Genomic DNA, 57,671 nt, shown 5'->3' with positions numbered 1-57,671 from the left:
TAAATGACATGATATCCATAGCGTTGTTTTTAGGCTTGCTTTAAAGCGTATTATTGGCCAAAGTTACGTCTTTTGTGAAAGTGATAAAAATAGTTGTCTGAATTTTATGATTAGCGGAATACCTCTTGCAATAATCCATAAGGTTAATGCAATAAAAACAGCGTATAACTTAAGGTCAAAGCTATCTAGTAAAAATAAAAGTGGAATAAAGACTAAACCAGTTGACAAAAGGAGTAGGTTTCTAAGAAATTTCATTTTCCCCATGCCTTTAAATATCCCATCAAAAATAAAGGCTAATGCACAAAAAGGTTGCATTGCCAAAACAATCCAATAGACGTTATAAAACTCATTGAGTACGGTTTGGTCTTTCGTGAAAATAGAACCAACAACATTATAAGTTATAAATCCAATGACGGCTAAAATAATTCCAATACCAATGCCACATTTTATCAAAAACCGACTTAATTCCACCAATTTTTTATAGTCTTTTGCTCCTAATAATTTCCCAGACAGAATGTTTCCGGCACTGGCATAACCATCAATAATGAAAGCTCCTAAAAACCAAAGATTTATAGCAATGGTATAGGCTGCAATGTATTGTGTTCCATATAATGTGGCGAAACTTGTTGCAAAATATAAGGTGGCATTTAAGGCTAGGGTTCTTACAAATAGATTCAAAACCATAACCGTAAATGTTTTAATTTCTTTATTAAACGGAAATGTAACACGCAACGAAATATCGGTCTTTTTTAGTAAAAAATAGGCTGAGCATAAGGCCATAATAATTTGAGCAATTACACTGGCGTATGCGGCTCCTTTGATATGCATAGGGCTTATAAGTCCTTCTATACCATAAACAAAAGCAAAGTCCAATACAATATTAACGACGGTTCCAACAATAGCAATAATCATTGGAATGTAGGTGTTTTGAAGCCCTCTAAATGTGCCAAAAACAGCAATAGTAAAGAGTGTAAATGGAAAGCCAAAAACGCGAATATTGTAATACTCAACACTGTAATCTAATATTTGACCAGAGGCATTATAGAAATTAAATATTTGAGAAGAGAATGGTAATGTGATGGCTATAATTATGAGGCTAATTGATGTGATAATAAAAATAGCCTGAGCAGGAAGATTTTTAACTGCATCTAACTGATTAGCGCCTAAATGTTGGGATACAATAGATGAAATAGCACTTCGTGTTTGACCAAATACCCAAATAAGCATAGAGATAAAGGTCCCAACAATTCCAACAGCGGCTAAGGCTTCGGCGGCATTATGATCTACGTTACCAATTATAGCAGTATCTGTAAGTGACAAGATAGGTTCGGCTACTCCAGATATTAATGCCGGAATGGCTAATTTATTGATGTTTTTTAATGTAATGTCTGTTTTCAAAAAATACGCTCGTAACAATAAAAAGGAAACTCACTTTGCTTAGGAAAATAAATATTACCCAAGCGCTGATAGCCACGAAGTTCGTAAAATTTTTGGTTTCTTTTGTTCTCAGAGAAGGTGTCTAATCGAATAGAGGTATAGTTGTTTTCTATAGCGTGTGCTTCTGCAAAATTCATAAGTTGACGCGCATAACCTTGACCTTGATACTTTGGATGAATGGCTAACCGATGAATGTAGATATTGTTTTCATTTGGAGTCAACCATGTCACAGGCATATACTCCTCGTCCATTAAGGTTGAGATTACTATACAGCCTTTAATACTGTTTTCAACATCTAGCACATATAATTCATCGCGCTCTACATCATTTTGAAAAGCAGATGGGTTTGGATAATGTTCGTTCCACTGAAATATTTGTTGATCGATCATATGTTTAGCACATGCCTTTGTGATGCTTATGATAGCATCTATATCCTTTAGAGTTGCTTTACGTATCATATTAATAGTTACCTTTGCAAAAATTTATTTTAAACAAAGTTACTTTTAAATATTTGATTATGAAGTCTATTCTTGTTCCTGTTGGTTCCTCTAAAAATGCTGAAAGCCATTTACAGTATGCTGTTGATTTTGCTAGAGCATTTGGTGCCAAATTATATGTTGTACAGATTTATAATGTTTATACAAAAGCAGGCACTATGATAAAGATTGATCACATATTGGAGCGCGAAAGTGTTACTTTTTTAAATAGTCATGTGTCTAAAATTGATACCAAAGGAGTAGACGTTGTTGTTAAAACATTTAAAGGAAAACTGGTAGATACGATAGAGTTGGCATGTGAAGCTCTAAATGTAGACCTCATTTTATTAGAGCCTCGAACGAACTCAATTAAAGATGAGGTATACTTAGGCAAAACTTCAGGGAAAATTGTTAAGCAAACGAATATTCCGGCATTAATTGTTCCAGAGGGTTATGTTTACAAACCGATTGTAAAGATTTTATTAGCCGTTAAATCTGCTATCATTAGAAAAGAAGATGCTTTAGATCCTTTAAAAGCAATAAAGAACCAGTTTAAAGCTGTAGTGAATTTACTTCTGGTAAAAACGCCATTTTTCAATGAAGGCGACTTAGATGTTAATGATGATTTAGCGAGTTTAATTACAAATACTACAGTAAGTGAAAACGCCACAACACATCAAGGTGTTTTAGAACATTATACCAATAATAACCCTGATTTATTATGTGTTGTAAGACGTAAGCGTGGGTTTTTTGTGAAAAAATGGGAAAAGAGTACCATTTTAAAGAAAGACTTTAGTAGTGCTTTGCCTGTATTGGTTTTAAGAGGTTTGAAATAAAAATTGGGGCATTAGCTCATTTGGCTAGAGCGCTACGCTGGCAGCGTAGAGGCGATCGGTTCGAATCCGATATGCTCCACACTGAATAACAGGGCTTCACAGTGATGTGAGGCTTTTTTATATGATATGGAAATGTGTTTTAATATGGAAGCGCTTATTCAATTAAAAATAGATACGTGCTACGGCATTTGTAGTAAGCCCTAAGGAAAACCTAGAGAATTTATTGACTTCAGTATTTACATTGACTCTATAATAGTTGTTAATGGCATTTTCTCTATTTGATATATTCCAGATGGATGCACCTATTTCTGATCTAACAGAATTACTTAATTTGAACTTGTAAATGACTGAAGCATCAATTCTTAAATAGTCTGATAATCGTTCATTATTTCCTTGATCAAAATTTACATTATCTTCAACTATTTCATTTCCGTTTAAAGGTATAGACGTAGGTTTTCCTGTTCTGTAGTTTACTCCTGCTGAAATATTCCAAGATTTGTTACTAAAGGTTGTTCCTAGAGCAACCGAATGCGTTATATCAAAATTACTGGGGAATTCAATATCTTCAAGTGTTTCAAAAGTGTAAGTATTGTTCATGTATGAATAACTTAACCAAGTATTGAAATTGCTGAATTTCTTTCTGCATAAAAACTCAAAACCATAGACATCATAACTGCCTTTTTGCTTCGCGAATTCATATTTAGTAGTAAAACTTTGACTTTGGGAAGTTATGCCATCTACTATTTTATAATAAGCCTTAGCATCTAATAACCAACCATTATTTTTGTATGTTATTCCAAATGAAACTTGCTTACTTTGAATGATTGGGATGCTATCGTTGTCAGTTAATTGCCAACGCCTTTTCTCAATACCTAAAAAGTCATTCTGAAAATTAACGATTTGTGATGTACTTTGATGTTTAAATTCGCCTTGTGCTTCAATTTCAATATGCTCTCCAATAGATTTTCTTAAGCTTAATCTTGGTTCAAGAATTAACTCTTCAAATCGTGTTAAATAATTTACTCTAAGTCCGCCTCTAACGGAAAAGTCTTTATTTGGGTTTTTGTACCAAGCTTGACCAAAAGCACTATGCTCTCTTAATATTTCTTCGTCTCGTCTCACAAATCGAGGTAAGTCAATATCATTTAAGTTTATGACCTCTGTTTCTGTAAATTGATAACCAAGATTAAAGCGCCATTGATTTTGTTCATACAGGTTGTTTAACAAGACACTTGTTTCAGAAACAATATTCTCCTGTAGCTGTAGCTGATTGCTCAATACATCAGCGTTAAGAGCTTCAAGTTTATATTCGCTATCATAAATATTGATTGTTGATGACAGTCTCTCACTCCATCGTCTTTTGTAATTTAGCCCTACTGCTAGACTGTTTTGCGTAATATTACTACCTCTGGTTCTTAATACGCCATCAATATCAGCCGTTTCATTGAAGCCTAAATCGTTATTAATTAGTATGAAATTTAGTCTTATAAAATCTCTACTCGTAGGCTGATATAACCATCGCAGCGCTGTATCGTAAAAGTCGAATTCCTGATTAGAATTAGTAACATTTGCAACATTACTTTCTGCTTCTGTGCCCTGAGTCACTCTATCGAAATAAACATCGTAAGTTGGTGTTCTTACAAAATCGTTCAAAGACTTTCTGGATGCAATCTGAAGTGACGACTTATTGCCTGTTGGAATATTCGAAAATAATTCTGCATTTAAAAAATTAAGACCAAAAACACCTTTGAATTTAGAATCAATTTGCTTATCTGTTTGCATTTGAATCGTACCAGAAACTCCATCTGTCAATGCTACGTCTGAGCCATTATTAATAACGTTTGCAGTTTGAGTCATAAGCGGATTAAAACTCGAGATGAGACCAAAAAAATGTCCCGTTTGATACATTTTGATATCATCCCAAAGCATCAAATTTTGGTCATTAGAACCACCTCGGATATTTATATTAGAAACAGTTTCATCAACACTCAAGATGCTTGGTAATGCCTGAACAGTTTGTAAGACATCTGATTCAATTAAACCAGGTAAAAGACTAAATCGTTTATAGTCTATTGAGGTTGTCCAATTGTGTCTTTTATCAATACCTTTAACGAGATACGCTTCAATGAGAACTGGGGAAATTAACTCTTGCTGAATAAGCATTACTATTATTCCACAACCCTCTAAGTCAAAATATTTCACTTGACGCTCAATGGTTTTCAATCCAATATGTCTTATGATTACTAGTTCATTTTGGGATCTTATTTCAATTTCAAAATAGCCATTTTCATCGGTTACTGAATGAGCAAATTTACCTGTAATAGTAGCGCCCATAAGAGGTTTTTTTAATTCTGAATCTTTGATATAACCACACAATCGTATTGACTTAGAAATAGTATAAACTAAATCACTAACTCTCTCAAAAATTAGATTGGTTTGTTTTTCGAGATTTTTAAGTTTTGAATTTAAACTTAAATCCTGTGATATAGGGGTTACAATGATGCTTTTTAAAAGATTACTTTCATAATTAAAGGTAATAGAATGCACTTTTGTAATTTGCTCAAGTACTTCAGATACTGGAACTTTTTGCTCTGAATTTTGTCCGTGCGACTTAAATAATTGAAAAAAGCACAGAAATAGAAATATGTAAAACCTAGTTCTGTTCATTCCTTATAATGACCTCGTTAGTATTCTGAATTTCATAGGTCAAATTAAGGGGGTTCGTTATAGACTTTAAAGCATTTTCAAGATTGTCATGTTCAAAAGCACCTATGAATTGAATACTCAAATCAGATGAATATTGTACCTTAATATTGTATTGCTTTTCTAGCTCGTCAATAACTTCCTCAAAAGAAGCGTTTTCAAATACACTCATATTTTTAAGCCAGTAAGGCTCTGCTACGACAATATTCGATTTTATACTATGTCCTGATGATAGAACAAATTCAGTACCAGCAGGTAGCTTTATAATATCATTATTATATGTGACTTGAACTAAGCCTTCATAACAAGAGACTTTAAAAATGCTATCCCTAGATAATACATTAAATTCTGTACCAAGAACACTGACTTTCCCAAATTTTGTATTTACATCAAAGCGTTTTCCTTTTTCAACATCAAAAAAGGCTTCTCCAAAAAGGTCTAATGACCTATTCTTATCCCAATTAGAATTAGAGTATTCTAGACCAGATAATTGGTTAAGATTCACAATTGAATTATCAGGTAAAGTGATAGTTTGGTTTTGAGCTAAATTGGTCTTAAAAGAGCTTATTTGATCTTTGTTTAACAACGTAAACAATGCAAACCCAACAACAAGAGTAGCAGCAATACTAGAAGCAACTTTTAGCCAATTATTAGAAGTATTTTTTTGAGAAGCTAACTTTTTGTCTAACATATCAAAGGATTCGACTTTAGCATTTAAATAACCACTAAACTGTTGTGCGCTGTCAATAATTTCTTTATAGAACGTTGCATTTTCCAAAGCATTGAAAGACTCTGCCTCTAAAAGAGACAAATCATCATTCAACCATTTTTTTACTAAATACTCTTCGTTCATAAAATAGGGTTATATTCTTAAAACAATTTAAATTATAATTGTCCCAGAATTATTTTCGCTTGAGCTCTTCAAGCTCATTTTTTAATTTGTTAAAAGCCGCATAAATTCTGTGCTCAGCGACTTTTTTGGTGATTCCTAAAATTTCTGCAACTTCTTTATGAGTTTTACCATCTACCTTGTTCAGTAAGAATGCAACTCTTTCTTCTTCCTTTAACTGTGATAATACACGTTCAAATCGGGTTAGAAATTCTTTTTTGCGTAGAATAAATTCTGGAGATTCGTTTGTGTAATCCTTTGGTTTTACTTGTTGATGTTTTAAAACAACCTTTTGGTGCTTGACCTCGTTGAGCATCATATTATTTGCTGTGGTGTATAAATATGATTTAGCAGTTTCTGGCTTGATTTTAGCACAATTTTTCCAGAGTTTAATAAATGCTTCTTGAACTTTGTCTGCTGGATTTAATAATTGACCATATTTATATAAAAGAATATTGCTCAATGATTGAGCATACTTCTCGTAAAGTTTTGAGAAGCGAGTCTTATCACATATATCTTGATGTAATGATTTTGACAAGGATTCAGTTTTTCAATTTCTATATAGAAAGATAAATAAAAAAAATTCATCTTTTCTTGGGACAATTTTTTAATGGGTTGTTTTAAGAATAAAGAGGTTATTTAAAAACTAATTGATTAACGAACTTAAGATTTAATAAAATCCATTCCATTATGAAAACATTGAAACCAATTTTACTACTAGTTATAGGTTTTTTATTCACTATGACATCTTGTAGAACCGAAGACGATTTAGCAATCGACCCGCCTGTTGAAGACACTATTGAAGCGAATTCAACAATTGCTAACCTTATGAGTAACGTTGCATCCAATGATGGTTCTGACGATAACATTATAGATAATGCCAATTGTTTAAGCGTGCAGTTACCCGTTACCGTAACAGTTAATGGTATCGAGATTACCATTAATGATGATGATGGTTATCAGGATATTGAAGATATTATCGACTTATTTGACGACGATGTAGATTCTGTTGTGATTTCATATCCAATAACAGTTATACTAACTGATTTTTCCACTGTTACAGTCAACTCAGATTCTGAATTAGCAATACTAGTAGCAGATTGCAATGGCGAAAACGAAGATGATGACGATATAGAATGTATAGACTTTCAGTATCCAATTACGGCATCTATATATGATGAAAACAACGATTTAATCAATTCTATAACAATCAATAATGATAATGATATGTATGATTTTATTGATGATTTAGACGAATTTGCAGCGGTAACAATTAACTTCCCGATTATAGTGATTTTTATAGATGGAACTACGCAGACTATAAATAACATACAAGAATTAGAGGGTGTCATTGAGATGGCAGATGATAGCTGTGATGAAGATGATGATAATGATTTTGATGATGATGATTGTGATAACTGTACGACCAATGACCTAGAAACTGTTTTTGCGGATTGTTCTGAATGGACTGTTGATAAATTAGAACGCAATGACGATGACCTTGAGGACAATTATGTAGGATATGTATTTGAATTTAATAGTGATGGAACAATTTTAGTGACTCAAGGAACTAACTCTTTTAATGGAACTTGGGAAGCTTCAGGTACAGGTAATAATATTTCCGTCGTTATAAATGTTACAGGATTGCCTGATTTTAATGATACATGGAATTTACATGAAATTGAACAAGATGATGACGAAGTAGATGTAGACCTAAGATTAGGTGATGATAGATTACGCTTTGAAAGTGATTGTCAGTCTAATGGGTCTATCAATGACACGGCTTTAGTTAACGCCCTTATAAATGGAGATTGGTATATAACTTATTTCTTTGATGATACTGACGAAACATCAGATTTTTCAGATTACGTATTTAATTTTTCATCTGATAATACTGCAACAGCGACAGATACAAGTGGATCTACTAATGGTTCATGGTCAACAACATCGGGAGATGATACCGAGCTTGGATTAAACCTAAACTTTGGAACTGGTATTCCCTTAGATGAATTAGCTGACGATTGGGATGTTCTTGAAGTAACTAATGATATAATTAGGCTAAAAGATGTTAGTGGTGGAGATGGTTCGGAAGATTTTTTAACCTTTGAAAGAAACCCATTCGACGGAGGCAATGGTAATGATGATTTGGAAGCAATACTAACAGACGGGTTATGGATAGTTGCATCTTATACTGAAGATGCTGATGACCAAACCTCTAACTATTCAGGTTACGAATTAGATTTTAATATGGATGGTTCTGTATCAGCATCAAACGGTTCTAATACAAATAATGGAACTTGGTCTGTATTTAGCTCAGGAAATCAAATGGCTTTAGATTTTGTAACAGATATACCTTTTGAAGAATTTAATGATGATGACTGGGATGTTATTTCTGTTTCAAGTACTGAAGTGGTTATCCAAGATGTGAGCGGCGGCGGCGGTGGAACAGATACTTTAACTCTTCAAAAACTATAGTTTATAAACGTGTTAAAAAGGTGAAATATGATATAATTAAAAGCCCAAAACTTTCGTTTTGGGCTTAATTTTGAACTAAACCGCGTTTAGTTCTCCCTTAATTAATTTTTAATAAGCTTTTTAGTCAGTATGCCTTCAGTGTATTTAAGCTCTATTAAATATAGTCCTGAAGTACATTCGGAAATATCAAAACGTTGACCGTCTGTTATGTTTGTTTCTTCTTTTATCAACTTCCCTGAAATATCATAAATAGATACTTTTTCTATTTCGGAATTTCCTAAGTGTTTAATTCTAAATGTTCCATTAATTGTTGGATTAGGTATAAGAGACACATCACTTTCATTGCTGTCCAGATCACTAACAGATAAGGTATCACAAGACCCTGAAATACCATTAGCAGAAGTGTCTCTGAAATTACCTTCTACATTCATTAGTTGAAAACCATTTAAACTTCCGTTTAAACTATTTGAAGACTTGTCAGTAACCATAGCTATTGCAGTATTATCTGTATCTACCATACCTTGGTTGAGATCAAAGTTTAAGATTAATCCAGTTTCACTTCCATTTAATTCGCAATTTCTCGAGTCTGCAATGTCGCTAGCACTTCTTGCATAGTTCCATATACGAATATCATCCAGCATGCCTTGTAAAGGATATGGATCGCCACCTGCCGTGGTACCAGCACCAATTCTTAGAGGGCTACTATTAGGTGTTAAGTTTCCTGAAACGGCTTGAGTTCGAACGTTTATACCATCAATGTAAAAATTCACTTCGGTACTACTTAAGGTCACAGCTATATGGTACCATTGATCTGGAGCCACAGTATTCCATTGATAATCGGTGAAATTGGCACCAATCCCAGCATGATAAAAACGGAAAATCTTATTTGCTCCATCGGTTAACAACATAAGTCCGTATGACTCGGTGTATCTGGATTTAGCAAAGATGCATTCCCAGTCCCATCCGTTTGTTGTTCTATTTATTTGATCAAAATTCACCCAAGCCTCGAAAGTAAAACTTGTTGTGAAATCTAATAAATCATTATCGGGAAGTTCTATATAATCCCATGAAGCGACTTGCCCATCAAAGTCTAATCCTGTAGCAGTTTGGGCTGTTGAAGTTTGGTATAAAAATACCATTGCAAGTAAAAAAAGTAATTGTTTTTTCATAATTAAATAGGTTAAATAATGTTTGTTACTCTTATGACATGTAATTCTGAGCTTACCCTATTTTTTTTATTAAAAAAATTGTAATTCATCATGAATAAATGATGTTTAATCGGGTTTTTTAAAACACTTAATCGGACATAAAAGAAGTATACAAGCGCATTGGGTATCTATTAGTTCATTATTTGGAATGTTTCATTTTATATTTTATAGGAGGTATATTAAGAGTAGTAGAACATGAGCCAGGGATACTAGTAAAGTAAATGGGATGATTACTCTATAAAATTTATAGTTTTTGTTATACATGGGCTTCATAAATATTTGGGATTCATATGGTCTTTTCTAATCTAATACAAACTTAAATCCGCTAGAAATAATGCTAGAGTTAAGCCCGTCACTTCTATCATAAATGCTATACTTTATATCAAATGACTTAAGACCAAAATTGAAGATTTTAAACGTTGTAAAAATATCTGTATATCTAAATCCTAAGCCATATTGATTGCTATTAAAACTTGATAAATCGTAGTCTGATGTATAAAACTCTGAGGAGGACGTATGGGCTTCATAAGGTGCAAAATAGTCTGCCGCGGTTTGGTTATAAAACCTATAACTAGGATAGAAGGTAAATTTACCGTTACCCAATTTAATAGGAAGTTCAATACTTATTGTATGTGAGTTAATTCCCCAATCATCAAAATAATATCGATAATACGTTCTTAACGCCATATTTTCATTTATATAGCAGTTAAAGCGAGCTCCAATTGGAATTTTGAATCGTGTGTCAGGCAACCGTTCGATATCATCTGCTAATTGAAAAACATCAGTATTTGTTGGTGATGTATAATTAGGAATATTTGCTGCATTTCCTATATAATAGTTTGGTCTATCATTAAAATAAACGCGTTGCATGGGGTTCGCGAGCCATCCTTTTTGTTGGATAACATCTAAAAACAAAGAGAATTGTGCATTTTTACTCACTATTTGAGAAAAACTTAGAGATAAGGAATAAGAATTTCTTGACTCATCTTGTATAAGTGTTGTATTGAATGGATTCCAAACTATGGCACCATTTTTATCAATGGCCTGCCCTTGTTGATTGAGAATCTCGATACCATTAAAAAAACCGTTGTTAAGATCTCCACCAGCTTCATTATACGAGTCTATTTCTGTTGGGTATCTTGGGCTCCAAGTGTCTAGAAAAACTTGTGCTTTAATTCCTAATTCTGTGTTCTTTTCATTAAACAATTTAGTGAATCCTCCACCAAAGCCGATTGAGGTATAGTCGTATTCAGTTGCAAATCCAGCATTAACACTCCATATATTATTTCTATCATCTGAACTATGACTATAACTAACAGTAACTCCTCCCCAAACATCCTTTGCAGAGGCTCCCGATGATTCTACCCACGGACTACCTGTTGGAGATGCATTTGCATTGCCTTCGTTGTCATCGTCATCTCCTCCTCCAGCAGAAGCTCCAGAAGAATCAAAAGGATCTAAATTACTCGAAGACGCCGAGGTATATGCAGAAATTCCTGCATCTATAGTTAATACATCATCTGCATTTAACGGTATGGCAACGACAATAGTTGGGGTTATATCTGTAAGATGCTCGTCGCCTATACCTCCAGTTACTGAAGCATGAGTTCCATCTTGTTGGTAATAACTCATTAAAAAATCAACTTCTGTTGTTTCTAATACGCGTTTTTTATAACCTGAAGATATAGAATCTTTATTCTTATCTTGAGAATGCAAAAGCAAAGAGAAGAAACACAAAATCGATACGAATAGATATTTCATATTAGTTGCAACCACAGCCTCCACCGGTTTTTCCTCCATTTGCTCCAGAAGCACCCTCTCTGTAGACATGAAAATTAGTTTCAAAACGATCTATTTTATTTGAGGATAATGCCATATCTGGATCATTAATATTAACTTTATCATACTCTTTAACAGCCACGCATGAGCTTAGAGATAGTAGTATTACTGTAATAGAAATTCCTTTTTTTATCATCATTAATTTTTTTGATTGTTTTATTTTATATTGATGTTTTTAGAGTAGAATACTTTTCCGGTATCATCAACAATAATGCACTCTATATTTTGTAATTGATTAATAAAGTCTAGGCCAACATCTATTCCCATAACAAAGATTGATGTTGCTAAGGCATCGGCTAGTTCGGCGCTTACGGAAAACACACTTACACTTACAATACCGCTGCTAGGATAACCTGTTCGTGGATCAATAATATGAGAGAATCTCTTTTTGTTAAGCACAACGAACTTTTCATAATTACCCGAGGTAACCACAGCGCTCTCATAAATTGGGAAAAGAGCAAACACTTTATTTTTATTTAAGGGGTTCTTAATTCCTATTTGCCAATCTTTACCTGAACGTTGTTTTCCCCATGTATTCATGTCTCCAGAAGCATTAATAATTCCACCCTCGACACCTATTTTTTTTAATAATTCTTTAGCCTTATCTGCGGCATATCCTTTGCCAATAGCTCCAAACCCAATTTTCATTCCTTTGTGTTTTAGGTATATAGAGTAGTTGTCTTCACTTAATATTATGTTCTTATAACCTACTTTTTCAACAGATTTTTTGATGCGGTCTTCAGATGGCATTTCGGTCATGGATCCATCAAATTTCCAAATGCGATCCATAGATGCATAACTTATATCAAAAGCACCTTCTGTTAGTTTAGATATTTGAATGGCTCTTTTAATCAAATCAAAGAGTTCTTTATCTACAGTTACAGGTTTGATGCCTGCATTTCTATTTATTTCTGAAGTTTGAGAGTTTTTGTCCCATGAAGAAATTAATTTTTCTATTCTTGATATTTCAGATACTGCTGTATCTAAGTATGTGTTGGCTTCAATAGAATTTGTAGCTATAACAGTAATATCAAAACGACTCCCCATTAGCTTTAAAACACGTTTGTAAGTGCCCTGAGCTAAGGCTGTATAGTTAACACAAAACAATAGACCCAAAATAATTAGCTTCTTCATTTATCTATTTTTTAAAAGATTCTAATAATTTTATGTAGGCCTCAGGTGTTGTCTTTTTAAACCCTGTCTCTCCTAAGACATTACCTTTTCCATCGAGCACAACTACATGTGGAAAGTATCCATATTTGTTATACATCTCAGCTAACTTCTTATTGTGATTTTGCTGCTTTTCGCTTAGCGCATTTTTTTTTCGTCTAGGGAAGTCTGCTTTTAACATTACAAAATGAGACTTTGCATAAGACTTAAATGTTTCCGATTGAAAAATAGCTCTGTCCAATTTCATACATGGTGCGCACCAATCTGACCCTTGAAACACTAATATTATAGTTTGTTCATTCTCTTGAGCTATAGATTTGGCAGTTTCCAAGTTAGTATTCCAATCTTGTGAAAAAACACTAAATGAAATTAAAAATGGTAAATAAAGAAGTAGTTTCATGGTAAAGAATTACGTATTGGTCTCTATAGTTAATACACGAAAAAACAACTTCACCCTATTTTTGATGATATATTTTAGTGCTTTGAGTATTTTTGAACTCTCATTAGTTAAAAGATGTCAGAAAAAGAACCTTCTATTTGTGAAGAAAAAATTTATAACGAATTATTTCGGAAATACTACGAGCCAGTAACGAAATACATTTATTATAAATGTGGAAATTTACATCAAGCAGAGGATATTGTTCAGAATGTATTTATTAAAATTTGGAAGCTTTGTGCTACTATTATTTACTCAAAAGCAAAATCTTATATTTATTCTGCATGTAACCATTCATTTTTAAATGAAGTCGCGCATGAAAAAGTAGTTTTAAAGCATCAGAAAACAGTAGAAGAACATACAAATTATGAAAGCCCAGATTTTTTAATAGAAGTTGATGAGTTTCGAATAAAACTAAAGCAAGCTATTAACATGTTAAACCCTAAAGAAAGGGAGGTTTTTTTATTAAGTAGGGTTGAAGATAAAACATATAAAGAGATTGCAGAAATAACAGGTCTTACAGTTAAAGCAATAGAGCGTCGAATGAGTAAAGCCTTGAGGGAATTACGAGACCTGCTTGGAGCGCATATTAAAGTATAAAAATAGGGTAGGGTTTAATTTAAATGTCTTATAGTTAGAAGCTTATAATATATGATGAAAAATTACGATAATGATGATACTTTTTTAGGACGCTGGATTGCAGGAGAACTATCTGACGAGGAACTTATTGCCTTTAAAAAGACCGAGACATATAAACAGTTTAAACTCATTAATAGGGAGTCTCAATTATTAGATGGTCCCGATATTGATGTCGAAAAGGCACTGCATGATGTAAAGCAGAAACTAAAACAAAACAAACCTAAAACAATTCGTCTTTGGCAAACTATTACTGTCGCTGCCATGTTAATTATAGCGTTAGGTGTATTTTTCAATTCATCAAAAACCTATACAAATGCAATTGGTGAAACGCAAACAATCGTTCTAGAAGATGGTTCAAAGGTGCATTTAAACGCTAACTCCAGTCTTTCGTTAAAGCGCTTCTTTTGGTCAAATAATAAAACGGTAAATTTAGATGGTGAAGCCTATTTCATAGTTACAAAAAACAATGATTTTAAAGTAAAGACTTCAAAGGGTATAGTTAAGGTATTAGGAACAAAGTTTAATATAAAAGACAGATCTTATTTTGAATTGAAATGTTACGAAGGAAAGGTTAAGTTTTCTCAGTTGAGCGATGCATCTTCTTCGAAAATTTTGACCCAAGGAATGCAAATAATAATTGATGATAATCAAGTTGAAGATGTACTTTTTAAAGAAGAATCACCTTTGTGGAGAAAAGGTGTTTCAAAATTTGACGAGCAACCGTTACATCTAGTATTAGAGGAATTAACGCAGTATTTCGATATCACTTTTGATGCTCATAACATTAACAAAAACAGATTGTTTTCAGGAAGTTTTAATCATAATGATTTGGATTTGGCGTTAAAGGCAACATTAATCCCAATGGGAATAAATTATAAAATCGAGAAGCAAACGATTATCCTTTCTGAATAAAATACAAAACCTAAATTTGGATTCCCAAATCAACAAATATGAAACATTATTTTTTCGTTTTAGTATTCTTTTTTTCTATGACGATTTTTGCGCAGCAAAAACAGAATTTCAAATACACTCAAACCCCTTTGTCTCAAGTATTAAAAGAGCTTCAAGAGAAAAATAATGTATCCATTTCGTTTGCGTCTGATGTTGTCGAAGGCATTCTTGTTAGTCTTGATTTAAAGCAAGTTACTTGGGTAGAGTTTTTGTCGGTTTTAGAAAGTGAAACGGGTTTGATTTTTAAAAAAATATCCGACAATCAGATTATAGTCACTCCCAATATAGATCGCGATAAACTGCTGCCTATTGAAACATTAGATGATGTTATTATTCTGGGATATGTTACAAACGGGATAGATAAAAAGAAAGACGGTTCTATTGTTGTTGATACTGAAAGGTTAGGGATTTTACCTGGAATGGTAAATACTGATATCGCACAAAGTATCCAGCTAATTCCTGGGGTTTCAACTTTAGATGAATCGGCTACAGGAATACAAGTTAGAGGTGGTTCCCCAGATCAAAATTTAGTGCTATACGACAATATTAAATTATTCAATACTGGATATTTCTATGGCATGTTTTCGTTATTTAATCCTTTTGCCACCCAAAAAGCTACCATTTATAGATCAGGAACAAGTGCTAAATATGGTGATCGTATTTCTGGGATTATAGATATTTCTAGTGGCAATAAAATTTATGAAAACACTAAAGGGGGATTTGAAATAGATGGTTTATCTATAAATGGCTATGTTAAAACACCATTATCAAGTAAGATAGGGTTATATCTATTTGCAAGAAGGTCGTATTCAGACCTATTAAAAACACCTACTTACAATAGTTATGTAGATAAAATTTTTACAAATTTTGGTGTTGCTAGAGATATTAATGGAAATATTTTGCAGTTAGAAACCGACGATGATTTTAGTCCAGAAACCAGCAATAATACATTTAATTTTGCCGATGTTAGTACTAAGTTGATTTTTAAACCAAATGAAAGAAATAACATCGAATTTAGCGCATTGTATACTAGAAATCGTTTAGATTTCGATTTTAAAGGTGGAGATGAAGTCCTTGTAGATTCGCTAATCACTCAAAATAAAGGACTAAGTTTTAACTGGAAACATAAAAGTAACGAAAAGCAAGAAGAGGAGATTACAGCTTACTTTTCTGAATACAATTCTTTTTATCAGAACGATGAAATCAAAGATGAAACAGGAGATGGTATTTTAGACCTGAGCGAAGTTAATATTAGAGAAAATAATATTACAGATATTGGCGTCAACTTTATGTCCTTTAGACAAATTACTGCCACTCAGAAACTAACATTGGGTTATCAGTTGTCTTATACTGATCTAGATGTTACCATAAGTAAAGAAAAGCCTCTAGAACTTGAAAAAGAGGTCTTATTGCAAGACGATCATAATCTTAAGAATGCATTATTTGCAGAGTACAGTATAGGCTTAAAAAATAAAGGCTTGATTAATGCTGGTTTGCGATTTTCACATTATGGTAGTTTAAATGAATTTTTAATTGAACCTCGTGTCAATTTTGAATACCCTTTAAGCAAACGTCTCAGAACAAAAATCGCAATAGAAAGAAGAAATCAACCCATTTCACAGTTAATAGAGTTTAATCATACAGAATTACGTCTTGAAAATAATTTATGGCGATTATCAGATAATGATCAATATCCATTGCTCTCTAGTAATCAAATATCAGGAGGATTATTGTATTACCATAAAAACTTAAACATTGACGTAGATTTTTATTATAAAGAGCTAAAAGGACTAACAACTTTTACTAACGGATTTAGTAATCCCTTGGAAAATTTAGAAAAAGGAGAAAGTACTATAAAAGGGATTGACGTTTTATTAAAATATAAGCGAAAGAACTATAAAATTTGGCTTGGTTATACGTTTAATGATATTATTTTTAGGTTTCCAAACTTAGCCGATACGCCATCTAAATTTAACGGTAATAACGACATTACTCACCAATTTAGAATATCCAATTCGCTTAAATTAAACCAATGGCAGTTTGCTATAGGGTGGCTAATAAGAACAGGGAAACCAATAACACCTGTAAACAGTTATACTATAGAAGTTGATGCTGATGGTGAAAATGCGGGAGTTGTAAATTTTGGCGTAATAAATAGTGATAGATTGCCAAGCTTTCATAGATTAGATGCGTCGGTTTTATATGATTTTAAGATTAAAAAAACAGATGCACAATTTGGTATATCATTTTTAAATATTTACAATAGGATAAAACCAATAAACGTAATTTACAAAGCAGAACGAAAACCTCTAGATGATGGTGGGATTGCTATAGAAGGCACAACTGGCGAAACACCAGAAGAGCGAGAAATTATATTAGAACAGGTAATTCAACGGTTTTCATTAGGGTTTACACCTAATATTTCTTTTAAGTTGTTTATTTAATTAACTATTAATTTCCTGAGGTTATAAAAGCAATCGTTTTAATAACTACAAGGTCTAATGGTTTTGGTAAATCATTTTTTTTCCAAGGATGACTTGCTCCAAATACGTGGTTAGAATTATCTATGGTAATTAATGTGTTTTTTGGGTTCCAAGAATGTAAGGCCAAAGCCTCATCAAATTTTACTGAAGGGTCGTCTTGGGCATGAATAATTAACACAGGTTTAGTGATTCGTTTTATGGCAGATTCAATATGTAATCGACTTTCATTAGCTTTAAAATCTTCATAAAACTGATAGTTATGAGGCATTTGTTGTTTAGTTCTTCCGTTTAATACATATTTAACTCCGTCTTTCCTCCATTGTTCTAAATCTCCAGTGGTAGATGTTCGTTTTCCAAAACTACTTACACTTGCCCAAGTAATGAGTTTCGTAATACTGTTGCTTTCAGACGTTTTTAATATTGAAATTCCACCGCCTCGAGAATGGCCTATTAAAGTAATATTATTAAGGTCTACCTCTTGCTTATATTCAAATGACTTGGACCTAATGAACTCAATTAAACCGTCTAAATCGTCAAGTTCTTTTGAGTAGTTGTTTTCAGCAAAAGCATCTAAGTCTGGAAAATCGATTGGGTCTTCAACGGTTCCGCCGTTATGTGAAAAATTAAATTTTATAAAAAACAGATTACTGTTTTTAAACCTTTGGGCCACTAAATCCCAACACCCCCAATCCTTAAATCCTTTATATCCATGGCAGAAAATGACTATGGGTTTTTTATTTCCATTTGCATTGAAAAAAGCGTCCCAAACAATTGGCTTTTTATTTGTTCTGTATAAAACTTGATTTTTACGTATCATGTTATTTCTTTTTCATTGAAATCTACATTCAAATCATAAATCTCAATAATTAACTTTTTGAGTTCAATTTCAAAAGCGTCTAAGGTGCCCTGTGTTATAGAATGATTCTTGGTTCTACTATTACTAGTTGGTTTAGTTGCAAATTTTAAGACACCAGAACTTAGGTTTTTAAATGAAATAATTCCTGCTTCTATTGGCAGGCTAATCATCGAAGACTTATACATCATATATGCATACATGAGTATTTGAAAACTCTTGCTATACTTATTGTAATCTGTTGAAATAGCTTCCCAATTAACTATTTCAACTTTTCCAGATTCTACACGTCCAGTTTTATAATCTATAATTCTTGTTGTGCCGTTATATTGATCTACGCGGTCAACTTTTCCTGTAAGAAAAACTGTTTTATCGAGTTTTTCTATATATACAGGGACTTTGTTTTCGGTTTCAATAGCAACAATTTTAATGGTATTACCTTTAGTAAGATCTTGAATTTCTAAATTCAAAAAATTTGATATATAACGTTGAGCAATCTCAAAAATAATAAGATTCTTACCAGTTGTAATATCTCCTTCTTTAAATTCCGCTTTAAAGTGATGATGTACGGTTTTAGTAATCTGAGATTTCATTTTTTTAATGAGGTCAACAGTGAGTAACTGATGTTCTAGCGGCTTATAAAAGTCTTCAAGCGTATTGTGAATGACAGTTCCTAGGGTATTAAAAGCTACACTTTCTTCAACCTCTTCATATTGTTTAATTCCTAAGACTTTGTTATAGTAGAAATCTATAGGGTTTCGTATATAATTAGTCAATGAGGAAGGCGAAAATCCTTTTTGAGCTACGCTATCTAAGATACTAAGTACATCTGGTGTTTTTTGAATTTGCCTTAGATTTTCATCTATTGAGGGCACATGAGCAGATATGACATAATTTTTTATTTGATGCTTTTTCTCTACTTCCAATTGGGTAATAAACCTGCTTTTCTCACCTCCATTAAGAACATCAGGTTCTGTATTATAAAGAATATAGGCCGATTTTGCGCGTTGCAAAAGACGATAGAAGTGATAGGTATAAACGGCATCCTTCTCTTTATAGGTAGGCAATTCATTTTCTATTTTGACATCAAAAGGAATGAAGGAGTTATAACTTTTTCCGGATGGCAAGATACCCTCGTTAACTGATGTTATAATAACGGTTTCAAAATCTAAAACACGAGATTCTAACATTCCCATAATTTGTAAGCCTTTGAGAGGCTCTCCCTTAAAGTCTAGTGTTTCACTTTTTATGAGCTCACGATATAAGCTCAATAAGGTTGCAATCGCATTAATATGCGAAAAGGAAGTGTTTAGAGTGTCTAGGGTATTAAACACTTGATAGAAGCGGTATAGATATTCTAGAGCCAATAAGTTGTTTTCTTTGTCAAGACTTAGGGCGGTTTTTATGCTTGCAATAAGAGCGAGGCAATGACGTATTGCAGTTTTTGGCTTATCATCCCAGGAACTAAACAATACGGTTAAGAGCTCGTGATGTTCGGGAGCTACATGCATTAAGTCCTCTAAAGTTAGAGATACTTTATTGTTTACTTGAATATGATTTATAATATGCTGAGCCTTATTGATCCCATTAGTTTGAAATAGAGGTGTTATAAACTGATTTGACAATACCTCGATAATGTTTTTGTAGTATAATGTTTTAGAGTTCGATTTGTGAATATTAAACAATGCTTCAAATAATGATGCCAATGGGATAACTTTTAGCGGCAGTCCCATTGTGATGTTTATAGTATTTATAGATTTAGGAATCGAATTTAGTAGTGGTAATAGCAGTGTTTCATCGCCCAAAACAACGGCAGTGCTTTGTAAGTTTCCTTTTTCGGCATTAATACGTTGTAATAATTCGCCAACATATTTTACCTGACTGATGTTTTTTGGGGCGCCAATAATGTGAATGTCCTTTTCTTGAGAATAGGACTCACCAACCCAGTTGAACTTGTGTTTATTAAAGTATTTCCAATGTTTTCTATGGGATCGCGTAAAAAGCCCTGCGTCGTGAATAGGATCGTCTATAAAGGCTTTGTCTATGTCCCAGTAGATTTGGGCCATATCTTGTTGCAAGAGTTCTTGGATGATAATTTCTTCGGCTTTGTTAAGCGCATTAAAACCTACAAAGACGAATGATTTATTAGAATTTAGAGCAATATATTGTTCAATATTATTAACGGCTTCACGATATACCAGACCTTGATATGCCTTTTTCTTTTGTTTTAGTTGTTTCTGAAACTTTGAGTAGTATATTTTCAGACGATTCCAAAACAGGATATAATTTTTTATGTACTGGGTGGGTTCTTCATCTAAAGACCAATGATGATGTTCAATTTCCTTTATGGCCAATAAATAATCAAATACATGATTTGGTTTGATGAGGTAACGATCTATTTCGTTAAAATCTTGTAATAGCAGTTGAGCCCATTTAGAAAACTTATCAAAAGGCTCTATATTTTGTTTGGGTGTATTTTTAAGGTAGACATCATAAAACTCAAATAAAAGCTCCGCATTAGTCGCATATTGAAAATCTGAAAGCGTTTCTACAAACTCCTCAATAGATATAATTTCGGGAGAAAATAGTGTTTTATTGACATGATTAGAGATGGCTTGTTTAAGAAAAGTACCTGCACGTTTACTAGGCAAGACAAAAGTAAGTTGAGAAATATTATGATTAGTTTCTATTAAATTTAAAATAACCTCGTCTATGAATGTTCTCATTCTATAAAAATAAAAAACGCTCCGAATTTCGGAGCGTTTTTTTATTATTTATGTTTGGAGTGAAACTTATTATTTAAGTTTTACTTCTACACGTCTGTTTTCTTTTCTACCAGCTCTAGTTTTGTTAGTAGCTTTAGGGTAGTCTTCACCAAAACCAGCAGCAGTTAACCTGTCTCCGCTAATTCCGTTAGCAATTAAGTAATTTCTAACTGCGTTAGCTCTTCTTTCAGATAACGCTTGGTTTGTAGATTTAGAACCTACACTATCAGTATGACCTTCGATAGAGAAATCAGCTTTAGGATACTCTTTAAAGATTGCTACCATTGCTTGTAATACATTGTCAGTTTCTTTTTTGAAAGATGCTTTTCCTGTATCAAATAAAATATCTTCAGCGTAGCTATTTAAAGTTTTCATTACTTCTTCAGTAGGCTTAACTTCTGGGCAACCGTTGTTAGCAACAGTACCAGCTTCGTTAGGACATTGATCATCTTTATCTAAGATACCATCACCATCTGTATCAGGCCAAGGACATCCTTTGTTAGCAGAAGGACCTTTTTCGTTTGGACAGTCATCAGCATTATCAGCAACACCATCAGAATCAGCATCTGGGCAACCGTTTAAAGCTTTTAAACCAGCAACTGTAGGACAGTCGTCATCTTTATCAGCAACACCATCAGAATCAGAATCTGGACATCCGTTAAACTCAGCTAAACCAGCTTCGTTCGGACAATCATCTTTAGAATCTTCGATACCATCGTTATCAGAATCTGGACATCCGTTGAATGCTTCTAAACCAGGAACGTCTGGACAAGCATCATCTTTGTCGTAGATACCATCACCATCTGTGTCTTTTCCACCAAATCTGATAGAAATACCAGCAGAATGTTGCCAGTGCTTAGGTAAGTAATCTTCGAAAGCGTGCTTATATGAAGTTTGAACGTTAAAACCTAAGTTATCGTTAAACCATACATTAAGACCTAAAGTACCATTTAAAGTACCAGCTCCGATTTCATCAATCCAAGTGTAACCACCACCAACACCTAAGTAAGGGTCAACAGTATTAGACTTAATAAGGTCAGCAAAGCTGTAAGAAATAGTTCCATCAGCAGCATAGTAAGATAACTCATCAGCTCTAGAATCTCCTACTTTCTTAATTTGGTTAAGAGAACCAGCAACAGAAATACTAAACCCATCACTTAAATATCTCGATACAGAAAATCTAGATAAAGAAGGTAAAAAGTTGTAGTGATCGTTTGCGTTAAAAAATTCGTCAAAGTATTCGCCTAATGGCGCATCTTCTCCAACTGGATAAAGGTCAACAGCATTGACACCGATATCAAATTTCCACGGGTTGTTTTGGTCTTGTGCATTAGCACTGAAGCTTAATGATAATAACAAAACGAATAATAATCTGCTAAGATTTTTCATATTCTAAATAATTTTAATTTTAAGTGTTAATTAAAGGCAAAAGTAAGTTGTTAAATTTTATTAACAAAGACAAATATATAAAAATATTGATTATACGTACTAAAAATAAGGAGTTTGGACTGATTTTAAATAATTTCAAGTGTTTCGCCAACCTTAGTAAATGCCTCAATAGCCTTATCTAAATGTGCTTTTGTATGAGCTGCCGAAAGTTGTACGCGTATTCTTGCTTTTTCTCTTGGTACCACTGGAAAAAAGAAGCCAATAACATAAATGCCTTCGTCTAAAAGCATTTTAGCCATGGTTTGCGATAGCTTGGCATCATAGAGCATGACTGGTACAATAGCCGAATCTCCATCAATAATATCGAAACCAGCCGCTTTCATTCCTGCTTTGAAATAATTGGTATTGCTTTCTAAAGTATCTCTTAAAGTCGTATCATTGGCTAACATATCAAATACTTTTATAGAAGCACCCACAATGGCTGGGGCCAGAGAGTTAGAAAAAAGATATGGTCTAGAGCGTTGACGTAAAATTTCAATAACTTCTTTTTTTGCAGTAGTATAACCACCCATAGCACCTCCCATAGCTTTTCCGAGTGTTCCTGTAATAATGTCTATACGACCTAAAACACCTTTTTCTTCTAGAGTTCCTCGACCTGTTTCACCAATAAATCCAGTGGCATGACACTCATCAATCATAACAAGCGCGTCATATTTGTCGGCTAAATCACATATTTCATCTAAAGGCGCTACCAATCCATCCATTGAAAACACACCGTCTGTAACTATAATTTTGAATCGAGCTCCATTGTCATTAGCCGCAATGAGTTGCTGTTCTAAATCTGCCATATTATTATTGGCATAGCGATATCGAGCTGCTTTACATAAACGTACACCATCAATAATAGAGGCGTGGTTTAAAGAATCTGAAATTATAGCATCTTCTTTTCCTAGCAATGGTTCAAATACACCGCCATTAGCATCAAAAGCAGCGGCATATAATATAGTATCTTCGGTTCCATAGAAATCAGCAATTTTTTGCTCTAATGTTTTGTGTATGTCTTGGGTTCCACAGATAAAACGCACAGATGACATCCCAAAACCGTGAGTATCCATTGCATCTTTTGCGGCTTGAATCACATCTGGATGTGATGATAGACCAAGGTAATTATTGGCACAAAAATTCAAAACGGTCTGTCCTGTATTTAATGTGATCTCAGCACCTTGAGGAGAGGTTATAATACGCTCTTCTTTAAAGAGACCATCATTTTTTATAGTTGAGATTTCGTTTTGTAAGTGTTCTTGTATTTTTCCGTACATGATTGATTGATTTTTTACAAATTTAAAATTCTTTTATGGTAATATCATCATTAATATAAATTAGTATTTTTTTTATCACTTCGAAGTTCATTTCTTCCAAAACATACTGATAATCGAAAAGCTGTTCTTTATGACTAGAATCTTGCAATCCTGTTTTATAGTCTATAATGATGGCTTGGTTTTGAGCGTTAACAACAACTCTATCTGGGCGCAATAGTTGTCCGTTTTTGGATATAATATCTCGTTCATTGTAAACCGTATAATGGCTTTCAAAAAGTGACTTTAAGTCGTTATGGTTTATGAGTTTATTAATGATATTTCCTAGGAGTTTTGATTGTTTAGAATTAATAATTCCTGTGCTCAAAAAATGATCTAATGCGAAATTAACATCGGCCTTTGTTTTTATCAACGACATTAATTGATGAACCAGATTTCCCCGCTCTATGGCTTGTTCTTGAACCGTGTCCCATAAGCTACCTGAACTGGTAATAATGTTGAGGTTAAGATCTTCTTTTCGGGTTGAAATAAATTCTTGCTGCTCAACGGTTTGGAGTTGGTCTTCTTCAATGAAGGCAGGTGCTTCACAAGCTCCAAAACTATAAGTCATTTGTTGGTCATTCCAGAGACCTATAGACTTCAAATAATTGATAAATAAACCAGAATAGAGTGTTAGTTTTTCTTGCTTTGCTTTATCTACATCATATTCTGAAATAATATATAACTGAGACATTGCTCTTGTTAATACAACATAAAGCAAATTAAGGCTGTCTAGTTCTAATTGAGAACGATAATCATTATAAATTTTGGAGCCCAATTCGTTAAACGCCTCTAAATCTTTATTTAAGTTGATATATAAATGAGAGAAACCACTAAATTGATTTTCGTTTACAGGGAACCACACTTTCGGACTCATATCAAAATAGATATCCTGATTTGCATATGGAAATATCACGACTGGAAACTCTAAACCTTTAGATTTATGAATGGTCATAATTTGAATTGCATGCTCGCTTTCGGGAGATACAATACTTAATTTGTCTTTTTTGCGATCCCAATAATCTAAAAACCCAGAAAAACTGGCATTGTATTTTTGGGAGTAATCAAACACTTCGTCTAAATAAAACTGGATGTACGCATTGGATGTTTCATTCAAACAAAATCCTCTTATGACGCTTTCAATAGCTTCATATATGGGTAACTGCAAAAAGGTATTGTAATTAAACGTAAACCCATAAGTATTTAGAGTTTCAAATAAGGCACTTGGTTTCAGGTGAATTAAACGACTGAAAAACTCATGTTTGTTTGTAAGGTTTAATTTTTCTTCTGCAATAAAATCGAGAAGTTTGATTTTCACTTCATCGTTTTGTGTTTGCAGGCTTAAGGTGATAAGTTGATTTATAAATTGTACTTCAGGAGCATTTTTGAGCAATAAAGTTTCGGAAGAGATAATATCAATATCTAAATCGCTTAAATACTCTGCTATAGCAATGCCTTCCTTGGTTTTTCTAACAATAATGCAAATGTCTTTTGGTTTAAAACCTTGACTTTTAGCTTTTTTTATAGTACCTAAAACGGCTTCGCAATACAGGTCGTTTTTGTCATTGTCTTTGATATTTAAAAATGACATGTCGACGTAACCACCAGATTCAATAGAGATGTCTTGTTTGGCATTTTTATAAAGCTGTTGGTGATCTGGATTGGAGAACGCGAAATTTGCAATATGATCAAAAAAGGAATTGTTAAATTCTACTATAGTTTGATGACTTCGAAAATTGAAATCTAAATCTTTCACCACCTGATTTAAAGCAAGAGGTTTGTCTTTTTTAGAATACAAGTCAATAAATTGCTCGGCACGACCTCCTCGCCAACGATAAATAGCTTGTTTAGCATCTCCAACTAACATGGCTGTTCCTGTTTCGCCTCTAAGGTTTTCTGTTGATATGGCATTGTTTACCAACGGGATTAAATTTTGCCATTGTAAACCCGAAGTATCTTGAAACTCATCTATAAAATAATGCTTGAATTTTTCACCTATACGTTCATAGATAAAAGGCGCAGGTTGTTCCTTAATTTCACTATTGATGAGGTTGTTAAATTCGGAAATAAGCAAAATGTCATCCTCGTCTTTAATCTCTTTAAGCGTTTGACCGATAGCACTCAAAACCGATAAAGGCGTTATGTTTTTTAGAGCATTTTTTAAAAATTTAGAGGTGTAAACTAGTCGTTTGATGGCTAGATAATACGTTTCTATTTCTGGTAATAAACTATCAATTAACGTCGCTTTTTGAGCCTCAATTGTTTTATTATAAATTGATGTATTGGAAGCTATGTTTTCTTGCAATTTATTACTGTAAAGCCCATTAAAATTTAAGGTCTTAACTTTTTTAAAGTGATTGGGCAGAGTTTTACGCGTAAAATCCTCATCCTCTAAACCGTTATCTGTTATAAGGTGAAGCGCTGCTTCGGCTAAACTGATGATTTGTTGTTCTATGGAACTTTGTTGTTTTTGAAGCTCAATTTTAAGCGCTTTGAAATCTGCTAAAGTTTTGTCTTTTAATGCGTTTAAGTAATAGATTTCGTTTTCATTAACCAATAATTGAGCAATAGCATTAAAATCATAACTAATGTCCCAACTCCTGTCGTCATCGGTTTTTTCTATTGCAAAATCGACTAATACTTTGGTAAGCTGAGCGTCACTTCCTGCTTTGTCTATAAGTTTATCAACAGCCTTGCCTAGCATTGTTGCAGTGTCTAATTCTACCTCAAAGTTTACAGGTAGTTTAAGATCATAGGCAAATGTTCTAATTAACTTGTGGTTAAACTTATCAATAGTAGAAATGTCAAAAGCGGCATAGTTATGTACAATACGCTTTAATAATATTTTTGACTTGTCATGTAGTTCTTGCAAATCAATATCAAGCTCGTCTATCAAAACTTTAGACATACTGTTTGGAGCTTCTAAAATATGATCTTCAGAAAACGCCTTAAGCATGTCAATAACACGCTCCTTCATTTCACTAACGGCTTTATTGGTAAAGGTAAGTGCCAGAATATTTCTAAAGGCTAATTTGCTATTAGATTGAAACAAAATTTTAAGGTAATCTTTAACTAAGGTAAAGGTTTTTCCGCTCCCAGCTGAAGCATTATAAATCGTAAAATTTGTTTGATTTTTCACGCTTAAAATTATAAAAACTATCTATGAGTTCATAGGTATTTAATATTTTTAATTGCGCTGTTTTATATGTAAATTTGAAGGAATTAAATATTAACAATAAAACCAATAATATTATGGCTTTCGAATTACCGAAATTAAAATATGCATATGACGCATTAGAACCACATATTGATGCGCGTACTATGGAGATACATCATTCAAAACATCATAATGGATATACTACGAAATTAAATGCGGCCATCGCAGGTACAGATTTAGAAGGAAAATCCATTGAGGATATCTTAGATAATCTAGACATGACTAATAAAGGTGTGAGAAATAATGGTGGTGGTTTTTATAACCATTCACTATTTTGGGAGGTAATGAACCCAGAAGATAGAGGCTATCTTTCTGGAGATTTAAAAGATGCTATTGATGCTGCTTTTGGTTCTAAAGATGCTTTTATTGAAGCCTTTAGTAAGGCCGCGGCGACACAGTTTGGTTCTGGATGGGCATGGTTATGTGTTCACAAAGGAGGAAAGGTTGAAGTATGTTCTACACCAAATCAGGATAATCCTTTAATGCCAGGAGTAACATGTGGCGGAACTCCAATTTTAGGATTGGATGTTTGGGAACATGCGTATTACTTAAACTACCAAAATAGAAGACCAGATTATATTGAAGCATTCTTTAAAGTTATTAACTGGAATGAAGTTGAGAGACGTTATGCTGAGGCAAAGTAATTGACTTCTCAATAATAAATTAGAAAAGCAAACTCAATTGGGTTTGCTTTTTTTTATGAGTCTGAAATAAAAACGAATATTATTAGGAAAGGAACGAGGTGAAAATGAAAAAAGGTGAACGAGAGTTCACCTTTTTTGCCCCAAATCTACCATAAACTTAACCTACTTATGTTATGGTGAAACAAATATAACGGCACTTTTATTTAATATTTTAATTTTTTAGACCAACGACGAATAAATTGGCTTAAACGGAAAAATCACTGTTTCTGATAGTTTAAGAACCTTAAATGAACTTCAACTTTAGATAAGTATACAAATAGATTGATTAACAGCTGTTTATTAGATCTTTTAAAATTTGAAGGTTTTGAGGATTAACTTATTGAAATACTAATAGTTATGTAAATAAAAAAAGGTGAACAGAAGTTCACCTTTTTTTGCCCCAAATCTACCATGAACTTAACCTACTTATGTTATGGTGATACCAATGTATGTGTTTATTGGAAAAGGTTGATTAAATATTAGACGAAATGCATTTTTTTCTGGTAAAAAGCACTTTTTTTAGGATAAAGTGTAAAAAATTCAACAATTTATCTAATAGGCTCTTTCTTTAGTTCCTTCATAAAAATTAACAAAAGCTCTGTTAACCACTCGATTACCTCCAGCGGTAGGATAATTTCCTGTAAAATACCAATCTCCTAAATTTTTAGGACAAGCCTCATGTAGATTTTCTATAGGCTGAAAGATCGTTTTTACTTTAGCTTTCACTGTATCATCAGAAATGAGTTCGGCAATCTTATCTGATATCTCATCTGATGTGAATTCGTCGTATAGATCTTTTACGAAATTTTTAACCTCCGTATCTTTTAAGTCTAATTGTGCTTTACACTTCTTATAAACTTCTTCAACCATATGATATTTATCGTTTTCTTTTAGCAGTTCGAGCATTGCTCTAAAGGCAATAAGGCTTTCTAAATTTGCCATATCTATACCATAACAATCTGGATATCTAATTTGAGGCGCAGAAGAAACTACAATAATTTGCTTAGGATGTAAACGATCCATCATCTTAATAATACTCTTCTTAAGTGTAGTTCCTCTAACAATACTGTCGTCAATTATAACCAAGTTATCCGTTGGTTTAATAACACCGTATGTAACATCGTAAACATGGGCCACTAAATCATCACGGCTACTATCCTCAGTTATAAAGGTTCGAAGTTTTACATCTTTAATAGCAATTTTCTCAATGCGAGGTCTTTCAGAAAGGATGTCAATAACACTTGCTTTTGAAAGTTTTCCGTTGCCATCTAATATAGCCTTAGTTTTTCTTTCGTTGAGGTATTGCTCAACAGTTTCTATCATTCCAAAGAACGATGTTTCGGCTGTATTTGGAATATAAGAAAACACCGAGTTTTTTGTGTCATTATCAATAGCTTTAAGCACTTTAGGCATTAAAAGTTTTCCTAAGTTTTTACGTTCTTGATAGATTTCAGCGTCACTTCCTCGAGAAAAGTAGATACGTTCAAAAGAACAGGCTTTACGCTCGAGGGGTTTAATAATTTCCTGAATAGAAACCTCTCCAGATTTTTTGGTGATAATAGCATGACCAGGAGCTAATTCTTTGACGTCATCAAAATCTACATTGAACACGGTTTGGATTACTGGACGCTCTGAGGCTACAACAACAATCTCATCATCTTCAAAATAATAAGCAGGACGAATTCCTGCAGGATCTCTTAAAACAAAGGCATCTCCATGACCTAAAAGTCCAGCCATAGCATAGCCTCCATCCCAGTTTTTGGATGCTTTCTTTAAGATCTTAGCAACATTAAGGCGTTCGGCAATTAATGGAGAACATTCATTTTTATTATACCCTTCTTTTTTTAGTTTCTTATAAATTTTGGCAACAGCATCATCTAAGAAATGACCAATTTTTTCCATAATAGTTATGGTATCTGCCTTTTCTTTTGGGTGCTGACCTAACTTTACCAACCCATCAAATAATTGGTTAACGTTGGTCATATTAAAGTTTCCAGCAACTATAAGATTTCTGTGCATCCAGTTGTTTTGTCTTAAAAACGGATGAACACTTTCCACACTATTTTTACCAAAAGTACCATAGCGAACGTGACCTAAAAGTAATTCCCCTACATAAGGAATGTGTCTTTTTTGAAGCGCAACATCATTTTGATATTCTGGATGCTCCATTAATTCTTCATTAATACGCTCGTTAATTTGCGCAAAAATATCTTGGATAGGTTGTTGAGCGATAGAGCGCACACGACTAATGTATCGTTCTCCAGGTTTGGTATCTAGCTTAATGCTTGCAAATCCAGCTCCGTCTTGTCCTCGATTATGCTGTTTTTCCATCATGAGGTACATTTTATTTACACCATAAAATGCACTTCCATATTTTTCTTTGTAATACTCTAATGGTTTTTTAAGTCTAATGAGTGCAATTCCGCACTCATGTTTTAAAGCATCGCTCATTGTTGTGTTGTTGTTTTTGAGTGAACCAAAATTAAAAATTTTGGATTTAGTTTTAAATAAAAAACGCGCTCAATTTTGAGCGCGTTGGTTTATGATAATTCAATATTAAATTGCGTGAGTTGTTTAAATTGTTGCATGCGTTTATGCACTTCGCTATTTTCTAAATTAACCATGCGTTCGGTTCCAAATTTCTCTACACAGAATGAGGCTAATGTTGATCCGTAAATCACCGCATTTTTCATGTTTTCAAAAGAGTAATCTTCAGTTTTTGCCAAATAACCAGCAAAACCACCTGCAAATGTGTCTCCTGCTCCAGTAGGATCGAAAACCTCTTCTAATGGTAAAGCAGGTGCATAAAACATATGATCATCGTGAAATAACAATGCACCATGTTCCCCTTTTTTAATAACCACATATTTTGGACCCATCTCATGAATTTTACGCGCTGCAACAACTAAAGAATACTCTCCTGTTAATTGTCGTGCTTCTTCATCGTTAATGGTTATGACATCAATTTTCTTTATGACGTTGTGTAAGTCTTCAAGAGCACAATCCATCCAAAAATTCATGGTATCTAAAATAACCAATTTAGGTTTTGATGTCATTTGTTCTAAAACACTCATTTGTACCATTGGGTGCAAATTTCCTAACATTACAACTTCTGAATCTTTATATGCATCTGGAACTACAGGATTGAAATCGGCTAGGACGTTAAGTTCTGTAGCCAAAGTATCTCGAGAATTCATATCGTTATGATAACGTCCACTCCAAAAGAATGTTTTTCCGTCTTTAACAATTTCAACACCATCTATATTGATGTTTTTGTTAGACAATAAATCTAAATAATCTTGAGGAAAGTCACCCCCAACTACAGATACAGCTGCTGCATCAACGTTAAAGTGCGACGCGGCTAAACCAATAAAGGTCGCAGCACCACCAAGAATTTTATCTGTTTTACCGAAAGGTGTTTCAATAGCATCAAAAGCTACTGTTCCAACTATAACTAATTTGCTCATAAAGCGTTTTAAAATTTGCTGCAAATATACAGCGATTAATTTCAAACTCAATTATTTTTATTAGTAATAGTTTTATTTACTATGCGTAGTTGTTTTATGTAAATCTTTAAAGGTTTTATATGGCCCTTTAATAAGTAAGCTGTTTACTACAAATGAAGGTAAACTTCCTTCTGGATTTAAAAATAACTGCTGCGTCACTTTAGTTTTTCCTTCAACTTCTTCTAGCAACCAATGTCCCATTAGTTTCTTTACACGAATGGTTTTGTCTTTTTTTGGAAGTTCTTCAGGTAAACTTTCTAAAGTTAGTTTTATCGTTTTTGAATTAATTTTATTTACGGTAAGTAAAGTAATAATATCTCTATCTTTTATTGGCCAAGGTAAATCTTTGTGTGCATAAAATACGTGCTGATTTTCGTTGAGTTTTTTTACATAGTAACTCGTATTTGGTTCGCAGTTTTCATAATAGTCTGGAGCGGTTAAAAGCTCATCCAAAATATGTTTAGACCCTGTGTCTATTGTGGTGACTGCTTTGAATTCTTTTATATTTGAATTTGCGGCATCACGCGTATATATTTTTATGTTATCATCATCTTTTTTTAATGTCCATTCATTTTGAGAAAACATCAAAGTGGGAAGACAGAAAAGAAAGGCTATTATGCTTTTTTTCATGGCAATATCAATTTCAACCTTAGTAGTTAAAAAATGCATTGCATTACAGAAGTCTTTAAAATTTAAGGTTATTTTCTACCAAAATCTGCTGGAATTTCTCCCCATGCTTTAGTTTCCCATTTTACGATGGTAGTTGTATAGGTGTTCTCTTTTAACCAATTTACTGCACGATCAACAAGTTCAAATAGCGCTTTATTTTTTGCATTACGCTCTAGTTTTGTGTTACAAGTTTTTTTTCTAACCCAGCTCATTGCTGTTTTAGAATCGGTGTAAATAAGAAGATTGCTGTTTTTTTTCTTTAAAAGAGCTAGGCCATGAACAATAGCTAAAAACTCGCCAATATTATTAGTTCCTTGCTCAAAAGGACCTTGTATAAATAATTGCTTTTTTGTTTTAGTATCAACGCCTCGGTATTCCATTTTTCCTGGATTTCCAGAAGATGCTGCATCAACAGAGATAGATTTATAATTGGGTTTACCAATTTTTTTGAGTTGAGTTTCAGAAAGTTCACTAGTAAATTTTTTATGCTTTCCGATATAATCTTTATAATCACCTTTTAATGCTTTTTTAGCGGCATCAAACGTTTTAAACGATTTATATTGTGCACCTTGAAAGTCTTTGATTTGAGCTTTGCAGTCGTCCCAAGATTCAAAAACACCAGTATGATGCCCTTTCCAAACGGTATAATATTTTTTTTTCTTTTTTGACATTTTAATTTAATAACTAATTTTCAAAAACAGCAACAGCTCTAACGGGTGATCCCGTACCACCTCTAATTTTAAGCGGTAAGGCAATAAATCTAAATCTTGGCCTACCAATTAATTGATAAAGATTTATCATGTTTTCATAATGCGTGAACCCAAGTTCTCCGCAAATGTGATGAACCTCTTTATTAGAAACTCCAGGAGACATTGTTTCAACTCCAAACGCAGCAATGTTCTTTTGACCCAGCCATCTAGTAGCGCTAGTGCTTAGCCCTGGACCATTACTCCAATCTTTTGTACCATAGGTTTTTCTATAGTGATCTGTGTAAATTAAAACAGTATCATTTTCTAAAATGGTTAAATTTTCTTTTTTGCAGGCATTTTGAATGTCTTCAATTTCAATGAGTTCTCCCAAGTTTTTATAAGATAGGTCTAAGCATATACCTTCAGTATAGAACATAGATAAAGGCATCTTGTCAATGGACTGCCCGGCATATTGTTTAGCCATATGGTTTATAGCATCTACATGAGTACCTGTATGCTCACCAAGTTCTAACTTATGCACAGCGGGCGTCTTTGTAGAGGTGTTGTGCTCTCTATCCCACTCTTCATGTGTATTATGAATAGACATTTTTACTTGAGGTAAATCTTTATAAACAGGCATGCCTTCATAAATCTCTTGGCTTAAATCTATAATTTCAGTCATTACTATTCTGGAATTAATAACTTTTCAACGACTTTTGGGAAGTGAATCATTTCTAATTCATGGATTTTTTTAGCCACATCGAGAGCAGAATCTGACGTATTAACGTCACATTTTGCTTGAAAAATGATAGCGCCTTCGTCATAATGCTCATTAACATAGTGAATAGTGATGCCAGTTTCTTTTTCTTTATTGGCAACTACAGCTTCATGAACATGCATTCCGTACATTCCTTTTCCTCCATATTTTGGTAACAAAGCAGGATGAATATTAATCACTTTATTGGGGAATTCTCGTAGTATATGCTCTGGGAATTTCCAAAGAAAACCAGCCAATATAATGAGATCTGGTTGAGAAGATTTCAATATATTAAGTACATCATTAGTTCTGGTTAAAGCGACTCTATTGAATGATAATGCACTTATTTTCAATTTTTTAGCACGATCCAAAACTTTGGCATGAGGATTGTTAGTGAGTACCTGAATGACAGAAGCATTTTCTCTGTTGTGAAAAAACTTAATTAAATTTTCAGCATTAGTGCCACCTCCGGACGCAAAGATTACAATACGTTTCATTTACAGACAAACAGTTAGTGTTATTCAAAACAAAAAAAAGAATAATAATTAACAATTAGACCGTAAAAGATAAATTCTTCAAAGTAATTTTAGTAAATTACAGACACATTTTTAATGTAAAGGTGTGTATTGAAATAAAGTTTTTTTATTTTTGCGACCTAATTAAAACTTAAAATTAAAAAATTATGTCAGACATTGCATCAAGAGTAAAAGCGATTATCGTAGACAAATTAGGAGTTGATGAAAACGAAGTTGTAACTGAAGCAAGCTTCACTAACGATTTAGGAGCAGATTCATTAGACACTGTTGAGTTAATCATGGAGTTCGAAAAAGAATTCGATATCCAAATCCCAGACGATCAAGCTGAAAATATCGCAACAGTTGGTCAAGCTGTATCTTATATAGAAGAAGCAAAATAAGAACTTTATTTTATGGAATTAAAGCGAGTAGTAGTTACCGGTTTAGGAGCACTTACACCAATAGGCAATACCAAAGATGAATATTGGAATGCCCTTGTTAGTGGAAAAAGTGGTGCCGCGCCTATAACACATTTTGATGCTGAAAAGTTCAAAACACAATTCGCTTGTGAAGTAAAAAACTTTGAAGTTACTGACTTTATTGATAGAAAATTAGCAAAGCGAATGGATAAATTTTCGCAGTATGCAATGGTAGCTTCAGATGAAGCAATTGCAGACTCGAAACTAGATTTAGACGCGTTGAACAAACTAAGAGTAGGTGTAATTTGGGGAGCAGGTATTGGTGGTTTAGAAACATTTCAACAAGAAGTGTTAAACTATGCTGCTGGTGACGGTACTCCTCGTTTTAACCCATTCTTTATTCCAAAAATGATTGCTGATATTGCACCAGGAAACATATCTATAAAATATGGTTTTATGGGTCCTAATTACACAACGGTTTCTGCTTGTGCTTCTTCTGCGAATTCAATGATTGATGCTTTAAACAATATACGTTTAGGTCATTGTGATGTTGTAATTACTGGTGGAAGTGAAGCTGCAGTTACCATTGCTGGTATGGGAGGTTTTAATGCTATGCACGCTATGTCTACTCGAAATGATAATCCAGAATCGGCTTCTAGACCATTTGACGCAAACCGAGATGGTTTTGTGTTAGGTGAAGGAGCAGGAGCTATTGTTTTAGAAGAGTATGACCATGCGAAAGCTAGAGGCGCTAAAATCTATGCTGAAGTTGTAGGTGGCGGATTATCATCTGACGCTTACCATATGACAGCACCACATCCAGATGGTATAGGTGTTGTAGCGGTTATGAGAAATTGTTTACAAAATGCTGGTTTAAATCCCGAAGATGTAGATCATATTAATACACACGGAACATCAACACCTTTAGGAGATGTTGCCGAATTAAAAGCTATATCTGAAGTATTTGGCGGCCACGCTAAGAATATTAATATAAATTCTACTAAATCTATGACAGGACATTTGTTGGGTGCTGCTGGTGCTATTGAAGCTATCGCTTCTATAATGGCTATCGAGCATGGAATAATTCCTCCAACAATCAACCACGAAACGGTTGACGAAAACATAGATTCAGAATTAAACTTAACACTCAATAAAGCTCAGAAAAGAGATATTAAAGTTGCTATGAGTAATACCTTTGGATTTGGCGGTCACAACGCTTGTGTATTATTCAAAAAAATAGACTAAATCCCGAATGAGCTTCATTCGTAACATACTAAAAAATTCCCGTTTCCATAAGGACGGGAATTTTTTTTTACTACTTAACGCTATTCTAGGTTATAAAGTCAAGAAAAAATCCTTGTATGTAAAAGCCTTCACACATCGTTCAATGAATATCAAGGACAATGATGGAAACGCAATTAATTATGAACGTTTAGAGTTTGTTGGAGATGCTATGCTTGGTGCTGTTATCGCATCGTATCTATTTGAAGAAGTACCTCATGGAGATGAAGGTTATTTAACTAAAATGCGCTCTAAAATTGTAAGTAGAGAGCATCTTAATGAACTTGGAAAAGAACTCAATTTAATTGATTTGGTAGAAAGTAAAATTCCTAAATCAAATTTTGGCAACAATATTCATGGTAACCTTTTTGAAGCCCTGGTTGGCGCCATATATCTCGATAAAGGATATAAATATTGCGAAAAATTCATCTATAAGCGTGTGATCAAACCTCATGTTGATATTGAAACACTCGAAGGTCGTGTGATAAGTTATAAAAGTTTGCTCATCGAATGGTGTCAAAAGGAAAAGAAAACTTTCGATTATAATGTGTATGAGGATACTGGAAACGACGACCTAAAACATTTTTCTGTTAAGCTATCTATAGATGAAAAAGTTATCGCTAAGGCACGAGCTACATCAAAAAAGAAGGCAGAAGAAAAGGCTTCCAAGCGTGCATTTTTCGCATTTCAAAAAGAAATAAGCCGAGCCTTTTAAATAAAAAATAGATTCAATTTTAAAACTTCCTAACTACAACGTTTTCGTTGTGATACCTGACGTAAGATTAACCAAAACTTCACATATGTATAGCTTTTATGTGTTATATTTACAACTTGTAGTTGATTAATTATGGCATTTCACAAGTTACTCGTAGACGATTTTTATGATGCTTCTTTTTCGCTTCTAGCTATTCATTGTAGATTAGAAGATTATCGATTGGCTTACCTTCTTAATAAACACTTAGAGCTTAATTTAGAACGCAAGCCACAAGATTTGGACTACAATTATTTTGATGCAGCTTTTTCTATTTATGAATGGGAAAACAAAAAGTTTGATACGGTTTGGAATCTCGTTTCAAATATTTGTAAAAAAGAAGAAGCAGCGCTTCAAAGTTCTGGTTCGTTGTTTGAAAATTCAACAACCGTAACAAGAACATTTAACCTTCTGCCAGAATTAAAAACGGTAGATTATCTTATTAAAGTTTCTAATGAACATAGACACTTTAATGAAAAACATATTCTGAATAAAATTCAAACGATACCACAAGTGATTACAGCATATAGTGTGGATGTCGACCAAATAAAATCTAAAGACCACTTAATTTTTGACTAATGTTAAGAACAAAGAAAACCAAAATAGTAGCCACATTAGGTCCTGCCACAAGTACTAAGGATACACTTAAACAAATGCTTGAAGAAGGTGCTAATGTGTTCCGTATCAATTTTTCACATGCCGATTATAAAGATGTTGAGGAACGTGTAAAGATGATAAGAGACCTTAATGAAGAATTTGGTTTTAATGCCGCAATTTTGGCTGATCTTCAAGGACCAAAACTTAGAGTAGGTGTTATGAAAGGAGAGGTTATTGTTAATGAAGGAGACGAAATTATCTTTGCTACAGGAGAACGTTTTGAAGGGACTAAAGAACGGGTTTATATGACTTATGATAAGTTTCCACAAGATGCCAAACCAGGAGAGCGCATTCTTTTAGATGATGGAAAGTTGATTTTTGAAGTCGTGTCAACCGATAAAAAATCTGAGGTCAAAGCAAAAGTAATTCAAGGTGGTCCATTACGTTCTAAAAAAGGAGTTAACCTTCCAAATACAAATATTTCACAACCAGCTTTAACCGAGAAAGATGTGAAAGATGCCATTTTTGCTTGCGGATTAAAAGTAGATTGGATGGCCTTATCTTTTGTGCGACATGCCGAAGATTTGATGCAACTAGAAGAGCTTATCAAAGCACATAGCGATCACAAAATCCCTATCATAGCAAAGATTGAAAAACCTGAAGCAGTAGAAAATATTGATAAAATTGTGGCCTATTGTGATGGGTTGATGGTAGCCAGAGGTGATTTAGGTGTAGAGATACCTGCAGAGGAAGTCCCACTTATTCAGAAAAAACTGGTGTTACGTGCTAAGCGCGCTAGAATTCCTGTAATTATTGCTACTCAGATGATGGAAACAATGATTACAAGCCTTACGCCAACGCGTGCTGAGGTTAATGATGTCGCTAATTCTGTTATGGATGGCGCAGATGCCGTAATGCTATCTGGAGAAACATCGGTTGGAAATTACCCTGTACAAGTAATCAAGCAAATGGCTGGAATTATTAGAAGCGTGGAAGATTCCGATTTAATTCAGGTACCTCAATCACCACCGCACATAAAAACAAAACGTTATATCACGAAGTCTATTTGTTATCATGCCGCACATATGGCCAATGAGATTAGTGCTAAAGCCATTTCTACGTTAACCAATAGTGGATATACAGCGTTTCAAATTTCAGCTTGGAGACCAAAAGCACATATTTTAGTATTTACTTCTAACAAACGTATCTTAACACAACTTAGCTTACTTTGGGGCGTGGAAGCATTCTTTTATGACAAATTTGTAAGTACAGATGAAACCATAGAAGACGTTAATGCTATTGCCTGTAAAAAAGGCTATCTTGAAGTGGGTGACATGCTTATCAGTTTAGCGGCTATGCCAATTCAAGATAAAGGAATGGTAAATACATTGAGAGTAACCGAGATTGCAAGTTGTAGTTTTTAAATTTTGGGCGTTACCACAAGGGTCGCGCTTTTCACTATATCTTTTTACATCAGTTCTCAATACAATGCTTCCCCATTTTGGGTCGCATCATTCGAACTGATGTAAAAAGGATGCCGTTGCAATCGCTAACGCAACTAACGTTTTTATTCAATGATTGTTTTCAAAGAGGAGTGGTCTTATACTTTAGAGCGAACAAACTCTAAGTCTTATATATTGACCGTTGTTTGCGGAAGTATTGGTATTTATGACATTAAAATTTCACTTAATCCTGAGGAAATTCAAAACCTTATTAATCGAGGGAAACCTTATATCCTTCAACTAGTTCGAAGCATACAAGAGTCTCCGTATAAATATACCCATCGACAAATAGATGATGTGTCTAAGTAGTGTTAATTTTATTTATTTTCAATGTATATCGCTATAGCTAGCCTTATAAATTCTACTGGCACCATTATCGTATCTGTTGATTTGTTTTAAAAGTTCATCTGTATCTGTATATCCAGAATCCTTTTTTTCAACATGAGTTCTTCTACTTGTAAAATACAATGTTTCAGTTTCTAGGTTTACAAAAGGGCAATAGTCAGTTTGTTTAGAATTAATTGTTTCACCAAGGTTCGTAGCCGTTTGCCATTCACCATTTACACGTTTACTTATATACAAATCTCCACTACCAATACCATCTGGTCTGCGCCAGCCACTAAATAAAATAAAAGACTCATCTGGAGCAACAAAGGCATTAAATTCGGCGCCTTCAGTATTTACACCAGCACTTAGAGCAACTGGTGTTTCGTAGGTAGTGCCATTCCATGTGCTCATAAAAATGTCGTCTTGCCCATTCATATTTTCTTTAATCGCAGTGAAATAGAGATTTTTATTCGAGGCAACAGATGGATAAAACTCATCAAAAGAGGAATTTACTGGAGTTCCTGCATTAATTGGTTGCGACCATTTGGCATCAACTTTATCACGCTCAACATACCAAATGTCAAAATCCTTAACATTAGTACTATCTTTTGACACAGGTCTGTTAGAGGCAAAATAAAGTCTTAAGCCGTCGGGCGATAAAAAGGGTTCGAGATCGGTATATCTACCAGAAAAATCTGCTATTTTAGGACTACTCCAAATAGCATCTTCTTTCTGAATATACATAATAACCGAGAGTTCCCTAGCCGGACTTAACAAGGTGAAATAAGCCTCATCTTCTTCGGAATTAACTGTGAAATCACGTACGTTGATAAACTGAGAAAAAATCTCTGGAGCAAAGGGTGTCACAGCACCTTCTTTATATGCTATATCAAAGGCGTCTTCTTTTTCAGAGGAAATTACTTCAGGCTGTTCTGGTTTGGTATTGCAATTAAATAACAACACGCAAAGCGTTAATGTTAGTGTTGATTTCATGTGGATTGATTTTACTTTACAATTTAAAAACTATCTTATCTAATACCCAGATATTAACACTATTTAGCATTTATAGGTACTAAAAATCAAACTTTAATTGAACACTAACAGGCTTTTCTTTTACCTTAGACACTTTTGTTTTTGACGGTTCTGTATTTAAATTGGATAAAGAAATACCAAGTAATCTTACAGAGTTTTTCAATTTATCTTGATAGAGCAAATCTTTTGCGGTTTCCAAAATGATGCTTTTATCACTTATAAAATAAGGTAAAGTTTTGCTTCGAGTTTGAAGTGTAAAGTCGCTGTATTTTATTTTAAGGGTTACCGTTTTTCCAGCAACATTACTTTTGTCGAGACGTTTGGCTACTTCTTCTGCTATATGATTCAGTTTTTCGAGCATAAAAATTTCAGAAGATAAATTCTCATTAAAAGTACGCTCTGCTGCCAGTGATTTTCTAATACGATTTGGCTTTACTTCACTGTGATGAATCCCACGAACAACATAATAGTAGTACTGACCAGATTTTCCGAAATTTTCATTGAGGTATTCTAACGATTTCGATTTTAAATCCTTACCAGTAAAAATGCCTTTTTGATACATTTTCTCCGCCGTAACTTTACCAACACCATAAAATTTACGAATATCAAGATCTTCTAAAAACTGAAGCACTTCTTCGGGATTAACAGTTTTTTGACCGTTAGGCTTATTGTAATCGCTAGCTACTTTAGCTATAAATTTATTGATAGAAATACCTGCCGAAGCTGTTAATCCTACTTCATTATAAATACGTGTTCTAATCTCCTGTGCAATTAATGAGGCACTGGGATTACCTTTTTTATTTTCAGTAACATCTAGATATGCTTCATCAAGAGATAAAGGTTCTACCAAATCTGTATAATCATAAAAAACCTGACGTACTTTTTGAGAAATTTCGTTATAGCGAGCAAAATCGGTTCGAACAAAAATGAGTTCTGGACAAAGTTTAATTGCTAATCTACCAGACATGGCACTTTTAACACCAAACTTACGTGCTTCATAACTTGCAGCACTAATTACACCTCTCTTACCGCCTCCTCCAACGGCAATGGGTTTACCTTTTAACTCAGGGTTGTCCATTTGAGCAACAGAAGCATAAAAGGCGTCCATATCAACATGAATAATCTTTCGTATTGGTAAATCGTTTGACATCATGTAAATTTAGACATTAAATGTCTTTTTTCATGATAGAGATAGAACGTAAATTTTTAGTAAGCTCAGACGTCTTTAAAAATCAAGCAGATAAACAAACTCATATTGTTCAGGGGTTTTTAAATACGCATCCAGAGCGTACGGTTAGGGTTAGGCTTAAAGATGACAAAGGGGTTTTAACGGTAAAGGGTAAGTCTAGTAGTGACGGCTTATCACGTTTTGAATGGGAAAAAGATATTTCTAGAACCGATGCTGAAGCACTATTAAAACTTTGTGAACACAGCGTAATTAGTAAGATAAGATTCGAAATTATTGTAGGTAAGCATGTTTTTGAAGTTGATGAATTTCATGGCGATAATGAGGGGCTGATCGTTGCAGAGGTTGAGTTAAACAACAAGGAAGAAGCATTTGAAAAGCCTGAATGGCTGGGAAAAGAAGTCACTGGAGACCCGCGTTATTATAACTCTCAATTAAGTAAAAAACCATTTAAAAATTGGGCATCATAAATTAGAATATTATGAATACAAGAATTTTATTTTTTGCTGTTGCATTAATGTTAATGTCTTGCAATGACAAAACAGTACAGGCTGAAGTAGATACTGAGAACATTTCAGAAGACGTCGTAAGTAAAAAGAAATCTATCAAAACTCTCAAAGAAGAACTACAAGCCAAAGGATATCAAACCTTTGATTATATAGATGAAAAAACAAAAGATACTATTGTCATGCAACAATATTTTATCGCCTTCTTAAAACGTGGTAAAAATAGATCGCAATCTAAAGGAGAAACGGATAGCCTACAAAAATTACACTTAGCACATTTGGGCAAAATGTATGATATGGGTTATGCTGATATTTCTGGTCCGTTTGGAGATAATGGAGATATAAGGGGGATTACTATTTATAATGTACCAACTCAAACTATGGCAGATAGTTTGGCAAATGCAGACCCTATGGTAAAAGCGGGTCGTTTAGAGATAGAAATTCATCCTTGGTGGGCGGCAAAAGGTTTCCCTTTACGATAACAAAAAACCCACTCTATTGAGTGGGTTTTTAAGTATGTTATAAGTTTAATTATGCTTTCTTTTCTGCACAACATCCTTTTTTGCAGTCATCTGCACATGCCATTTTTTCTTTAGCACTTTTATTAGCACAAGCGGCTTTTTCTGCTGCAGTACATTCGTGCTTTTTTTCAGAAGAGAACGTATCAACAGTTTTCATGTCTTTTACTTTATAAGTTCCTCCTGCTCTGGCAACAGCTTCTTCTAAAGTATTAGGAGTGACCATAGCTTCGTCATATTCAACCATAGCCAATTTTTTGTCAAAATCTACTTTCGCAGATTTAACACCATCCATCTTTGCTATTTTCTTTTCAATCGTTTTTGCGCAACCCATAGCACAAGTCATTCCTTCAATACCGAATTCTGCCTTAGCATATGTTGCGTTTGGATCTAACTTCTTTGCCGCATTCGTATTAATCTCTGTTTTAGATTCTACCGTTTTTACTTCTGGAGTCGTTTCACTCTTACAAGCAATCATTGATGCCGAAATGAATGCGATAGCTAAAATATTTCTTAATGTTTTCATAGTTAAATTTAATAGTATTTCGAACAAACTTAATAAATATTGATGTTCCTTGCATGAAAATTAACGAATTTTGTGAATTAGTTAAGAAAACCTATGCAAAACACTAACATTAAATGGCTGTATCTACTGATTTTATCGTTAATATGGGGAAGTTCATTTATTTTAATTAAAAAATCTCTCTTAGGATTAACACCTTTTCAATTAGGTGCTTTGCGCACAATTATTACTGGTGTCTTTTTGTTTGCTGTAGGGCTGAAAAGTATTAAGTCTATTAAAAAATCTGAATGGAAATGGGTTGTGATCTCAGGACTTTTAGGTTCATTTATTCCAGCGTTTTTATTTGCTATTGCTGAAACCGAAATAGATAGTGCTATAACATCTGTTTTAAATTCCTTGGTGCCTTTAAATGCCATTTTATTGGGCTTTGCAATCTTTAAGATAGGGTTTACAAAGCGGCAATTGCTAGGCGTGATTATTGGTTTTATAGGTACCAGCATTTTGATTTTAAAAGGAGCAGACTTAAACCCCAATCAAAATTATTTGTATGCAGGATTTGTAATTGCCTCAACTGTGATGTACGCCCTTAATGTGAATATTATTAAAAAATATTTACAAAACGTAAAACCATTGAGTATTGCCACTGGTAATTATGTGGCTATCATTATACCAGCTATTATTATTTTGCTCTTTACAGATTTCTTTTCGGAAGAGACTTATAGTAATGTGCATTTTAAATCGGCAATGATATATGTCGTGATTTTATCTCTCTTTGGAACGGCTTTGGCAAAAGTATTGTTTAATACATTGGTTCAGATTTCCACACCTGTTTTCGCCTCTTCGGTAACCTATTTGATGCCAGTTGTTGCTTTGATTTGGGGATTATTAGATGGTGAATCGTTTGGTATAATGCAAATTATTGCAAGTACTATTATCTTACTTGGTGTTTATTTGGCAAATAAAAAAAAGGCATAAAAAAACCCGAAGCCTATGGGACTTCGAGTTTTTTCAATTAGTATCTAAGATTTAATCTTCAAAATCTGCATCTGTAACTCCTGTATTTAGAATTGCTTCAACGAGAGTAGACTCAACTACTTGTGGACCTAAAGCTCCACGTTTTGTGTGAGGGAATTTGATACCTTCAACTTCTTTGTAGTTTGAAAATTCAGCTTCTTGATTTTGTGTTTGTCCTTGGAAATTGATGACAGAAACCTCTTTAACTTTCAGTCCAGATTCTACATCATAAAACGATGTGATTGAAACAGAACTTCCAGGGATTTCTACTTTATAAGCATCTTTTCCATTTACTTTTTCAATACCAGAAAGTTTTGCTTTTCCTGAAGCCATAAATCCTAGCTCAGGGAATACACCTATAGATGGCTTTAAATCATCTAACATGGCTTGAGGCATTGGTATTTTTTGTCCGCCTTGCTTCATGTACATTTCAGTGTCTTTTGCAACTACAGACATCATAGGAGCTCCATTCATAGACGTTACTGTCGCAAATTTATCGGCAGTTCTTTTTTCTTCAACTAAAACAGTTGCTCCCATTGCAGTTGCTTCATATTTTAAGACTACAGATGTGATTCTACCAACCTTTTCTTTACCACCAATAGCTTCAATGTAATTAGCTAAAACAGTATTAGCATTCATGCCTTCAGGCATCTCAACATCGTAGTTTGGTTTATCAACGGCATTGGCATAAGCGTCATAATATTTAATAGGAATTCCTGTTTTTTCAAGGTTTTCTAAAACTTCACTTCCTTTTCCAACAACGATAAAACGAGCATTTTCAGTTTTAAAATATTTGTTAGCTACACGGTTTACATCATCTGCAGTAACAGCGTTTATTTTTTGCAAGTATGTTGTATAGAAATCTTCAGGAAGATCATTCAATTTAATGTTTAAAGCATAACGTGCAATGGTTTGTGGATTTTCTAGAGCCAATACAAAGTCACCAACATATTTAGCCTTTGCGTTTTTAAGAGCATCTTGAGCTACAGGTTCGGTTTTTATACGATTAATCTCTTTTAAAGTTTGTACAACAGCACTATCTGTTACCATATTTCTAACTGCAGCACCTGCTGTAAAACGAGATGCGTACTCGTCCACACCAACACTAGAACGTGCACCATAAGTATAACCATGTTCTTCACGAAGATTCATGTTGAGGTAACTGTTAAATCCACCACCTAAAATTTTATTTGCGATTAGTGTTGAATGATAATCGTCATCCTTCATTTCTAAATCAACATTGTTTGTTAATGAAATATTAGATTGTACAGCGTTTGGCATATCAACAAAGTTGATTTGTGTGTATTGGGCATTAGGCGCTTCTTCAGGAACATTATAAGCAATGTCTACTGATTTTTTCCACTTTCCGAAGTGCTCAGTAATTTGTTTTTTTACAGTGTCGTAATCAACATCACCAACAACAACTAGATAGGCGTTATTTGGATTAAAGTACTGTTCATAGAATGACGCAACATCACCAAAAGTAACATTACCCGCTGTTTCTTTTGTAGTAAACTCTCCATAAGGGTGTTTTTTACCATAAGAAAGTGCACCACCAACACGATTTGCAACGGCATCAACACTTTTTTCACTAGTTTTTAATCCTTCGATAAGTTTTTCCTTCTCTTTTTCGAACTCTTCTTCGGTTAATAATGGATTGATAGCTGCATCTGCCATTAATTCTAAAATTCGATCAGAATACTTAGATAATGACCTTGCAAAAGCACCACTAAAACCAAAATTAATACTTGCTCCTAAGAAATCAACTTCTTCGTTAAATTCATCTTTAGAGATGTTAGTTGTCCCATTCCCCATCATGGCACCAATTAAACTTTCAACACCTGCTTTATCTCCAACAGTCATTGGTTTATTATCTATGGTTAAAGAATAAGAAACTCGAGGTAATTTATGGTTTTCAACAACTAAAACTGTTAGTCCATTTTTTAATTTGAATTCTTCAGGTTTGTCCAAAGAAATTTTTGGAGCAGGTCCTGGCTCTGGCATTTTAGATCTGTCAACTTGTGCAAATACACCAACAGACATTAAAAATGCGACTATAAATATTGATATTTTAAATTTCATTTTCATCTTATTTTTTAGTTGTCAGTTTTCTCTTTTGGTAAGTATTCTAACTCAACACGTTGGTTAGGGTTCAAGTATTTTTTTACAACATCTTGAATTTCTTGTCTCGTAATTGATCTATAAATATCAATTTGGTTGTTGATAAGATTGATGTCGTCATATAGCATGTAATATCTTACTAGAGAATTGGCAATACCTTGAATACTAGAATTAGAATTTACAAATCTGTTTTCAAATTTATTCTGAAGTTTTTGGAAGTCTTTTTCAGAAATCAATTCGTTTTGCATTTTTGCTATTTCCTCGTCTATTTCAGTAAGTAAAGTGTCTAGAGATGTGTCTCCAAGTGGAAGTCCATATACAGCATAGATGCTGTAATCCATTTGGTCAATGTTGATAGCACCAACTTGAAGCGCCATTTTTTTCTCGTCTACTATTTTCTTATATAATTTTGACGTTTTTCCATCACTCAAATATGCAGAAACCATGCTCAATACATAAGCATCTCTGCTTTTAAAACCAGGTGTTCTGTAAGCTGCGATGATACCAGGAATTTGAATATTTGGATCATAGAACTTTGCTTCAATTGTTTCTGTAATTGGTTCTTCTTTAGGGAATGCTCTAACTGGGTCTGTTCCTCTTGGAATATCTTTGAAGTATTTTTTGATTAATTTTTTAGCTTCGTTAGAATCTATATCACCAGCAACAACTAATGCTGCATTATTAGGCCCATACCATTTTTTGAAATAGTTTTGAAATTCCTCTAAGGTAGAAGCGTCCAAATCGGCCATTTCACCAATGTTCTTATTTTTATATGGATGTACTTTAAATAGGTTTTCGCTAACAGCAAATAAAAACTGTCCGTAAGGAGAGTTATCATAACGTAAACGTTTTTCCTCTTTTACAACTTCATTTTGCGTATCTACACCAACTTGGTCAATTACAGGATGTAACATACGTTCTGATTCCATCCAAAGTCCTAATTCTAAATTGTTTGAAGGGAATACTTCATAATAATATGTTCTATCAAGTGAGGTGTTTGCATTATTGCTTCCTCCATTAGAAGAAACGATTGTAAACCATTCTCCTCTGTCGATATTTTTTGTTCCTTCAAATAGTAGGTGTTCAAAAAAGTGAGCAAATCCTGTACGAGGTGCTTCAGGCTTTCCTCCTAAATCTTTTCCTCCAACATCATACATTACACCAATAGTAACCACAGGAGCAGTATTGTCTTGATGTAAGATAACGTGAAGTCCATTATCTAAGTCAAATTCTTCAAATTCAACTTTTTGAGCGTTGGCAGAAAAGCCAACAAGCATCAAAGAAGCTAAAAATAATAGGCATTTTTTCATTGTGAGTTCGTTTTAAATTAATTGTGAGTTTGTTTTAAATTTTTCAACATGTGTCATAAGTGTACCATTTTTATAAAATGTTACATATTTCTCACAAAAATAGCGAATAGCATCGCTTTTTTCGAGGTTTTAGGACTAAAAAAATCTTAAAAATGGCAATTTTGATCAAATTTTTCACGAACTTTAGTAATCTTTCGATTTAAAAACCAGACAGTTATGAATACTTCATTTTCGGTTGCATTAAAATACGGACTGTTTATTACTATAAGTTTAATCGCTTATTTTCTAATATTAAAATTGTTTGACTTGCATGAAAACCCTTGGTTACGTCTACTCAATGGAGTAGTTATGTGTGCGGGAATTTATTTTGCAATAAAATACTACAAACTGAGGTCTGGCGGTAATTTCTCTTATATCAATGGCATAAAAACAGCCTTAATAACAGGATTTATGGCCACGTTTTTATTTACAGCTTTTATGTCTGTTTATATGTTTCATCTCGACCCAGCATTTACCGAAAAAATATTAGGTGAGTGGTTTACAAGCTATGGAACAGGAGCAGGAATCCTTGTTTTTATTATTCTTATTGAAGGTTTAGCTTCTACGGTTGTTTTATCTCTTGCGTTTATGCAAGTCTTCAAAAAAAGTTATAATATCCCTCAAAATCCTTAAAACGTTTGTAGATTAATAATTTAGGCGTATATTTGCACTCATTTTTTGAACAAATTAATTAATAAAAACGTTACGCTATGTACGCAATTGTAGAGATAGCAGGGCATCAATTTAAAGTTGAAAAAGACCAAAAAGTTTTTGTTAACCGTTTAGCAACAGAAGAAGGTAAGAAAGTTTCTTTCGATAACGTTCTTTTAATTGGAGATGGTAACAATGTAACTTTAGGCGCCCCAGCTATAGACGGAGCACAAGTAAGTGCTAAAGTCTTAAAGCACCTTAAAGGTGATAAAGTGATAGTTTTCAAAAAGAAAAGAAGAAAAGGTTACCGTGTAAAAAATGGACACAGACAATCTTTATCTGAAATCGTAATCGAATCTATCGTTTCTTCAGGAGCTAAGCCAGCTAAGAAAGCTGCTCCGAAGAAAGAAACTAAAGAAGCCGAACCAAAAAAGGCTACTGCTCCAAAGGCAGAAGCTAAAAAAGCTGCTCCTAAAAAAGCAACTGGAAAGGCAGACGATTTAAAGAAAATCGAAGGTATTGGACCAAAGATTGCATCAACTTTAGTTGAAGCAGGAATTGTAACTTTTGCTGATTTAGCAAAAGCAAAACCAGCAAAAATTTCTGAAATCATTGCAGATGTTCGTGGAAACCACGTGACAGATACTTGGCCAGAGCAAGCTAAATTAGCTGCTGATGGGAAGTGGGATGAATTGAAGAAATGGCAAGATGAATTAGATGGTGGTAAAGCCTAAGGCATTCCACTTAAGTATAACAATATAAAACCTTAAGACAATGGCTCATAAAAAAGGAGTAGGTAGTTCTAAAAACGGTAGAGAATCAGAATCGAAACGCTTAGGTGTTAAGATATTTGGTGGACAAGCTGCAATTGCAGGAAACATTATCGTAAGACAAAGAGGTAATACACATCACCCAGGTGAAAATGTGTATGGAGGAAAAGACCACACTTTACATGCTAAAGTTGATGGTGTTGTAAAATTCACAAAGAAGAAAGATGGTAAATCTTTTGTTTCTATTGAGCCGTTTGAAGCTTAAACTGAATTTTACCCAATAATATAAAACCCATTCTCATTGAGAATGGGTTTTTTGTTTATAAGGTTTGTTGTAGTAAGTACTAATTTCTAAGGTCTAGTAAAAATTAATCTACAATTTCCATTTTCTTTAAAAGAAAGCTAGCATTCATATTTTGACAAACACCTGTTTTTAGTTTGTAATCAAAATAGAGTTCATCATTGACGATTTCGGCATCAAAATAATAGTTTTTAACTTCGTTGAGTTCTTCTGAAATGTCACAAAGACTCAAATCGTGTGTTGCAATAATACCTGTTGCACTGCCTGCCACTAATTTCTCCACAAATTTTCGCGAACCTATAGCTTTGTCTGTACTATTAGTGCCTTTTAAAATTTCGTCAAGAATAATAAAGTGAGGTTCTTTTTCAATTTCATCAACAATAAATTTTAAACGTGTTAATTCTGAAAAGAAATAACTACTATCATCTGTTAAAGAATCACTGGTACGCATACTTGTAATGAGCTTTACTGGTGCGTAGGTACTAGAAGTTGCACAAACAGGTAAGCCTGTATTAGCCATAACAATGTGTAAGGAGATGGTTCTTAAAAAGGTGCTTTTGCCAGCCATATTTGCCCCAGTAACTATAAAAAACTCTTGATTTTTAATAGCAACATTACTCGTAACACGTTTTGTTTTATCTAATAACGGATGGCCTAAATTTTCTGCCTGAATTACAGAATGATCTATTGAGATTTCAGGATAGGTATAGTCTTGATGGTTAAAGGCATAAATGCCTAAGCTGTTATAAGCATCAAAAAACGAAACTACTTCAAACCAATCTTCAACCTTATGTGCATAATTAGAAATCCATTGTTCAACTTTAAATGCATTTTTAATATCAGATAAAAGATAACCATTTCCGAAGAGGGCAGAAATGAGATTATTTCTATTGTCTAATGCGTCTAAATGTTTTGAGAATTCAGAAAAAATGGTTGATGCTTTCTTGCCTTCAGATTGAATTTTCTTTTGTTTTTCCTGAAGAAATGTTGAACTAAAATTTTCATTTTCAATTTGATTTAAAAGCGATGCGTATTGCTTAAACGTATCCTTTGTTTTATCTGAATTAGAAGCTAATGTATTGATGCTTTTTAAATAGATACCTGTTAGCCCTAAACCTGCGAAAATCCAGTAACCGAAAACACCTATATTAAGAATCTCGAAAATGGCTAAAACCAACAATGTTATAGAAACTATGGCGAATGCCCAAGGCACCCATTTCATATGTTTTGGAATATAACTCTTGTGATTTTTTAACCATTTGATAATGGTTGGTGCTGGTGTTTCGGTTGTTATTAAACTTGCTGTCGCAGCATAAAGTTGAGTCCATTCGGTTTTATGAGATAATTCTTTAATAGCTTCTTGGCGTTGTTTGATAGCATTGGTATTGTTGGCCTTTAATGCATTGGCCAATTGGGTTTTCCCTTCAGTTGAAATGGTTCTATTTATATATTGAAAAAAAGAACCTTTCCCAAAGAGGTCAATATCTAAACTGTAATAGTGTTTTGGATCTTGAAATTGTACACCTGGATCTCTATGGTAATACGCTCCCGAAGCAATTTTTAATTCTTCTTCATTAATATGTACAAGTGCCTTATGAAGTTTGCGTTTTGCTTTTGTATCGGTATACCTCGAAAGGAAGACGATAAAAACTGTTAATCCAATAACTCCAAAAACTGTGGCCATTTGCCAGTTTGGAAATGCGATATAAATGGCGCTTGCTGTAAGAAGAAAGGTAATAAGACGTAAAGTACTAAGTAATAGTATACGTTTCTGTAAAGACGTTACTTCATTTTGGTTCTTTGATAACTCAGATTTATAGAATGATATGGGATTGCTCATATTTTAATTTGAGGTATAAAGAAACAAAAAAACCCATGATTATACTTGAGTTTTTGAACGAATAATTAGGCTTTTATAGGTTTAAAAGGTTTTTATTATGTTGGTTATTTTTTAATAGAGGGATTTTAGCATTACGCACAGGTAAATAAGCGAATGCTATTTCGTTTCCGTTTCTTACAACAGTAAATTCGGCTTCGTGCTCAATAGAATCAAGGTAATAGCTTCTGCTAATTATTCGGTCCCCAGCGCGCAATCCAACCTTATATGCTGCAGAATTTTCGTCTATTGAAACAATACTTTTCTTGTCTTCAGAAAAGATAAAACCTAGATCAAAGACTTCTGATGTTGGAGTATATTCGAAACCAAAATTTTTGAATATGTGTTCTAAATTATAGAGTTGTCCGTTTTCAATATGTGTGTCAAAAAAAGGTTTAAAATCGTCATTGACATAGTTGTTTACTGTTTGAATGAAATAGGCGTGTGTGATTTTCTGTTTGTTTTCAAGGGCATCATTTTTAAAATCTAACAAAACGTTATCTAAACAATATTTACCATTACTGTCTTGCTTTATTTTTTGATCTAAATAAAAGGCTAGAATAGCGCCACGACGATAGGGTAACTTTTGCATTCCTTCTTTACCGCTCCAGAAATTTTCGTAGGTCATTTCACTATTTGGAACGTCTTTTACAGGAGATGTATAAAGTGATTTAATAAAGTTGTTAAACTCATTTATGAAATAACTTTCGTCTAGATTAAATATGTTCCCTTTTGCAATATTTTTAATAGTATAATAATCTGTAAATCCTTCACTAAACCAGTATTGCTCTTCCTCATTATCATTTTTAATAATATGTCCTGTCCAGTTATGTTGTAATTCGTGATTAAATAAATAGACTAAGCCTTGCGTTTCTAGATACTCATTGTTAGATGCATTAGTGGCAAATGAATTGGTTAGTCCGGAGCCTTGAAAACTACTTCCTCTTTCTTGAATTGTTGGAATTAATGTCACAGCAAAATAGTCTTGGGTATGATCTTGCCAGAAATCACGTTGTTTAACAATCGTTTTTTTCAAAATATTTACCATTGTTGAGTCTTGAAAAACTTTCCAATCTCCTCTAATAGCAAAAGCGACATTATTACCTTTTATATTTATATCATAGATTCGAAAGTCACCTCCAGTGAAAATTGCGGTATGAAATTTTTCTTCTGAAATATGTTCTATGTGTTGAACACGTTCATGACTTCCAAAGCTATTTACAATGGCATAATCTTCAGGAAAACCTTCCCATTTAATGACAACATTAAAGTTGTTGTTTGAGGCGTCTATGATGGCTTTAGGAAGCATTAGAAAATTGTGGGAAAACAGATGAAAATAATCAGATTGAATGATTGGTCTATACGTATCCCATGTGGTTAATTCACCTTCGCTATCTTGCTTTATAGTGTATTCTAGCTCAACGTGTTTTATGTCTTTAGGATGGGTTATTTGATACCATCCACTATCTCTATTTGAATGGATACTACTTTGTTCTGAAAGGACTTTAATATCTCTTATAACATTATGTAAACTGTCTTGTCCCCAAGCTGTATCTTGAAAAAGCAAAGTTGATGTTTCGTTACTTTTAACCTTAAAGGCCATTTTAACTTTTAGAAGTTCCTCACCATTTTTAGTTATTGGCGATATGGTATAGTCAATAGTGTTATCAGAATCTTTTGAACAAGAATAGAAGAATATTGCGATAACAAATAAGATGATTAGTCGTTTCATTTTTTGATGGATGCTGGTTTAGTTCTGTATAAAAGACGATTGAAATCGACGTGCGTTACAAAACAAAAAACCCAAGTCATTACAACTTGGGTTAAAATATATTTAGAATATGGTTGGTTAGTTTATCCTTTAAGTGAGGCCTTTAAATATTCTTGGTTCATACGAGCGATGTTTTCTAAAGAAATCCCTTTAGGACATTCTACCTCACATGCGCCAGTATTTGTACAATTTCCAAAGCCTTCTTCATCCATTTGTTTCACCATGTTCAAGACACGATCTGTGGCTTCTACTTGTCCTTGAGGTAGCAATGCGAATTGCGATACTTTAGCTCCAACAAATAACATTGCGCTAGAGTTTTTGCACGAAGCCACACAAGCGCCACAACCAATACAAGTTGCTGCACTAAAGGCATCGTCTGCATCATGTTTATTAATTGGAATAGCATTAGCATCTATTGTATTTCCTGAAGTATTTACAGAGATAAACCCTCCTGCATGCTGAATACGATCAAAAGCACTTCTATCTACGATTAAATCTTTAATTACAGGGAAAGCGGCTGCTCTAAATGGCTCTATATAAATAGTGTCACCATCTTTAAACATACGCATATGTAACTGACAGGTTGTTATGCCACGATCTGGACCATGAGCTTCTCCATTGATATATAAAGAACACATACCGCAAATACCTTCACGACAGTCATGATCAAAGGCAATAGGTTCTTCATCTTTATTTATTAATTGTTCATTTAAAACATCTAACATTTCAAGGAAAGACATATCAGGAGAAATATCATTGACCTTATAGTCTACCATTTTTCCTTTATCGTTAGCGTTTTTTTGACGCCATATTTTAAGTGTAAGATTCATATGATAATGAATTTATTTTCTAATTTTTTTCGTTTAAAAAGTCTTGCCCTATTTGACCAACATCCAATCCATTTTTTTCGAAGTCCATTGGTAAACCTCCAGTTTTCTTTAGAATGAAATTTAAAACTAATGCAGCTACTAAGGTTACAATAAATATAATAATGCCATAAAAAATTAAACCAAATACAATAGCAAAAAGACCACCACCTAACATGGCAAAGCCTCCTGCTAAATCTTGAGACGCGCCAACTGCTGAACCAATTAACATTATAGGGACAATTAGTATTAGCATAATTGCTAGATAGGTTAATGTTGCAATAATCGCATATTTAACTGGATCAACCTTCTTTAATTTAAGTGTTAAAGTATTCATAGTTAGTTGGTACTTTTTTTATTTATAACTTCTTTGCTTTAGTTCAATATCTTTAAATTCTAATTCTTCCTTATGTAAAACGGCATCGCTAGGTTCTCCCTTATATTCCCATGCTGCTACATATGCAAAGTTATCGTCATCACGTTTTGCTTCACCTTTTTGTTCTCCATCCAGTTCTACTGAATCTTCTCTAAAGTGTCCTCCACAAGATTCTTCCCTGTTAAGTGCGTCTTTAGCGAATAATTCTCCTAGTTCTAAGAAATCTGCAACACGACCAGCTTTAGCTAGTTCTTCATTATACTCATCATTTGTTCCGGGCACTTTAACTTCTTTCCAGAATTGCTCACGTAATTCTTTTATTTCCGAAATCGCTTCAGTTAAACCTTTCACATTACGAGACATACCAACTTTATTCCACATGATTTTACCTAATTTCTTATGGAAATAATCTACAGAATGTTGTCCTTCGTTCGTGACAAAGAAATTTAGTTTGTCTTTAACTTCTTTTTCGGCATCTTCAAATTCTTTCGTATCTGTTGAAATAGGACCAGTACGAATATCATCAGATAAATAATCTCCTATAGTATATGGTAACACAAAATAGCCATCTGCTAAACCTTGCATTAAGGCAGAAGCGCCTAAGCGGTTAGCTCCATGATCAGAAAAGTTCGCTTCTCCAATACAATAGAGTCCAGGAACTGTAGTCATTAAATTATAGTCTACCCAAACGCCTCCCATAGTATAGTGAACTGCAGGATAAATCATCATTGGTGTATTGTATGGATCTTGATCTACGATCTTCTCATACATTTGAAATAGGTTTCCGTATTTGTTTTTAACAACTTCTTGCCCTAAAGACTTTACTAGAGCCGCATCATTCTCGTCTAAACCTTTAACGTGAGCTTGCTCTTTCCCGTAACGTTCAATTGCAGAAGCGAAATCTAAAAACACGGCTTCACCAGTTGCGTTGACACCATAACCAGCATCACAACGTTCTTTAGCAGCACGAGAGGCTACATCACGAGGCACTAAATTACCAAAAGCAGGATAACGACGTTCTAAGTAGTAATCACGATCGTCTTCAGCTAAATCCTTTGGTTTTAATGTTCCAGCTTTAATAGCTTCAACATCTTCTTTTTTCTTAGGAACCCAAATACGTCCATCATTTCTTAAAGACTCAGACATCAAGGTTAGTTTAGATTGATGATCTCCAGAAACAGGAATACATGTTGGGTGAATTTGAGTATAACAAGGATTTGCAAAGTAAGCACCACGTTTGTGGGCTTTCCAAGCAGCTGTTACATTGCTTCCCATAGCATTTGTTGATAGGAAAAATACATTACCATAACCACCAGTTCCTAAAACAACTGCATGCGCCGAATGTCTTTCAATTTCACCTGTAATTAAGTTGCGCGTTATAATACCACGAGCTTTTCCATCTACAACAACAACATCAAGCATTTCGTGACGGTTATACATTTTGATTTTACCACGACCAATTTGGCGATTCATTGCTGAATAGGCACCAAGTAACAATTGCTGTCCTGTTTGTCCAGCAGCGTAAAATGTTCTTGAGACTAATACTCCACCAAATGAACGATTATCTAATAAACCACCATATTCGCGTGCAAAAGGAACGCCTTGAGCAACACATTGGTCAATAATATTTGCCGAAACTTCTGCTAAACGATAAACGTTAGCTTCTCTTGATCTATAATCACCTCCTTTAACAGTATCGTAAAACAACCTGTAAGTGGAGTCTCCATCACCTTGGTAATTTTTTGCGGCATTAATACCACCTTGAGCGGCAATCGAGTGCGCGCGTCTCGGAGAATCTTGAAAGCAAAATGCTTTTACATTATAACCAAGTTCTGCTAAAGTTGCAGCTGCAGATCCACCAGCTAAACCTGTTCCAACAACAATAACATCGATGTTACGTTTATTTGCAGGATTTACAAGGTCGATGTGATTTTTATAGTTAGTCCATTTGTCTGCAATAGGACCTTTAGGTATTTTAGAATCTAAAGCCATAATTATGATAATACATATTTAAGATGATGATAAAGCGCAATAAAAACAAAGCCTAGTGGGATTAGAATAGCGTATGCTTTTCCAAAACCTTTTAGTCCTTTAGTATATTTATTATTTGCTCCAACCGATTGAAACGCAGAGCTAAAACCATGTAAAAGGTGTAGCGCTAAAAACACAAAAGCAATAACATATAGAATAGTTCTTACATGACTGTGAAATTTATGTTGTAATTCTTCGTAATATCTAAACCCACTATCGGCAACATCTGGATTGATTAGGCCAGACATATCGCCTTGAATGAATTTTGTGTTGATTTCTGGAAACCAAAAATCGTAAAAGTGCAATCCAATAAAAGCCAATATTGCCAATCCACTCCAGATCATATTTCTACTCATCCATGAAGAATTTGCAGCACCATTATTTTTTGCATAGCTGATGTTTCTAGCCTTTTTGTTTTTAAGTTCTAATGCAAAACCCATAACGAAATGGAAAATTACACCAAGAATTAATACAGGCTGCAATACATATTGAATGACCCAAAACGTGCCCATAAAGTGAGAAACATCGTTAAAAGTATCTGGACTAAAGACAGAAAGAATATTAATTGCAAAATGTTGAAGTAAGAAAATCATTAGGAAGAGTGCTGAAAGTGCCATAGCAAACTTTCTTCCTATCGACGAATTTAAAATTCCGCTCATTATAATTGTAGTTAATTATTTGTACTACAAAGATAAGGTTCATAGGTATGCGCTACAAATTTTAGCTTCTATTTTAGTTATTTAGAATGGGTTTAATTAAAAGTTAAATCTAGGGTTCACAATAGAGTTGTATATAGATCCAAATTGATAGCTAAAACCTATGTTAACCCAGTAGTTATAACCCGACTGAAGTTGTTGTTGTTGTAGTAATAATTCTTCAAGCGACACATCTCCAGCAGGAAGGTTAATCTGGTTTCGTGTAATTCTATAGTTACCACCAACATTGAAATTAAACCCTTTAAAAACTCGAACATTGGCGCCTAAATAAAACCCAAAGGAATGTAAATCGGTATCATGTAAGTATTGACTGAAAGAGGCTTCACCATTAATATTTCCCCATTCCTGACGAATACTTCCGCCTAAAAGAACAGAGTGTTCGAATAAAAGTTCCTTTTCCTCACCAAAAATAGAGCGTTCAATATAGTCGTTGAAAACAAGGCCATTTCTATACGATAATATGAGTTGTTTTTTGGCCGATTCGGCATAGTTAAAAAAGTTGTACTCAATGGCAGGTCTAAATCTCCAAAACAACTCGTAGTTGCTATAGGTGGATGTTCCAATATTTCCGAAGAACCCATAAGACCAGTGATTATTGATGCTTAAAACATCACTTACATTTAAAGATTTGTTATTATTTATGGCTACAATATCGTCGCCATCAAAAGTAAAAGTTGATTTGTTTTCACCAAAATTAAGTCTGAGAGAGAATTTATTTTTCTCTGTCACACGTCTGGCAGAGACATTAACGTTTAAATTACTGGATTTATTAGATTCTTGTCCGTTAAAATAACCGCCTGCTCCAATACGAAACACCCAGTAATTCCATGGGTCTTTTTCTGGTTTACTGTCGGTTTCGGTTTCTGGGCTAGGAACAGATACTGTGACGTTTGTCATGGTACCATTGGCGATCCAAAATCGTACTAAACCAAGTTTGATATATTCTAAAGTACGTTTTCTTTCATCATCTCTTGTCATATTAGAATCTGTTGAAAATTCTAATTTGTAGTTGATGTCTTCAAACTCGTTTTTTCCAATAAAATCGATTTCGTAGGAACGTCCTCCACTACCATTTCTTTGAGTAACAAAGAACAAATGAACATCGCTAAGGCCTTGGTCTCTCACAAATTGTACGTTACCTAGATTTTGCCTCATATAGGTGTTGTCACAGACGTTACAATCAAGAAATATTTTAAGATCATTACTTGTCTCATCTTGCGCAAAGGCAATAGAAGAGAGAAATAATG

General features: G+C 33.8%; 51 protein-coding genes and 1 tRNA gene (1 of these 52 only partly in view). 19 read left to right on the top strand and 33 right to left on the bottom strand.

All coding sequences use genetic code 11. The annotated features are described in order from the left end of the window. Positions 1-63: 63 nt before the first annotated feature. Both Q0893_RS01710 and Q0893_RS01705 read right to left on the bottom strand, forming a co-directional pair. Positions 64-1,398, bottom strand: coding sequence for an MATE family efflux transporter (locus Q0893_RS01710; protein ID WP_298901260.1), 1,335 nt, complete (start codon positions 1,396-1,398; stop codon positions 64-66). Then, on the bottom strand, positions 1,395-1,895 hold the full coding sequence (locus tag Q0893_RS01705; protein ID WP_298901261.1) for a GNAT family N-acetyltransferase: 501 nt from the start codon (positions 1,893-1,895) through the stop codon (positions 1,395-1,397). The genes Q0893_RS01710 and Q0893_RS01705 overlap by 4 nt, the downstream gene beginning before the upstream one ends. Positions 1,896-1,954: 59 nt before the next feature. Between Q0893_RS01705 and Q0893_RS01700 the strand changes: the two genes are divergently transcribed. Next, on the top strand, positions 1,955-2,749 hold the full coding sequence (locus Q0893_RS01700; protein WP_298901262.1) for a universal stress protein: 795 nt from the start codon (positions 1,955-1,957) through the stop codon (positions 2,747-2,749). 5 nt (positions 2,750-2,754) lie between these two features. Then, a tRNA-Ala gene (locus Q0893_RS01695) sits at positions 2,755-2,828 on the top strand. A gap of 83 nt (positions 2,829-2,911) precedes the next feature. Here the strand turns inward: Q0893_RS01695 and Q0893_RS01690 are convergent. The 3 genes from Q0893_RS01690 to Q0893_RS01680 are packed head-to-tail and all read right to left on the bottom strand — an operon-like array spanning position 2,912 to position 6,879. Continuing rightward, entirely contained in the window at positions 2,912-5,416 is a 2,505-nt protein-coding gene (locus Q0893_RS01690) for a TonB-dependent receptor (RefSeq protein WP_299272066.1), read from the bottom strand. Next, a complete protein-coding gene (locus Q0893_RS01685; protein ID WP_299272063.1) occupies positions 5,403-6,305 on the bottom strand; it encodes a FecR family protein in 903 nt (300 codons plus the stop codon). The genes Q0893_RS01690 and Q0893_RS01685 overlap by 14 nt, the downstream gene beginning before the upstream one ends. Before the next feature lie 49 nt (positions 6,306-6,354). Further along, a complete protein-coding gene (locus tag Q0893_RS01680; RefSeq protein ID WP_298901265.1) occupies positions 6,355-6,879 on the bottom strand; it encodes a sigma-70 family RNA polymerase sigma factor in 525 nt (174 codons plus the stop codon). A 152-nt stretch (positions 6,880-7,031) separates the two neighbouring features. On the opposite strand from Q0893_RS01680, the gene Q0893_RS01675 reads away from it, so the two are divergent. Continuing rightward, on the top strand, positions 7,032-8,816 hold the full coding sequence (locus Q0893_RS01675; protein ID WP_299272060.1) for a hypothetical protein: 1,785 nt from the start codon (positions 7,032-7,034) through the stop codon (positions 8,814-8,816). A gap of 101 nt (positions 8,817-8,917) precedes the next feature. Here Q0893_RS01675 and Q0893_RS01670 read toward each other — a convergent pair whose 3' ends face one another. From Q0893_RS01670 to Q0893_RS01650, 5 genes are all read right to left on the bottom strand, one after another. Beyond that, the gene (locus tag Q0893_RS01670; RefSeq protein WP_299272057.1) at positions 8,918-9,985 is read right to left on the bottom strand and encodes a LamG-like jellyroll fold domain-containing protein; all 1,068 of its coding nucleotides are present in this window, start codon (positions 9,983-9,985) and stop codon (positions 8,918-8,920) included. Between the two features lie 339 nt (positions 9,986-10,324). Next, positions 10,325-11,785: a DUF3570 domain-containing protein gene (locus tag Q0893_RS01665; RefSeq protein ID WP_299272641.1), complete on the bottom strand. Its 1,461-nt coding sequence runs from the start codon at positions 11,783-11,785 to the stop codon at positions 10,325-10,327. A gap of 1 nt (position 11,786) precedes the next feature. Further along, positions 11,787-11,999 (bottom strand): DUF4266 domain-containing protein, encoded by a 213-nt coding sequence (locus Q0893_RS01660; RefSeq protein WP_299272638.1) that lies wholly within the window; start codon positions 11,997-11,999, stop codon positions 11,787-11,789. Positions 12,000-12,019: 20 nt separating this feature from the next. Further along, complete coding sequence (locus Q0893_RS01655; protein ID WP_299272054.1) at positions 12,020-12,997, bottom strand: FAD:protein FMN transferase; 978 nt, start codon at positions 12,995-12,997, stop codon at positions 12,020-12,022. A 4-nt stretch (positions 12,998-13,001) separates the two neighbouring features. Next, positions 13,002-13,433: a thioredoxin family protein gene (locus tag Q0893_RS01650; protein ID WP_299272050.1), complete on the bottom strand. Its 432-nt coding sequence runs from the start codon at positions 13,431-13,433 to the stop codon at positions 13,002-13,004. A 114-nt stretch (positions 13,434-13,547) separates the two neighbouring features. On the opposite strand from Q0893_RS01650, the gene Q0893_RS01645 reads away from it, so the two are divergent. The 3 genes from Q0893_RS01645 to Q0893_RS01635 are packed head-to-tail and all read left to right on the top strand — an operon-like array spanning position 13,548 to position 17,503. Continuing rightward, positions 13,548-14,069 (top strand): sigma-70 family RNA polymerase sigma factor, encoded by a 522-nt coding sequence (locus Q0893_RS01645; protein ID WP_298901270.1) that lies wholly within the window; start codon positions 13,548-13,550, stop codon positions 14,067-14,069. A 51-nt stretch (positions 14,070-14,120) separates the two neighbouring features. Further along, on the top strand, positions 14,121-15,020 hold the full coding sequence (locus tag Q0893_RS01640; RefSeq protein WP_299272047.1) for a FecR family protein: 900 nt from the start codon (positions 14,121-14,123) through the stop codon (positions 15,018-15,020). 38 nt (positions 15,021-15,058) lie between these two features. Next, positions 15,059-17,503 (top strand): TonB-dependent receptor, encoded by a 2,445-nt coding sequence (locus Q0893_RS01635; protein WP_299272044.1) that lies wholly within the window; start codon positions 15,059-15,061, stop codon positions 17,501-17,503. A 7-nt stretch (positions 17,504-17,510) separates the two neighbouring features. On the opposite strand, the gene Q0893_RS01630 is transcribed toward Q0893_RS01635, so the two are convergent. The 5 genes from Q0893_RS01630 to Q0893_RS01610 form a co-directional block, all read right to left on the bottom strand. Beyond that, positions 17,511-18,359, bottom strand: coding sequence for an alpha/beta hydrolase (locus Q0893_RS01630; protein WP_299272041.1), 849 nt, complete (start codon positions 18,357-18,359; stop codon positions 17,511-17,513). Continuing rightward, on the bottom strand, positions 18,356-21,121 hold the full coding sequence (locus Q0893_RS01625) for a PD-(D/E)XK nuclease family protein (protein ID WP_299272038.1): 2,766 nt from the start codon (positions 21,119-21,121) through the stop codon (positions 18,356-18,358). The genes Q0893_RS01630 and Q0893_RS01625 overlap by 4 nt, the downstream gene beginning before the upstream one ends. Before the next feature lie 69 nt (positions 21,122-21,190). Then, positions 21,191-22,549: an OmpA family protein gene (locus Q0893_RS01620; protein ID WP_298901276.1), complete on the bottom strand. Its 1,359-nt coding sequence runs from the start codon at positions 22,547-22,549 to the stop codon at positions 21,191-21,193. A 125-nt stretch (positions 22,550-22,674) separates the two neighbouring features. Then, a complete protein-coding gene (gene kbl, locus Q0893_RS01615) occupies positions 22,675-23,868 on the bottom strand; it encodes a glycine C-acetyltransferase (RefSeq protein ID WP_298901277.1) in 1,194 nt (397 codons plus the stop codon). A 22-nt stretch (positions 23,869-23,890) separates the two neighbouring features. After that, positions 23,891-27,043, bottom strand: a complete 3,153-nt coding sequence (locus tag Q0893_RS01610; protein WP_299272035.1) for an exodeoxyribonuclease V subunit beta — start codon at positions 27,041-27,043, stop codon at positions 23,891-23,893. Positions 27,044-27,156: 113 nt separating this feature from the next. On the opposite strand from Q0893_RS01610, the gene Q0893_RS01605 reads away from it, so the two are divergent. Beyond that, positions 27,157-27,765, top strand: coding sequence for a superoxide dismutase (locus tag Q0893_RS01605; protein WP_298901279.1), 609 nt, complete (start codon positions 27,157-27,159; stop codon positions 27,763-27,765). 591 nt (positions 27,766-28,356) lie between these two features. On the opposite strand, the gene Q0893_RS01600 is transcribed toward Q0893_RS01605, so the two are convergent. The 6 genes from Q0893_RS01600 to Q0893_RS01575 form a co-directional block, all read right to left on the bottom strand. Beyond that, on the bottom strand, positions 28,357-30,255 hold the full coding sequence (locus tag Q0893_RS01600; RefSeq protein ID WP_298901280.1) for an amidophosphoribosyltransferase: 1,899 nt from the start codon (positions 30,253-30,255) through the stop codon (positions 28,357-28,359). Positions 30,256-30,344: 89 nt separating this feature from the next. After that, a complete protein-coding gene (locus Q0893_RS01595) occupies positions 30,345-31,271 on the bottom strand; it encodes a PfkB family carbohydrate kinase (protein ID WP_298901281.1) in 927 nt (308 codons plus the stop codon). Between the two features lie 72 nt (positions 31,272-31,343). Then, positions 31,344-31,940, bottom strand: a complete 597-nt coding sequence (locus Q0893_RS01590; RefSeq protein WP_298901282.1) for an START domain-containing protein — start codon at positions 31,938-31,940, stop codon at positions 31,344-31,346. Between the two features lie 68 nt (positions 31,941-32,008). After that, positions 32,009-32,650: a ribonuclease H family protein gene (locus Q0893_RS01585; protein WP_298901283.1), complete on the bottom strand. Its 642-nt coding sequence runs from the start codon at positions 32,648-32,650 to the stop codon at positions 32,009-32,011. Positions 32,651-32,663: 13 nt separating this feature from the next. After that, positions 32,664-33,350 carry a cyclase family protein gene (locus Q0893_RS01580; protein WP_299272030.1) on the bottom strand — a complete coding sequence of 229 codons (687 nt, stop codon included), beginning with the start codon at positions 33,348-33,350 and terminating at the stop codon, positions 32,664-32,666. Between the two features lie 2 nt (positions 33,351-33,352). Continuing rightward, positions 33,353-33,922, bottom strand: coding sequence for a phosphoribosylglycinamide formyltransferase (locus Q0893_RS01575; protein ID WP_298901287.1), 570 nt, complete (start codon positions 33,920-33,922; stop codon positions 33,353-33,355). A gap of 185 nt (positions 33,923-34,107) precedes the next feature. Here Q0893_RS01575 and Q0893_RS01570 point away from each other — a divergent pair, with 185 nt between their 5' ends. The 6 genes from Q0893_RS01570 (at position 34,108) to Q0893_RS01545 (ending at position 38,799) form a co-directional block, all read left to right on the top strand. Then, positions 34,108-34,341, top strand: coding sequence for an acyl carrier protein (locus tag Q0893_RS01570; protein ID WP_013750595.1), 234 nt, complete (start codon positions 34,108-34,110; stop codon positions 34,339-34,341). 12 nt (positions 34,342-34,353) lie between these two features. After that, positions 34,354-35,604, top strand: a complete 1,251-nt coding sequence (gene fabF / locus Q0893_RS01565) for a beta-ketoacyl-ACP synthase II (RefSeq protein WP_298901288.1) — start codon at positions 34,354-34,356, stop codon at positions 35,602-35,604. 7 nt (positions 35,605-35,611) lie between these two features. Next, a complete protein-coding gene (gene rnc / locus Q0893_RS01560) occupies positions 35,612-36,355 on the top strand; it encodes a ribonuclease III (protein ID WP_298901289.1) in 744 nt (247 codons plus the stop codon). A gap of 132 nt (positions 36,356-36,487) precedes the next feature. Further along, complete coding sequence (locus Q0893_RS01555) at positions 36,488-36,970, top strand: IPExxxVDY family protein (RefSeq protein WP_298901290.1); 483 nt, start codon at positions 36,488-36,490, stop codon at positions 36,968-36,970. Next, on the top strand, positions 36,970-38,412 hold the full coding sequence (gene pyk, locus Q0893_RS01550; protein WP_298901291.1) for a pyruvate kinase: 1,443 nt from the start codon (positions 36,970-36,972) through the stop codon (positions 38,410-38,412). Before Q0893_RS01555 ends, pyk begins: the two co-directional genes overlap by 1 nt. A gap of 150 nt (positions 38,413-38,562) precedes the next feature. Continuing rightward, positions 38,563-38,799, top strand: a complete 237-nt coding sequence (locus Q0893_RS01545; RefSeq protein ID WP_298901292.1) for a hypothetical protein — start codon at positions 38,563-38,565, stop codon at positions 38,797-38,799. Between the two features lie 18 nt (positions 38,800-38,817). Here the strand turns inward: Q0893_RS01545 and Q0893_RS01540 are convergent, their stop codons facing one another. Beyond that, entirely contained in the window at positions 38,818-39,810 is a 993-nt protein-coding gene (locus Q0893_RS01540) for a hypothetical protein (protein WP_299272026.1), read from the bottom strand. Positions 39,811-39,889: 79 nt separating this feature from the next. Continuing rightward, on the bottom strand, positions 39,890-40,999 hold the full coding sequence (gene dinB / locus Q0893_RS01535; protein WP_299272024.1) for a DNA polymerase IV: 1,110 nt from the start codon (positions 40,997-40,999) through the stop codon (positions 39,890-39,892). A 32-nt stretch (positions 41,000-41,031) separates the two neighbouring features. Here dinB and Q0893_RS01530 point away from each other — a divergent pair, with 32 nt between their 5' ends. Together Q0893_RS01530 and Q0893_RS01525 are read left to right on the top strand one after the other, a co-directional pair. Next, positions 41,032-41,505 carry a CYTH domain-containing protein gene (locus Q0893_RS01530; protein ID WP_298901294.1) on the top strand — a complete coding sequence of 158 codons (474 nt, stop codon included), beginning with the start codon at positions 41,032-41,034 and terminating at the stop codon, positions 41,503-41,505. Between the two features lie 11 nt (positions 41,506-41,516). Next, complete coding sequence (locus tag Q0893_RS01525) at positions 41,517-42,023, top strand: hypothetical protein (protein WP_299272022.1); 507 nt, start codon at positions 41,517-41,519, stop codon at positions 42,021-42,023. A gap of 49 nt (positions 42,024-42,072) precedes the next feature. Here Q0893_RS01525 and Q0893_RS01520 read toward each other — a convergent pair whose 3' ends face one another. Next, positions 42,073-42,585 (bottom strand): heavy metal-associated domain-containing protein, encoded by a 513-nt coding sequence (locus Q0893_RS01520; protein WP_298901296.1) that lies wholly within the window; start codon positions 42,583-42,585, stop codon positions 42,073-42,075. A 93-nt stretch (positions 42,586-42,678) separates the two neighbouring features. Between Q0893_RS01520 and Q0893_RS01515 the strand changes: the two genes are divergently transcribed. Further along, positions 42,679-43,557, top strand: a complete 879-nt coding sequence (locus tag Q0893_RS01515; RefSeq protein WP_298901297.1) for a DMT family transporter — start codon at positions 42,679-42,681, stop codon at positions 43,555-43,557. 51 nt (positions 43,558-43,608) lie between these two features. On the opposite strand, the gene Q0893_RS01510 is transcribed toward Q0893_RS01515, so the two are convergent. Both Q0893_RS01510 and Q0893_RS01505 read right to left on the bottom strand, forming a co-directional pair. Next, positions 43,609-45,678 (bottom strand): insulinase family protein, encoded by a 2,070-nt coding sequence (locus Q0893_RS01510; RefSeq protein WP_298901298.1) that lies wholly within the window; start codon positions 45,676-45,678, stop codon positions 43,609-43,611. 14 nt (positions 45,679-45,692) lie between these two features. Continuing rightward, the gene (locus Q0893_RS01505) at positions 45,693-47,027 is read right to left on the bottom strand and encodes a pitrilysin family protein (RefSeq protein ID WP_299272019.1); all 1,335 of its coding nucleotides are present in this window, start codon (positions 47,025-47,027) and stop codon (positions 45,693-45,695) included. Between the two features lie 216 nt (positions 47,028-47,243). Between Q0893_RS01505 and Q0893_RS01500 the strand changes: the two genes are divergently transcribed. The 3 genes from Q0893_RS01500 (at position 47,244) to rpmA (ending at position 48,752) form a co-directional block, all read left to right on the top strand. Next, positions 47,244-47,699: a DUF4199 family protein gene (locus Q0893_RS01500; RefSeq protein ID WP_299272018.1), complete on the top strand. Its 456-nt coding sequence runs from the start codon at positions 47,244-47,246 to the stop codon at positions 47,697-47,699. A 77-nt stretch (positions 47,700-47,776) separates the two neighbouring features. Further along, on the top strand, positions 47,777-48,451 hold the full coding sequence (rplU, locus tag Q0893_RS01495) for a 50S ribosomal protein L21 (protein ID WP_298901302.1): 675 nt from the start codon (positions 47,777-47,779) through the stop codon (positions 48,449-48,451). Positions 48,452-48,491: 40 nt separating this feature from the next. Next, the gene (gene rpmA / locus Q0893_RS01490) at positions 48,492-48,752 is read left to right on the top strand and encodes a 50S ribosomal protein L27 (RefSeq protein WP_204344633.1); all 261 of its coding nucleotides are present in this window, start codon (positions 48,492-48,494) and stop codon (positions 48,750-48,752) included. Positions 48,753-48,855: 103 nt separating this feature from the next. Here the strand turns inward: rpmA and Q0893_RS01485 are convergent, their stop codons facing one another. The 7 genes from Q0893_RS01485 to Q0893_RS01455 form a co-directional block, all read right to left on the bottom strand. Further along, the gene (locus Q0893_RS01485; protein ID WP_299272016.1) at positions 48,856-50,628 is read right to left on the bottom strand and encodes a DNA mismatch repair protein MutS; all 1,773 of its coding nucleotides are present in this window, start codon (positions 50,626-50,628) and stop codon (positions 48,856-48,858) included. A 73-nt stretch (positions 50,629-50,701) separates the two neighbouring features. Beyond that, the gene (locus Q0893_RS01480) at positions 50,702-52,396 is read right to left on the bottom strand and encodes a M1 family aminopeptidase (RefSeq protein ID WP_299272014.1); all 1,695 of its coding nucleotides are present in this window, start codon (positions 52,394-52,396) and stop codon (positions 50,702-50,704) included. 122 nt (positions 52,397-52,518) lie between these two features. Beyond that, a complete protein-coding gene (locus Q0893_RS01475) occupies positions 52,519-53,265 on the bottom strand; it encodes a succinate dehydrogenase/fumarate reductase iron-sulfur subunit (protein ID WP_298901305.1) in 747 nt (248 codons plus the stop codon). A gap of 19 nt (positions 53,266-53,284) precedes the next feature. Continuing rightward, positions 53,285-53,638, bottom strand: a complete 354-nt coding sequence (locus tag Q0893_RS01470; protein ID WP_298901307.1) for a hypothetical protein — start codon at positions 53,636-53,638, stop codon at positions 53,285-53,287. An 18-nt stretch (positions 53,639-53,656) separates the two neighbouring features. Next, positions 53,657-55,669, bottom strand: coding sequence for a fumarate reductase/succinate dehydrogenase flavoprotein subunit (locus Q0893_RS01465; RefSeq protein ID WP_298901308.1), 2,013 nt, complete (start codon positions 55,667-55,669; stop codon positions 53,657-53,659). Between the two features lie 2 nt (positions 55,670-55,671). Continuing rightward, positions 55,672-56,367, bottom strand: a complete 696-nt coding sequence (locus tag Q0893_RS01460) for a succinate dehydrogenase cytochrome b subunit (protein WP_298901309.1) — start codon at positions 56,365-56,367, stop codon at positions 55,672-55,674. Positions 56,368-56,463: 96 nt separating this feature from the next. Continuing rightward, positions 56,464-57,671 carry the 3' portion of a hypothetical protein gene (locus tag Q0893_RS01455; RefSeq protein WP_299272011.1) on the bottom strand. The gene runs 28 nt beyond the window's last position, so the window shows 1,208 of its 1,236 coding nt (coding positions 29-1,236); the start codon falls outside the window, past its right edge — the gene reads right to left on this strand; its stop codon occupies positions 56,464-56,466.

The sequence above is a fragment of the uncultured Psychroserpens sp. genome (assembly GCF_947494225.1).
Lineage (GTDB): Bacteria > Bacteroidota > Bacteroidia > Flavobacteriales > Flavobacteriaceae > Psychroserpens.
Note: the sequence above shows the minus strand (reverse complement) of the source record. Positions and strands in the feature narration are given on the sequence as shown.

Excerpts from the sequence above, each read along its gene's own strand:
- Q0893_RS01705 (WP_298901261.1), bottom strand. The coding sequence starts at position 1,895 with ATGATACGTAAAGCAACTCTAAAGGATATAGATGCTATCATAAGCATC.
- Q0893_RS01700 (WP_298901262.1), top strand. The coding sequence starts at position 1,955 with ATGAAGTCTATTCTTGTTCCTGTTGGTTCCTCTAAAAATGCTGAAAGC.
- Q0893_RS01690 (WP_299272066.1), bottom strand. The coding sequence starts at position 5,416 with ATGAACAGAACTAGGTTTTACATATTTCTATTTCTGTGCTTTTTTCAA.
- Q0893_RS01685 (WP_299272063.1), bottom strand. The coding sequence starts at position 6,305 with ATGAACGAAGAGTATTTAGTAAAAAAATGGTTGAATGATGATTTGTCT.
- Q0893_RS01675 (WP_299272060.1), top strand. The coding sequence starts at position 7,032 with ATGAAAACATTGAAACCAATTTTACTACTAGTTATAGGTTTTTTATTC.
- Q0893_RS01670 (WP_299272057.1), bottom strand. The coding sequence starts at position 9,985 with ATGAAAAAACAATTACTTTTTTTACTTGCAATGGTATTTTTATACCAA.
- Q0893_RS01665 (WP_299272641.1), bottom strand. The coding sequence starts at position 11,785 with ATGAAATATCTATTCGTATCGATTTTGTGTTTCTTCTCTTTGCTTTTG.
- Q0893_RS01660 (WP_299272638.1), bottom strand. The coding sequence starts at position 11,999 with ATGATAAAAAAAGGAATTTCTATTACAGTAATACTACTATCTCTAAGC.
- Q0893_RS01655 (WP_299272054.1), bottom strand. The coding sequence starts at position 12,997 with ATGAAGAAGCTAATTATTTTGGGTCTATTGTTTTGTGTTAACTATACA.
- Q0893_RS01650 (WP_299272050.1), bottom strand. The coding sequence starts at position 13,433 with ATGAAACTACTTCTTTATTTACCATTTTTAATTTCATTTAGTGTTTTT.
- Q0893_RS01645 (WP_298901270.1), top strand. The coding sequence starts at position 13,548 with ATGTCAGAAAAAGAACCTTCTATTTGTGAAGAAAAAATTTATAACGAA.
- Q0893_RS01640 (WP_299272047.1), top strand. The coding sequence starts at position 14,121 with ATGATGAAAAATTACGATAATGATGATACTTTTTTAGGACGCTGGATT.
- Q0893_RS01635 (WP_299272044.1), top strand. The coding sequence starts at position 15,059 with ATGAAACATTATTTTTTCGTTTTAGTATTCTTTTTTTCTATGACGATT.
- Q0893_RS01630 (WP_299272041.1), bottom strand. The coding sequence starts at position 18,359 with ATGATACGTAAAAATCAAGTTTTATACAGAACAAATAAAAAGCCAATT.
- Q0893_RS01625 (WP_299272038.1), bottom strand. The coding sequence starts at position 21,121 with ATGAGAACATTCATAGACGAGGTTATTTTAAATTTAATAGAAACTAAT.
- Q0893_RS01620 (WP_298901276.1), bottom strand. The coding sequence starts at position 22,549 with ATGAAAAATCTTAGCAGATTATTATTCGTTTTGTTATTATCATTAAGC.
- kbl (WP_298901277.1), bottom strand. The coding sequence starts at position 23,868 with ATGTACGGAAAAATACAAGAACACTTACAAAACGAAATCTCAACTATA.
- Q0893_RS01605 (WP_298901279.1), top strand. The coding sequence starts at position 27,157 with ATGGCTTTCGAATTACCGAAATTAAAATATGCATATGACGCATTAGAA.
- Q0893_RS01600 (WP_298901280.1), bottom strand. The coding sequence starts at position 30,255 with ATGAGCGATGCTTTAAAACATGAGTGCGGAATTGCACTCATTAGACTT.
- Q0893_RS01595 (WP_298901281.1), bottom strand. The coding sequence starts at position 31,271 with ATGAGCAAATTAGTTATAGTTGGAACAGTAGCTTTTGATGCTATTGAA.
- Q0893_RS01590 (WP_298901282.1), bottom strand. The coding sequence starts at position 31,940 with ATGAAAAAAAGCATAATAGCCTTTCTTTTCTGTCTTCCCACTTTGATG.
- Q0893_RS01585 (WP_298901283.1), bottom strand. The coding sequence starts at position 32,650 with ATGTCAAAAAAGAAAAAAAAATATTATACCGTTTGGAAAGGGCATCAT.
- Q0893_RS01580 (WP_299272030.1), bottom strand. The coding sequence starts at position 33,350 with ATGACTGAAATTATAGATTTAAGCCAAGAGATTTATGAAGGCATGCCT.
- Q0893_RS01575 (WP_298901287.1), bottom strand. The coding sequence starts at position 33,922 with ATGAAACGTATTGTAATCTTTGCGTCCGGAGGTGGCACTAATGCTGAA.
- Q0893_RS01570 (WP_013750595.1), top strand. The coding sequence starts at position 34,108 with ATGTCAGACATTGCATCAAGAGTAAAAGCGATTATCGTAGACAAATTA.
- fabF (WP_298901288.1), top strand. The coding sequence starts at position 34,354 with ATGGAATTAAAGCGAGTAGTAGTTACCGGTTTAGGAGCACTTACACCA.
- rnc (WP_298901289.1), top strand. The coding sequence starts at position 35,612 with ATGAGCTTCATTCGTAACATACTAAAAAATTCCCGTTTCCATAAGGAC.
- Q0893_RS01555 (WP_298901290.1), top strand. The coding sequence starts at position 36,488 with ATGGCATTTCACAAGTTACTCGTAGACGATTTTTATGATGCTTCTTTT.
- pyk (WP_298901291.1), top strand. The coding sequence starts at position 36,970 with ATGTTAAGAACAAAGAAAACCAAAATAGTAGCCACATTAGGTCCTGCC.
- Q0893_RS01545 (WP_298901292.1), top strand. The coding sequence starts at position 38,563 with ATGATTGTTTTCAAAGAGGAGTGGTCTTATACTTTAGAGCGAACAAAC.
- Q0893_RS01540 (WP_299272026.1), bottom strand. The coding sequence starts at position 39,810 with ATGAAATCAACACTAACATTAACGCTTTGCGTGTTGTTATTTAATTGC.
- dinB (WP_299272024.1), bottom strand. The coding sequence starts at position 40,999 with ATGTCAAACGATTTACCAATACGAAAGATTATTCATGTTGATATGGAC.
- Q0893_RS01530 (WP_298901294.1), top strand. The coding sequence starts at position 41,032 with ATGATAGAGATAGAACGTAAATTTTTAGTAAGCTCAGACGTCTTTAAA.
- Q0893_RS01525 (WP_299272022.1), top strand. The coding sequence starts at position 41,517 with ATGAATACAAGAATTTTATTTTTTGCTGTTGCATTAATGTTAATGTCT.
- Q0893_RS01520 (WP_298901296.1), bottom strand. The coding sequence starts at position 42,585 with ATGAAAACATTAAGAAATATTTTAGCTATCGCATTCATTTCGGCATCA.
- Q0893_RS01515 (WP_298901297.1), top strand. The coding sequence starts at position 42,679 with ATGCAAAACACTAACATTAAATGGCTGTATCTACTGATTTTATCGTTA.
- Q0893_RS01510 (WP_298901298.1), bottom strand. The coding sequence starts at position 45,678 with ATGAAATTTAAAATATCAATATTTATAGTCGCATTTTTAATGTCTGTT.
- Q0893_RS01505 (WP_299272019.1), bottom strand. The coding sequence starts at position 47,027 with ATGAAAAAATGCCTATTATTTTTAGCTTCTTTGATGCTTGTTGGCTTT.
- Q0893_RS01500 (WP_299272018.1), top strand. The coding sequence starts at position 47,244 with ATGAATACTTCATTTTCGGTTGCATTAAAATACGGACTGTTTATTACT.
- rplU (WP_298901302.1), top strand. The coding sequence starts at position 47,777 with ATGTACGCAATTGTAGAGATAGCAGGGCATCAATTTAAAGTTGAAAAA.
- rpmA (WP_204344633.1), top strand. The coding sequence starts at position 48,492 with ATGGCTCATAAAAAAGGAGTAGGTAGTTCTAAAAACGGTAGAGAATCA.
- Q0893_RS01485 (WP_299272016.1), bottom strand. The coding sequence starts at position 50,628 with ATGAGCAATCCCATATCATTCTATAAATCTGAGTTATCAAAGAACCAA.
- Q0893_RS01480 (WP_299272014.1), bottom strand. The coding sequence starts at position 52,396 with ATGAAACGACTAATCATCTTATTTGTTATCGCAATATTCTTCTATTCT.
- Q0893_RS01475 (WP_298901305.1), bottom strand. The coding sequence starts at position 53,265 with ATGAATCTTACACTTAAAATATGGCGTCAAAAAAACGCTAACGATAAA.
- Q0893_RS01470 (WP_298901307.1), bottom strand. The coding sequence starts at position 53,638 with ATGAATACTTTAACACTTAAATTAAAGAAGGTTGATCCAGTTAAATAT.
- Q0893_RS01465 (WP_298901308.1), bottom strand. The coding sequence starts at position 55,669 with ATGGCTTTAGATTCTAAAATACCTAAAGGTCCTATTGCAGACAAATGG.
- Q0893_RS01460 (WP_298901309.1), bottom strand. The coding sequence starts at position 56,367 with ATGAGCGGAATTTTAAATTCGTCGATAGGAAGAAAGTTTGCTATGGCA.